The sequence below is a fragment of the Streptomyces sp. GD-15H genome (assembly GCF_045291515.1).
Lineage (GTDB): Bacteria > Actinomycetota > Actinomycetes > Streptomycetales > Streptomycetaceae > Streptomyces.
On the sequence record NZ_CP149447.1, the window covers coordinates 2,927,271 to 2,982,893 of the forward strand.

Below are 55,623 nucleotides of genomic sequence, written 5' to 3' on the forward strand. Positions count from 1 at the left end.
CGCGACGATCACGTGCTGGCCGAGGGGAAGGTCCCGGTCCAGGACGGCGGCGTCGGCGAAGCCCTCCTCCAGCACCAGGCGCTGCCAGGTCGCCGCGGCGGCCAGCGGGGCGTCCGGGATGCGCAGACCGGCGTCGGTGAACGCCCACCAGCCCTCCAGAACCCCGCCGGTGACGGTGATGCTGCTGCGGACCGCCGTCAGCTCGTTGAGCACCAGCCGACCGCCGGGGCGCAGCAGTTCTCGGGCCGTGCGCAGGCTGCGGCGCAGGTCCGAGGTCGCGTGCACCACGTTGGTGGCGACGACGACATCCGCCGCGCCCGGTGCGAACCCCTGTTCGGCCAGGGGCCGTTCGAGGTTGAGGGTGCGGAATACCACGAACGGGAAGGTGTCCGCGAAGCGCTGCCTGGCTGCTTCCAGGAACTGCGGCGAGATGTCGGTGAAGACGTACTCGACCCGCCCGGGGGCGCCGGACAGCACGGGCAGGACCCGTTCGGTCGTCGCGCCCGTCCCGGCACCGAGTTCCACCACCCTCAGCGGCTCTCCGCGGTCCGGCCCGGACAGGCGCGGGCGCGCGTACTCCGCGACGGCGTGGGCCACCAGTTCGTTGAAGGAATCCGTGAGCGGGTTGCCGCGATAGAAGTCCTGGACGAGGTCCATCGACGCGTCGGGGAACATCACTTCGGTGGCACCGACCTCGCCGCGCAGCACCTGGGGATAGCGCCGCAGGAAAAGGCGGGTGAGCGTGACCGTGGCCGTGATGTCGGGGTGGTCGGCGGCGATCTGCTCGAGTTCCCGCTCCCAGTCGTCCCAGTCACCTGCGTCACCGGCCGACAGCACCTCCACCTCGTCGCCGCGCACGGCCACCCGGCCGGCGTCGGCGAGGATGTTGAGCAGGGCCCGGTGCAGCCTGCGGTACTTGGGCAGGATGCCCAGCCGGTCGGCGAGGGCGGAGACGTCGTGCCGCTCCCCCGGCCGCAGCAGGGCCCCCATCCGCCGGTAGACGCCGAGCAGCGCCCGGTCGCACAGGGCGGCGAGCCGGTCGTAGCCCCGCAGTACGGCGCCGGCGCCGGGACCGGCCGGTTCGGGGCGGCCGAGACGGCGGGCCAGCTCCGACGGGCGGTGCCCCAGAGCCTCCAGCGCGCGCCGGCCCGCCCGGATCGGCATCACTTGGACCGGGCCGTGCGCCAGCACCCGCTCCAGGACGTCGAGCCCTTCGTGCACCGGGAAGGCGTCGATGTCGGCCCTGCGGAACACCTCCGCCAGACCCGTCTGCGCCCCGGAGCCGACCTGCCCCCAGTAGCCCCAGTTCACGACGTGCACCGGATGGGGGCGGCGGGTGACCAGATGTCTGCCGTAGGCGTCCTGGAAGGCGCTCGCGGCCACATAGGCGGCGTTGCCCGCGGCGCTGACGAAGGAGCCGACGGAGCTGAAGAGGACGAGGAAGTCCAGGGGTTCGCCGTCCAGTGCCTCGGCCAGGGCGACCGAGCCGTCGACCTTTGCGGCGAGCGCGGAGCGCAGTGCGGTGGTGTCGAGTTCGGCGATGGTGCTCGCGTTGAACGTCATGGCCGTGTGGAAGGCGCCGTGCAGCGTGCCGAAGTGTTCCTTGGCCTTCGCCACGGCCGCGCGCAGCGCGCCCGGGTCGGCGGCGTCGGCCGTCAGGTGGAGGACCTCGCCGCCCGCCTCGCGCACGCGGGCGATGGACCGTTCCTGATCGGGTCCGGGTTCGCTCCGGCTGATCCACACCAGGTTGGCACGGAATCGGCGGGCGAGGTCCTCGGACAGGACTCGCCCGATGCCCCCGGTGCCGCCCAGAAGGAGATACGTTCCGCCTTGCCGGTACGGGGATCGGTCGGGCCGGGGCAGTGGGCTGTCCACCAGGCGCCGTACGTACCGTCGGCCGTCCCGCAGCAGCGTCGCGCGGCCGGCCGGGTGGGCGGGCTCCGCGAGGATCGCGGCAAGCGCCTGCCCCGGGTCGGTGTCCTTCACGTCGACGCAGGTGATGTCCAGGTCGGGCTGTTCGGCGGCGAGCACCTGGGCGAAGCCGAGCAGTGCCGCGGCGGACGGGTTGTCCTCATGGGCGCCCTCGGTCACCACGGTGAGCCGCGAGGCGGCCGCGTGGGTCGCGAACAGCGCGAGCACGCCGTCGCGCACCCCGGTCCCCACATCGCCCGGGCGCCGCATGGCGCCCAGGTGGTACAGGTGCGCGACCGGCTCGGCGAGCAGCGCGGCCGGATCTTCGCGGTCCAGTCGGATCAGTCGTGCCCCGGGGTGGTGGCGGATCAGCGCCTCGGCCAGCGCGTCGGGCTCCCCGGCCGTGAGCACGGCCACCGGGCCCTCGCCCGGTCCGGCCGCGCTGGCGTGCTCCAGGTCCTCGGGGCACCACACCGGCTGCAGGCAGCGCAGTTCGCGTTCCCCGGTTCCGACGGCGTCGTCCGCCACGGCGACCCGGACCTCACCCGTACACACGGTGGAGGCGCTCACCGCCGCAGCCTGCTGCACCTCGGCCGACGCGAGTGCGACCACCTCGCTCCGGGGCAGTGCGCGGGGCTGTGTCCCCCGGCCGGGCGCGTGGCGGCGGGCTGGGGAAGCCAGTAGCGCTTGCGGTCGAAGGGATACGTCGGCAGGCCCACCCGGCGCCCCCCGGTGGCGGGCCAGCCGGCGCGCGCGCCTCGAGTCCACAGTCGGGCCGCCGTCCGCAGGTCGCCGTCGGCCAGGGCACGGGCCAGGCGCTCGTCCACGCCCGGGTCGAGCGTGCGGCGGGTGGCGCCGGCATCGTTCAGCTCCACGTCGGTCTCCGCTTCGCGGGCCACGGCCCGCAGCACCGCGCGCACCTCGGCGAGGTCCCGCGCCGGGAAGGCGAGCCGGACGTCAAGCTGCTCGCGGCCCACACGCAGGGTGTGGGCGACGTCGGCCAGGGCGGGTGTTGGTTCCCCGCTGGACACCAGGCCGCGCAGCGACGCGGTACCGGGAATCGTCTGCTCCATACCCAGCCTTTCGCTGAGCATGGCGAGTTGGGCGGGTGAGCAGCCGTAGTCCGCAAGCGGGGTGTCCGGATCCAGGTCCTCCGGTCGCGCCCGTAGCACCTCGGCGGCCATGCGGGTGCTGTCCTGGAGGGACGCGCCGCCGACCGCGCCGCCGTCCAGGAAGTCGGCCAGTCGCCCGGCGTAGGCGCGCAGTCGTCTCTCGCTGAGAGCGGAGAGCACGACCAGTTCCCGGCCGCGGCCCTCCGGGGCGGCGGCCGGCTGCCCCGGTACTCCTCGACGATCAAGTGGGCGTTGGCGCCTCCGCCGCCGAAGGAGCTGATCCCGGCACGGCGCGGGAACTCGCGCTCCTGGCCGTCGTCGTCCCGCAGCACCGGGCGCGGCCAGGGTGCGGCCTCCTGCTGCACGCGGAAGGGGGTCCCGGACAGATCGATGTCCGGGTTGAGCTGCGCCGAGTGCAGTGACGGCGGCAGCACTCCGTGCCGGAGCTGCATCAGCACCTTGGCCAATCCGGCGATTCCGGCTGCGGACTCCAGGTGGCCGATGTTGGACTTGACCGAGCCGATGGCGCACTCGGGCCTGGCGTCGGCGGGGGTGCCGCCCAGCAGTCCCTCGCGCAACCCGGCGATCTCGATGGGGTCACCGAGCGGGGTGCCGGTCCCGTGGGCCTCCACGTAGGTGACGGTGCGCGGGTCGACACCGGACCGGCGCAGCGCCGCGCGGATCACCTCCGCCTGCGCCCGGGGGCTGGGCACCGTGTAACCGCTGGTGCGCCCATCGGAGTTGATCGCGGAGCCCTTCAGGACGGCGTAGATCCGGTCGCCGTCCGCCTCCGCCGCGCGCAGCGGCTTGAGCAGGACCGCGCCGACGCCCTCGCCGTCGACGAATCCGTCCGCGAAGGCGCCGAAGCTGCGGCACCGGTCGCCTCGCGAGATCATCCGGCGGTCCGCCAGCATGCCCAGGTGCTCGGGATGGAGAATGAGGTTGACCCCGCCCGCGAGGGCCATCCGGCACTCGCCCTGGCGTAGGCTCTCGCAGGCCAGGTGGATGGCGGTGAGCGAGGCGGAGCAGGCGGTGTCCACGGTCAGGCTGGGGCCGCGCAGGTCCAGCGCGTAGGACACCCGGTTGCTGATCGACCAGTGCGGGGCCCGGGCGTTGGTGCGCACGCCGAAGGCGTCGGCCTGCCCGGCCAGCCACTCGTAGTCGTTGTTCATCACTCCGGCGAAGACACCGACCGGGCCGGCGTCGGCCAAGCCGCGCGGCGCGTATCCGGCGTCCTCGGCGGTCGCCCAGACGGTCTCCAGGAAGACACGTTCCTGGGGGTCCATCTCCTCCGCGTCGGAGGGCGAGATCTGGAAGAGCAGGGGGTCGAACTTGTCGACGTCCTGCAGCCAGCCGCCCCACTTGCTGTAGCTGCGACCGTCCGCGCCGTCAGGGTGGTAGTGCTCCTCCGCCGGCCAGCGGTCGGAGGGCACCTCGCTGATGCAGTGGCGCCCCTGCAGCACGTTGTGCCACAGCTCCTCCGGTGTGGCCGCCCCGGGATACCGCCCGGCCAGCCCGATGACGGCGATGCCCTCAAATTCGTTTCCGGGGACGGCCGCCTGCTGCACGGAAGCCAGCAGTTTCAGCAGAAGAGCACGCTTGTGATCCATTGACCTTCGCCTTGTCCGAATGAGCTTGTGACCGCCGTGCTCGTGTCGGGCAGGCACAGGAGCCGATACACCGATTGAACGCAAGAAAAACGCTTCCCGAAATCCCGGAGAGGAATACGGAAAGCCGCAGCAGAGACAAATAAGGGCCGCACTGGAGGCAGGTAAGGAATGCACTCAGAAAAGGGCGATGCGGGCACCGACACATAAATGAGAGATTCGAACTACGTCGATGCGCACACTATGTCCACCCCCCATTCGATCTTCACTCCCGCCGGACGGTAACACTCCCGATCTTTGACAGGCAAGGGTGCAACCGCCCGGCACCACCCTCGCCCCCCACCTCACGAGAGGGCACAGTAAGGCCAGGTCACAGCAGGGCGGACGCACCTGACGACCACACTCGAGCAATGCCACAGCAACTCTTTTCAGCCACATCGAAAACCTTCGGACAGTCGCTCAACCATCCCCTACCTGCGACCATTGAGCGCGAAAGCAGACATCTAGACACACTTCCCTCAGATGGCTTTTCGCAGCGCACCGCACACCGGCCGCGGCGGGCAATTGCGACCTGCCAGAAAGCCGACCTATGGTGTTACGGTCACCGTGCGGATGATCAGGGGGAGGACCATGGCGCCCTAGCGCAACAAATTCGGCCACCGCTCCGAGACGCCACTCCCCACTGGACCGGAGAATCTCCTCGCCGTGTGCCGCGGCGGCCCGGGACGGCGACGCAGCACGGCACAGGTCCGTCACCCCCGGCGATCCCGGGCGCGACCGGCACCGGTGGGAGAACCACAGTCCAGACCAATTGCCCGAGCGAACGACTCATCGATGCCCGCCCGAGGGGTGGGGGAGGTACGCGCGGTGACAGAACAACAGCCGGCTCCGCGACTCGCCGTACTGGGAGCCGGGGTGATGGGGGTCAGCATCACGACCCTGGCACTCGGCCGGGGCCTGCCGGTGACCCTCGTCGAGACGGACCCGTCCGACGAGCGGGAATCCGGGCCAGGATCGAGCATGAGCTGCGCACGGCCCGGCTCATGGGCGTGCGCCCCGACGGGCCGCCGGGTGAACTGACGATCGCCGCCTCGGCGGACGACTGCCAGGGGGCGGAGGCGGTGATCGAAGCGGTCACCGAGGACGCCGAGGTGAAGGCCAAGGCGCTCGCCGGTATCGACCAGCTGACCGGACCGGACACGGTGTTGGTCACCAACACCTCCTCCATCCCGGTGGACGAGCTGGCCGATCGTATCGGCTGCCCCGAGAAGCTGATCGGGGTGCACTTCATGAACCCCTCCTACCTGATCGGCACCGTGGAGGTGATCCGCGGTCCCCGCACCGGGCAGCCGGCGCTGGACGGCGTGACCCGGCTGCTCGGCGCCCTGGGCCGCAAGGGGGTGCACGTCGCCGACGGACCCGGTTTCGTCACCAGCCGGCTGCTGCACCGCATGATCAACGACGCGGCCCGCATCGTGGAGTCGGGACAGGCCACCGCCGAGGACGTGGACCTTCTGATGCAGGACTGCCTCGGCCACCGGACCGGTCCGCTGCGCACCGCCGACCTGATCGGCCTGGACAACCTCGTGGACTCCCTGCGGGTGCTGCACCGGCGCACCGGCGACGAGGGCTGCCGCCCCTGCGAACTGCTGCTGCGCAAGGTGCGCGACGGCGAGCACGGCCGCAAGAGCGGCCGCGGCTTCTACACCTACGCCGCGGGGGGGTGGGCCTGATGGCCGGTCAGCTCTCCCTGGACGAGCGGCTGCACGACTACGTACGGGCGGTGTCGCTGCGCGACGACGACGTACTGCGCGACCTGCGCGCGGAGACCGCCGGCATGCCGATGCTCCGGGCCATGCTCGCGCTGCCCGAGGAGGCCCAGTTCCTCGCCCTGCTGGTACGGCTCACCGGCGCCCGCGACGTCTTGGAGGTCGGCACCTTCACCGGCTACAGCAGCCTGTGCATGGCCCGCGCCCTGCCCGCGGACGGCACCCTGGTCACCTGCGACAACAGCGAGCGCTGGACCCGTATCGCGACCCGCTACTGGCAGCGCGCCGGGGTGGCCGACCGGATCGTCCTCCGGCTCGCCGACGCCGGCGAGACCCTCGACCGGCTCGTGGCGGAGCGTGGCACCGGCAGTTTCGACCTGGCTTTCATCGACGCCGACAAGGCCAACTACCCCCGTTACTACGAGCAGTGCCTGACGCTGCTGCGGCCGGGCGGTCTGGTCGTGGTGGACAACACGCTGTTCTTCGGCCGGGTCGCCGATCCGGCCGCCCAGGACGCGGACACCCGGGCCATCCGCGAACTCAACGCCCGGCTGCGCGACGACGACCGCGTGGAGATCTCCCTGCTGACCGTGGCGGACGGCCTCACCCTTGCCCACAAGAGACCCTGAGAGGAACGGACATGAGCGAGCCCACAACGGCCCGTGGGATCACAGCAGAACAGGTGGAGGCCGACCTCACACGCTTCCTCGAGAAGCACACCCGGACGTCCTGGGACGCCGACACCGACCTCTTCGGCACCGGCGGTGTCTCCTCCATGTTCGCGATGGAACTGGTGGTGCACATCGAACAGGCCTTCGGTGTCACTGTGGAAGGACCCGACCTGCGGATCGACAACTTCCGCACGGTCCGGGCCATGACCGCCCTCGTGCTGCGTCTGGCCGGTAGTCATGGCTGAGGAGCCGGCCGCGCTCATCACCGCGGCGATCGGTGACCGAGCCGCGGCATGGGACCTGGAGGGCGCCATACCCGAGCGGGTCCTGCGGGAACTCGGTGCCGCCGGCGTGCTGTGCGCCGAGGTCCCGCAGGAGTACGGCGGGCGCGGATGGTCGAGCCGCCGCAACGGCGAACTGACCGCCCACGCGGGCAGCATGTGCAGCTCGCTGCGGAGCGTGATGACGTCGCAGGGCATGGCCGCCTGGACCATCCAGCGGTTCGGTACCCGCGAACAGCGCGTCGGCGAGCTGGGCCGGCTCACCGGGGGCTGGCTGGCCGCCGTGGCCTTCAGCGAGCCTCAGGCGGGCAGCGACCTGTCGGCGATCAGCACCACGGTCGAGGACGACGGCGACAGCGTGGTCGTGAGCGGCCACAAGGTGTGGTCGACCGCTGCCGCCTACGCCGACGTGGTGGTGGTCTTCGGCCGCTACCGGGGCGACGCCACGGCCGTGCTCGTACCGACGCGAGCCCAGGGGGTCGCCCTGCGACCGGTGGGCAACCCGCTGGGATGCCGCGCGGCCGGGCATGCCGACGTGCTCCTGGAGGAGGTACGTCTCCCGGCCACCAGCGTGCTGTCCGGCACCGGTCTGCCGCTGGGCCTGCTGACCACCCTCTCCCTCACCTACGGGCGGATGTCGGTGGCCTGGGGGTGCGTCGGCATCATCCGCGCCTGCCTGCGGGCGGCCGCGGCCCACGCCCTCGGTCGGGAGCAGTTCGGCAAGCCACTGGCGGAGCATCAGCTCGTCGCACGGCATCTGGCCGAGCTCTACACGGCCGAGCGGACGGCGGCCCTGGTCTGCGAGGCCGCCTCCGACCGCTGGGACACCCACGCCCCGGACCTGTCGACCGCCGCCGTGCTCGCCAAGCACGTTGCCGCCGGCGGCGCGGCACGGGCCGCCGCCACAGCGGTACAGGTCCTCGCCTCCGCCGGCTCGCGGGACGGCGGAACGGTGGCACGCGCCTACCGGGACGCCAAGTTGATGCAGATCATCGAAGGCAGCGAGGAGCTCTGCCAGCTCATCCTCGCCGAACGAGCGCTGGAGGAAACGGCATGACCCACAGGACCGACGAGATCGGCATAGGCGCGGTGTCCTGTCTGCTGCCGGAGGACCGCACCGCCGTCGTCGACCTGCCGGAGCTGTCCCGGCTCAGCGAGGAGGAGCTGAAGTTCGCCGAGCAGGCCGGGGTGAAGACGGTGGGCGTCTTCCCGGACACCGAGGCCACCGAACTGGCCGCCCGCGCGTGCCGGGAACTGGTCGCCCGGCTGCCGGAGCCCCCCGACCTGATGGTGCACATCGCCTCCCGCGCCCCGGACGTGCTGATCGGCTCCGACTCCGGCAAGATCGCGCATCTGGCCGGGCTGAAGGACGTCTTCCCCTTCACGGTGGACGGTCTGGGCTGCGCCGGTTCCTCGGCCGCCTGGGGGCTGGCCCGCGACCTGCTGCTCGGTGATCCGAGCCGCAACAGCGTACTCCTCACCTACGGAAGCCGCCCGACCGCTGCCGACCGGGTACGCCGGCCCGTCACCGTGATCGGAGACGGCGCCTTCGCCATGACCCTCGTACGGGGCGGACGGCCGGTGCTCAGGGCGCACCGCATGGAGGCCGACAGCTCCTTCCACGACCTGTTCCGGGTGGACTACAAGGCGCGGCCGTGGTCCCAGTGGCGTGAGGAGTGCCTCGACAACGACCGCTACTCCTTCGAGCTGGCCATGCACAGCCGCAAGCGGCTGGACCGCATGGTCGACGAGGTGCTGGCCGACGCCGGCATCACCAAGGCGGACGTTTCCGCCACACTGATGCAGAACGTCACCGCCAGTGCGTTCGACTTCTACCGCGTCAGCCTGGGCCTGCCGATCCATCCGGTGTGCGCGGCCCACCTCGCCGACTACGGGCACCTCGGCCCGATGGACGTGGTGCTCAACCTGGACCGGCTGCTCGCCCTCGGCGAGTTGGAGCCGGGGGCGCACGTGCTCGTACTCAGCAACAGTCCGGTCGCGGCCTGGACGGTGACCCTGTGGGAAGTGTGACGATGCCCACCCGACGAGAAGGGAATCAGCGGTGACGCAGCAGCCGACCGTCAAATGCCTGCTCTGGGACCTGGACAACACGCTGTGGCAGGGCACCCTCCTCGAGGACGGCGACGTGGACGTGCCGGCGGCTGTCCGAGAGGTGGTGCGCGAGCTGGACGCCCGGGGCGTCCTGCAGTCCGTGGCCAGCCGCAATGACCACGATCACGCCTGGCAGCGGCTGGAGAAGCTGGGGCTGGCGGAGTACTTCGTCCTGCCGCAGATCAACTGGGGGCCGAAGTCGGCATCCGTGCGCGCGATCGCCGACCGGCTCAACTTCGACCTCAGAACCATCGCGTTCGTCGACGACCAGCCCACCGAACGCGCCGAGGTCTCTTACCACCTTCCCGAGGTCCGCTGCTACACCGCCGAGGACGTCCTCGAGCTGCTGAACAAGCCGGAGTTCACGCCGGCCGTGGTCACGGCGGACGCCCGCAACCGCCGAGTGATGTACCAGGCGGGCTTCCAGCGGGACACCGAGCGGACCGGACACGCCGGCACCGATGAGGAGTTCATGCGTACGCTCGGCCTGGAGCTGAGCATCCACCGGGCGAACGAGGAGGGCATCGCGCGCGTGGAGGAACTGACGTTGCGCACCAGCCAGATGAACGCGACCGGGGTGTACTACTCGAAGGACGCGCTGCGTGCCCTGATATCGGACGAGCGGCACGAGGTGCTGGTCGCGTCGCTCACCGACCGGTTCGGCCCGCACGGCGCCGTCGGGGTGATCCTGTTGGAGCGACGGCCGGAGGCCTTCCACATCAAGCTGCTGGCCACCTCCTGCCGTGTGGTGTCCTTCGGGGTGGGCGCCGCCCTCCTGCGCTGGCTCACCGACGAGGCAGCCCTTGCCGGCACCGGGCTGACGGCTTCCTTCCGGCGTACGGAGCGCAACCGGATGATGGAGATCGCCTACCGGTTCGCGGGGTTCGAGGACGAGGAGCAGACGCAAGAGGACGACGGAATCAAGACGCTGCGCCTCGTGCCCGCGCGCCAGCAGCCGCCTGCCCATCTCAGGGTGCTCGCCCCCCGCCTCTTCGCCGAGGAAAGCGACCTGACCGAATGGCAGCCGATGGCCGCCTGACAGACGCGTCCCTCCGCGCGGCCGACCTCCGCGGTGCTTCCGACGGCTGGATCCCCTCGGGATCCAGCCGTCGTGTGCCAGGACGCTCCCCATTGGTCCGAACCCATTGACCTGTGGCCATAGTGGGAAGCTGATGAGCGCCACGGACAGCGGGCTGAAGCAGGCCTGACCGGGCTGAGCGACGTTCACCCTCCCCCCAACAGCTCCGCTGCCGGGGGGACCCCACCCAGCGGGGCCCTGAACGTCGCTCTACGCGACGTTCACCCTCTGTCCGGGCGGCGCCGCCTCCAGCCATGCGAGGAAACCGGTCAGCGCGTCGTCGCTCATCGCCAGCTCCAGCCGCCTGCCCCGGTGCAGGCAGGCCAGGATCACCGCGTCCGACAGCAGCGCCAGCTCCTCCTCGCCCTCGGGCACCCGGCGGCCGGCCACCTCGATCGCCGAACGCTCCAGGACGCGGCGCGGACGCGGCGCGTAGGAGAAGACGCGGAACCACTCCACCCGGTCACTGTTGTAGCGGGCCACCCCGTACGCCCAGCCCTTGCCGCCGGAGTCGCCCGGTTCCGGGGCCTCCCAGCGCAGGCTGCAGTCGAACGTTCCGCCGGAGCGCTGGATGAGGCGGCGGCGCAGGCCGAAGACGAAGAGAGCCACCACCACGAGCGCCACGACACTTCCGCACACAGTCAGAGCGAGGACCATCGACACCGACCTCCTCGTCTCCTAGGTAACGGAACGGAAAAATCATCCAGATCTGCCTCAGCCGCGACCGGGTCCGGATCGCTCCGGTCCCAGCCGCGGCTGAGTGACGTCAATGCACGGCTCCCCCAGAGCCTAGACGGCCTGGAAGGTGCCTCGGGTCGTTCAGTGCTCCGCCGCCGCACGCAGTCGTACGTCCGCGCGCCGCTCCGCCGAGGCGTCCGCCTCCGACTTCGCACGCTCCCGCGCCCGCTTCGCGCGCTTGACATCGATCTCGTGCGACAGTTCGGCGATCTCGGCCAGCAGCGACAGCTTGTCGTCCGCGAACGAGAGGAAACCGCCGTGCACCGCGGCGACGACCGTCCCGCCGTCGTTCGTACGGATGGTCACCGGTCCCGACTCCAGCACACCGAGCAGCGGCTGGTGACCGGGCATGACGCCGATGTCGCCGGACGTGGTGCGCGCGACGACCAGGGTGGCCTCGCCCGACCAGACCTCTCGGTCGGCCGCGACCAGCGCGACGTGCAGCTCAGCAGCCAAGATGGCTCCTCGGGTCACCACCCGGCAGGCCCGCCGGGTGTGGGTTACAAGTCTAATGGGCGTGGGCCGGGGGGCGGGGCGGTGTGCCCGCCCCCCGACTCGAGCGCGAGGCTCAGGAGACGCCCAGCTCCTTCGCGTTCTTCTTGAGGTCCTCGATGCCACCGCACATGAAGAACGCCTGCTCCGGGAAGTGGTCGAATTCACCGTCGCAGATGGCGTTGAACGCCGTGATCGACTCGTCCAGCGACACGTCCGACCCGTCCACGCCGGTGAACTGCTTGGCAGCGTGGGTGTTCTGGGACAGGAAGCGCTCCACGCGACGGGCACGGTGGACGACGAGCTTGTCCTCCTCGCCGAGCTCGTCGATACCGAGGATCGCGATGATGTCCTGGAGGTCCTTGTACTTCTGCAGGATGTTCTTCACGCGCATGGCCGCGTCGTAGTGGTCCTGCGTGATGTAGCGCGGGTCCAGGATGCGGGACGTGGAGTCCAGCGGGTCCACGGCCGGGTAGATGCCCTTCTCCGAGATCGGACGGGAAAGCACCGTCGTCGCGTCGAGGTGGGCGAAGGTGGTGGCCGGGGCCGGGTCGGTCAGGTCGTCGGCGGGGACGTAGATCGCCTGCATCGAGGTGATCGAGTGACCGCGGGTCGAGGTGATGCGTTCCTGGAGGAGACCCATCTCGTCGGCCAGGTTCGGCTGGTAGCCCACCGCGGAGGGCATACGGCCGAGCAGGGTCGACACCTCGGAACCGGCCTGGGTGAAGCGGAAGATGTTGTCGATGAAGAACAGCACGTCCTGCTTCTGGACGTCGCGGAAGTACTCGGCCATGGTGAGGCCGGCCAGCGCGACGCGCAGACGGGTGCCCGGGGGCTCGTCCATCTGGCCGAAGACCAGGGCGGTCTTGTCCAGAACGCCGGCCTCCTCCATCTCGGCCATGAGGTCGTTGCCCTCACGGGTGCGCTCGCCCACGCCCGCGAAGACCGACACACCCTCGTGCAGCTTCGCCACACGCATGATCATTTCCTGGATGAGAACGGTCTTGCCGACGCCGGCGCCGCCGAACAGACCGATCTTTCCGCCCTTGACGTACGGGGTGAGCAGGTCGACGACCTTCAGACCCGTCTCGAACATCTCGGTCTTGGACTCGAGCTGGTCGAACGCCGGGGCCTTGCGGTGGATCGTCCAGCGCTCGCCGTCGTAGGTCTCGTCGCTGTTCAGCACCTCACCAAGGGTGTTGAACACCTTGCCCTTGGTGAAGTCACCGACGGGGACGGAGATCGCCGTACCCGTGTCGGTCACCGGGGCCTGGCGGACCAGACCGTCGGTGGGCTGCATGGAGATGGTGCGGACCAGGCCGCCGCCCAGGTGCTGGGCCACCTCGAGCGTCAGCGTCTTCAGCTCTCCCGCGTTCGCCGGGTCGGCGACCTCAACGTGCAGGGCGTTGTAGATCTCCGGCATCGCGTCGACGGGGAACTCCACGTCGACGACCGGGCCGATGACCCGGGCGACGCGGCCCGTGGCCGTCGCGGTCTCAACAGTGGTGGTCATTATTTGTCACTCCCCGCGGTCGCGTCGGCCAGGGCGCCTGCGCCACCGACGATCTCGCTGATTTCCTGGGTGATTTCGGCCTGGCGGGCCGCGTTGGCAAGACGGGAGAGCGTGTCGATCAGCTCACCCGCGTTGTCGGTGGCCGACTTCATCGCGCGCCGTGTGGCGGCGTGCTTCGAAGCGGCCGACTGGAGCAGCGCGTTGTAGATGCGGCTCTCCACGTAGCGCGGCAGCAGGGCGTCGAGGACGTCCTCCGCCGAGGGCTCGAAGTCGTACAGCGGAAGGACCTCGTCCTTGGTGGACGCCGTCTCCCCCGCGACCTCTTCGAGGCGCAGCGGAAGCAGCCGGGAGTCGATCGCGGTCTGCGTCATCATCGAGACGAACTCGGTGTAGACGATGTGGAGTTCGTCCACTCCGCCGTCCGCCGTGTCCTTCTCGATGACCTCGATCAGCGGCGCCGCGACGGTCTTGGCGTCCGCGTACGTGGGCTCGTCGGTGAAGCCCGTGAACGATTCCGCGATCTTGCGCTCACGGAAGTTGTAGTGCGCGAGCCCACGGCGGCCGACGATGTACGTGTCGACCTCCACGCCCTCGCCCTCCAGGCGCGCGGTCAACTGCTCCGCCGCCTTGATCGCGTTGGCGTTGAAGGCGCCGGCCAGGCCGCGGTCGCTCGTGAGGAGCAGGACCGCGGCACGGGTCGGGTTCTCCGCCTCCGTCGTCAGCGGGTGCTTGGCGTCCGAACCGGTACCGACGGCCGTGACCGCACGGGTCAGTTCCTGGGCGTACGGCGTGGAGGACCGCACCTTGCGCTGCGCCTTGACGACGCGCGAGGCGGCGATCATCTCCATCGCCTTGGTGATCTTCTTGGTCGCGGTGACGGATCGGATGCGACGCTTGTAGACCCGGAGCTGGGCTCCCATGAGTCAGGTCCCTTCCTTGAACGTCACTTGGCGGCAGCGGCCGGAGCGTCCTCGCCGAGCAGCTTGCCTTCGCCCGTCTCGAACTGCTTCTTGAACTCCGCGATCGCGTCGCCCACGGCCTGGATCGTGTCGTCGGACATCTTGGCGCCCTCACGGATGGAGATCATGAGGCCCTGCTCCTTGCGGTGCAGGTACTCCAGCAGCTCCCTCTCGAAGCGGCGAACGTCGGCGACCGGCACCTCGTCCATCTTGCCGGTGGTGCCGGCCCAGACGGAGACGACCTGGTCCTCGGTGGCCATCGGCTCGTACTGGTTCTGCTTCAGCAGCTCGACCAGGCGCTGACCGCGCTCCAGCTGCGACTTCGACGCGGCGTCCAGGTCGGAACCGAAGGCGGCGAACGCCTCCAGCTCACGGAACTGGGCGAGGTCCACGCGCAGACGGCCGGAGACCTGGCGCATCGCCTTGTGCTGGGCGGAGCCACCGACGCGGGAGACCGAGATACCGACGTTCAGGGCCGGACGCTGACCGGCGTTGAACAGGTCGGACTCCAGGAAGCACTGGCCGTCGGTGATGGAGATGACGTTGGTCGGGACGAACGCCGAGACGTCGTTGGCCTTGGTCTCGATGATCGGCAGACCGGTCATCGAACCCGCGCCCATGTCGTCGGAGAGCTTCGCGCAGCGCTCCAGCAGCCGGGAGTGCAGGTAGAAGACGTCACCCGGGTAGGCCTCGCGGCCCGGCGGGCGGCGCAGCAGCAGCGACACGGCGCGGTAGGCGTCGGCCTGCTTCGACAGGTCGTCGAAGACGATCAGGACGTGCTTGCCCTGGTACATCCAGTGCTGACCGATGGCGGAACCGGTGTAGGGCGCCAGGTACTTGAAGCCGGCCGGGTCGGACGCCGGGGCGGCGACGATGGTCGTGTACTCCAGGGCGCCGTTCTCCTCCAGCGCGCGGCGGATCGACGCGATGGTGGAGCCCTTCTGGCCGATGGCGACGTAGATGCAGCGGACCTGCTTGTTCACGTCGCCCGTGCGCCAGTTGTCACGCTGGTTGATGATCGTGTCGACGGCCAGCGCGGTCTTGCCGGTGCCGCGGTCGCCGATGATCAGCTGACGCTGACCGCGGCCGATCGGGGTCATGGCGTCGACGGCCTTGTAGCCCGTCTCCATCGGCTCGTGCACCGACTTGCGCTGCATGACCGTGGGGGCCTGCAGTTCGAGGGCGCGGCGGCCCTCGGTCTCGATCTCGCCGAGGCCGTCGATCGGGTTGCCGAGCGGGTCGACCACGCGGCCGAGGTAGCCCTCGCCCACGGCGACGGACAGGACCTCGCCGGTGCGGGCGACCGGCTGGCCCTCCTCGATGCCGCTGAACTCACCGAGGACGATGGCACCGATCTCGCGCTCCTCGAGGTTGAGGGCGAGGCCGAGGGTGCCGTCCTCGAACTTCAGCAGCTCGTTGGCCATGGCCGAGGGCAGACCCTCGACCTTGGCGATGCCGTCGCCGGCAACGGTGACCGTGCCGACTTCCTCGCGCGAGGCCGCGTCCGGCTTGTACGACTGGACGAAGTTCTCCAGCGCGTCCCGGATCTCCTCCGGCCGGATCGTGAGCTCCGCCATCTGAGTTCCCTGCTCTCCTTGTTGGGCCCGAAGTTTCACTTTGGGGGGATGGGGACTCCCCCCTGGAAGAGGTGAATCCTCTGCACGGCCCAACCAGGGCCGTCAGTACGTACGTGGTGTTCAGTTGCCGCATCCGCCGGACCGGTCGTGCCGGTCGCGTCGTCTGCGAGTTCAGCGTCGGCGCTAGCCCGCCAGCCGGCGGCTCGCGTCCTCCAGCCGGTCCGCGAGGGAACCGTTGATGATCTCGTCACCGACCTGCACCCGTACCCCGCCGATGACCTCGGGGTCCACGGCGAGGTTGAGATGCATGCGGCGGCCGTAGAGCTTCGCGAGGCTGGCGCCGAGGCGCTGCTTCTGCGAGTCGCTCAGCGGCACCGCGGAGGTGACGACGGCCACCATGCGGTCACGACGTCCGGCGGCGAGCTTGGACAGGGACTCGAGTCCCGCTTCCAGGCTACGTCCACGGGGCGCGTTGACCAGACGCGTCACCAGACGTTCGGTGGTCGCGTGCGCCTTGCGTCCGAGCAGGCTGTGCAACAGCTCGCTCTTGGCGGAGGTGGTGGCCTTGCGGTCGGTCAGCGCGGCGCGCAGTTCGTTGCTCGAGGAGACGATCCGGCCGAACCGGAACAGCTCGTCCTCGACACCGTCGAGCGCGCCCGCCTGCTGTGCGGCGGTGAGGTCGGTGAGGTCGGCCAGCTCCTCCAGTGCGTCCACCAGGTCGCGGGACTGCGACCAGCGGGAGCGCACCATGCCGGACACCAGGTCGGCGGCAGCGCCGCCGACCTGGGCGCCGAGCAGGCGCTGGGCCAGTTCCGCCTTGGCCTCGCCGTCCTGCGCCGGGTCGGTGAGGACCCGGCGCAGCGACACCTCGCGGTGGAGCAGCGCGGTGACGGCGGCCAGCTCTTCGGCGAGCGAGCCGGCGTTGACGGACGTGGAGTCCGTCAGCGCGTCGAGACGCTCACGTGCGGCTGCCAGGGCCTCGCGGCTCGCTCCGTTCATCGTGCGGCCTCGGCCTTCTGGTCGAGGTCGTCGAGGAACCGGTCGATCACGCGGCTCTGCCGGGCGTGGTCCTCGAGGGACTCGCCGACGAGCTTGCCGGCCAGGTCGGTGGCGAGCTTGCCGACGTCCTGGCGCAGCACCGACGCGGCGGCCTTGCGGTCCGCCTCGATCTGCGAGTGACCGGCGGCGATGATCTCCTCACGCTGCCGCTGGCCTTCCGCGCGCATCTCGGCGATGAGCACGGCGCCCTGCTCCTGCGCCTCCTGGCGCAGTCGCGCGGCCTCGTGCCGGGCCTCGGCGAGCTGGGCCTTGTACTGCTCGAGAACGCTCTGGGCCTCGGTCTGAGCGGCCTCGGCCTTCTCGATACCGCCCTCGATGGCCTCGCGACGCTGCTCCAGAACCTTGTTGATGTTCGGGAGGAGCTTCTTGGCGAGGAAACCGAAGACGATGACGAAGGCGAGCAGGCCGATGACGAGCTCGGGAATCGGCGGAACGAGGGGGTTCTGAGCCTCCTCGGCCGCGATATGAAGCAGTGGGCTCATATCAGAGTGCCTTTCGTCTGCTGAGTCGGTCGCGGATCAGATGATCACTTGCCGTAGACGAACGGCATGACCAGACCGATGAGGGCGAGCGCCTCACAGAAGGCGAAGCCGAGGATCTGGTTGGCGCGGATCAGACCGGCGGCCTCGGGCTGACGGGCGAGGGCCTCGGTGCCCTTGCCGAAGATGATGCCGACGCCGATGCCGGGACCGAACGCGGCGATGCCGTAGCCGATGGAAGCGATGGAGCCGGTGACGGCGGCAAGGGTCTGGGACATTCCGGTTCTTCCTTTTCTTCACGGGCCGGTGGGGGTGGGCCACCGGTCGAATGGGGGCGGTGCGGGACGCTCAGTGCTGCTTGGCGAGCGCGCCCTGGATGTAGGTGACGGTCAGCAGGACGAAGACGTACGCCTGCAGGGCCTGGATGAAGAGCTCGAAGACGGTCATCACCAGGACCATCACGAACGAGACGCCGGCGTAGGCGATGCCGATGCCGTTCAGCAGGTACCAGCTGGCGATGGTGAACAGCACCAGCAGGATGTGGCCCGCGAACATGTTCGCGAAGAGTCGCACGGCGTGGGTGAAGGGCCGCACGAGCAGGTTGGAGAAGGCCTCGATCAGCATGACGACCGGCAGCGCGGCACCGAGCGACTTGTCGTAGCCGGTGAAGTTCTTCAGGGCGCCGACGAAGCCGTGCCGCTTGAAGGTCAGCGAGACCCACACCAGGTAGACGAGCAACGCGAGCCCCAGCGGGTACGCGAAGATCGACGTCACCGGCATCTGGGCGAGCGGGATGATCGACCAGAGGTTCAGCATCCAGACGAAGAAGAACAGCGCGACGACGAACGGGACGTACTTCTCGCCCTCGCGCTTGCCCATCGTCTCGTAGACGACGCCTCGGCGGACGAAGTCGTAGCCGGCCTCGGCGACCATCTGGAACTTGCCGGGGACGACCTGGCTGGCGGAACGCCGCCCAGAAGAAGCCGATGATGATGATCGAGCCGAGCAGCGCCAGCAGCATCGTCTTGTTGAAGTACACGCTGCTGTCGCCGTCGCCCCACAGGGGCTCGAACAGGAACGAGTGCAGCCCGGGAGACGGGAAGCCACAGCCGTCGAAGATGTGGCAGTCGGTCTCGAAGGCGAGCACCTGTGTCGGGTCAGCACTCACCGCGGGCTCCTTCAGCGTGGCGCATGGATTCGGCAACCTCGTGGTGTCGGCGCGGCACGGGGCCGCGGTTCGGCACGGGACTGGTGTTACGGATATGGGGGCGGCAATGGGGCATCTCGCCTCGCGATGTGACAGGCGTCAGCTCGGATGCCCGCGCCCGCGATGCCGCAGTTGGCATCGGACGATAGCAGGGTCCGTCATGCGCCTTTATCCCGGCCCTACGTCTCACGACGGCCGCTCCGATGTTTCCTTCTTCTCCGCCGCGCTCCCGGCCGTCGTCGGCTCGGGGTCCACGTAGAAGGTCTTGGCCTTCATCGTGGCCCGTGCCTGCGCGGCGACCCAGGTGAGGGTGGAGACGAGCAGGGAGAGGGCGAAGACCTGCGGGTGGAACAGGGTCGTGTCCTTGAAGAGCGCGATGAAGACGAAGATCAGCAGGATCTGGGTCATGTACATCATCAGCCCCATCGCCTGGAACAGATGAGGTATCGACTTGGCGATCCACTGCAGGACGTACAGGCCCGTCCCCATGAGCAGGATCACGAGCAGCGCCCCGATGACCGCTCCGATCACCCCCTGGCCGCCTTCGACGGCACCACCGACCGCGACTGCGACCGCACCGACGGCAGCGGTGGGTACGGCAGCCTGGATCAGAATCCGGACGTCGTTGGACGGCATGACGGAACTCCGCTTTGAAAAGGGGGTATGAGGCACATGGGATGTCGTCGGGGACGAGCGTAGTCCCCCGGACGGAGTGAGTTTTCCTCCCCACCGTCGAACCGTCGCACCACGGTCCGTCGGCTCTCTCCGGCGAGACTCGTGAACGGTATCACAAACTATTTGATGGAGTCTTTACCTAGCGACGGCATGGAAGATCACGCATGCGAGTGAGTGTGCGCGTCTGAGCGCGCGAGGGGGCGAATTGTCTGATATTGGGGCACTTGACACCCCCAAGAGTGCCCCATCGCAGCCCCACGACTTGGCAATGCTCTAGTCGGATTCTTACCTTGACCGTGACGTCCGCCCCGACGCCCCTCAGCGGGAGCTGCCGGCCTTCCCCGGTCGCCCAGGCGTGCGTGGTGGCTGAGGGCCGTCGCGCCGTTGACGCCCGAGACGCCGGCGGTGACCGGGGCGCGATGGCCGGCAGCGGCCTCCTCCGGGCCGTCGGCGGCCCGTGAGTGCGCCGCGGCGGGGTCGCCGGACGCCTCCGCCACCAAGACCCTGCGGCGGCGGTAGCGCGGCGGGACGAACGCCTCCGCCCAGCGTGGGGCGCGCGGGGTGAACCGGGGCAGCAGGAGCAGCAGCAGACCGAGGGCGCTCAGGATGACGACGCTCAGCACGATCCACATGGACGCCGAGTTGACCGAGTAGGCGAGCGCGCCGAAGGCGATCAGCGCCGACCAGAAGTACATGATCAGCACCGCCCTGCTGTGCGAGTGGCCGATCTCCAGCAGACGGTGGTGCAGATGGCCCCGGTCCGCCGCGAAGGGCGACTGGCCGCGCCAGGTGCGCCGCACGATGGCCAGGACCAGGTCGGCGGCCGGCACCGCGATGATCGTCAGCGGCAGCAGCAGCGGGATGTAGACCGGCACCGTCTGGTGCACGGCCTCCTTCTCCGAACCCGCGTACAGGTTCAGCGCGTCCGGGTCGACCTGGCCTGTGATGGAGATCGCACCGGCGGCGAGGACCAGGCCGATGAGCATGGAGCCGGAGTCGCCCATGAAGATGCGCGCGGGATGCATGTTGTGCGGCAGGAAACCCAGGCACATGCCCATCAGGATGGCCGAGAACAGCGTCGCCGGGGCGGCGGCCTCGATGCCGTACGAGTACCAGATGCGGTACGCGTACAGGAAGAACGCCGTCCCCGCGATGCACACCATGCCGGCCGCCAGGCCGTCCAGGCCGTCGACGAAGTTGACCGCGTTGATGGTGATGACGACCAGGGCGACCGTGAGCAGCGTGCCCTGCCACTGGGTGAGGGCGACCGAGCCGACGCCGGGGATGGGCAGCCACAGGATCGTCAGACCCTGCATGACCATCACACCGGCGGCGATCATCTGCCCGCCCAGCTTGATCAGGGCGTCGATCTCGAACTTGTCGTCCAGCACACCGATCAGCCAGATCAGCGCCGCCCCGGAGAGCAGCGCCCGCGGCTCGTTGGACTTCTCGAAGAGCTGGTTGAGGTTGGTGAGGTGGCCGGCCACCAGCAGTCCCGCGCACAGCCCGAAGAACATGGCGATCCCGCCGAGCCGCGGAGTGGGTTCCCGGTGCACGTCACGTGCCCGGATCTCCGGCATCGCCCCCGCCACGATCGCGAACTTCCGTACCGGCCCTGTCAGCAGGTACGTCACCGCGGCCGTGATGCAGAGCGTCAGCAGGTATTCACGCACGGGCTTCCCCACAGATCTCGCTGGCCATCACAGCCCCACACCCTAGCGAGGCACGCATACGGGTGAGGACTTCCGGGTGGCGACGATGGTTGCACGAGTGACTGTGCGCCTGGCCCGACATGCGGATGCGCCTACCCCGCATCCGCGCCGATACAGGTGCGAAACCCCGGCCGGGTGACACGTCTCAGCCGGGATATGGCGGAAAGGCCGCGGTCAGTTCCCGTACGTCCTCGCGGGCCCGTGCGGGCTCGGTGCCGCCCCTGAGGACGCTCGCCAGCAGTCCCGCGACCAACGCCATCTCCGGCTCCCCCATGCCCTGCGTGGTCACCGCCGCGGTGCCCAGGCGCAGCCCGCGGTCGTCGGCGTGCGGCAGCGCGCAGCAGTCCAGGACGATCCCGGCTCCCGCCAGCAGGCCGCGGGCCTCGCGCCCGTCGACGCCGAGCGGGGCGGGGTCGGCGGTGATCAGATGGGTGTCGGTGCCGCCGGTGGTGACGATCAGCCCCTCGTCGGCCAGTGCGGCGGCGAGCGCCCTCGCGTTGGCGACCACCTGGTGGGCGTACACGGTGAACGCCGGGGTCGCCGCCTCCCCGAACGCGACCGCCTTGGCGGCGATGGTGTGCATCTGCGCCCCGCCCTGGGTGAAGGGGAAGACGGCGCGGTCGACGCGCTCGGCCAGTTCCGCGCCGCACAGGATCATGCCGCCGCGCGGCCCCCGCAGCACCTTGTGCGTCGTCGCGCAGACGATGTCGGCGTACGGGACCGGGTTCGGGGCCGCTCCCCCGGCGACCAGGCCGATGGGGTGCGCGGCGTCCGCGATGAGGTAGGCGCCGACCTCGTCGGCCACCTCGCGGAAGAAGGCGTGGTCGAGGTGGCGGGGGTAGGCGATGGAGCCGCACACGATCGCCTTGGGCCGGTGCGTACGGGCCAGGGTGCGGACCTGGTCGTGGTCGATGAGTCCGGTCTCCGCGTCCACGCCGTAGCCGACGAAGTCGAACCAGCGGCCGGAGAAGTTCGCGGGCGAGCCGTGGGTGAGGTGGCCGCCGTGGGGCAGGCCGAGGGCGAGGACGGTGTCTCCGGGGCGCAGCAGGGTGGCATAGGCGGCCAGCACGGCCGACGAGCCGGAGTGCGCCTGGACGTTGGCGTGGTCGGCGCCGAACAGCGCCTTGGCACGCTCCACGGCGAGGCGTTCGGCGACGTCGACGATCTCGCAGCCGCCGTGGTGGCGGGCGCCCGGGTATCCCTCGGCGTACTTGTTGGCCAGCGCTGAGCCGAGGGCGGCCAGCACGGCCGGCGAGGTGAAGTTCTCGGCGGCGATCAGCTGGAGCGTGCTCGCCTGCCGCTCGCGCTCGCCGAGCAGGATCTCGGCGAGTTCGGGGTCCTGCCGGCGCAGGACCCCGAACTCACCCTCGAGGGCATGGGTGACCGTCATGGTGGGCTCCCGGACGTCGACGCTGACGTACGACCAATGTAGGCCCGCCTCCCCGGGACCGCCCGACCGCCACACCCTCCCGGGGGCTGCCGGACGCCACCCGGAGGTCGGCGGGCACCCGCTCACGGCCACGGCCACCCTGACAGCCCGTACGGAGCCCGTCCGGCCTGCGCCACACGTGGCGGTGGGAACGGCGCCCGGGACCACGCCGGCCCGGACACCACGGCCGGGGCGGCCACCCGCATGAGGTACTCGGGCACCACGGCACCCCGCGCAGGACGGTCGGGCGGCCCCGAGCGGAGCGGTCAGGCCCGGGTCGGGACGCCGGTGAGGGCTGTGACGACCGGGTCCAGGGCCTGGTGTATCTCGTCGCCGATGGAGCGGAAGAGGGGCAGGGGTGCCCCGTACGGGTCGAAGACCTCGTCCGCCTCAGCGGTCGGGGCCAGCAGCCAGCCGCGCAGCGCGGCGGCGGCGCGGACCAGGGCGCGGGCGCGCATCACCAGGCCCTCGTCCAGCGGAGGCAGCGTCGCCGGGTCGATCGCGTTCACCAGGCGGGTGAACTCCTTCAGGGTGAAGGTGCGCAGGCCCGCCGAGTGGCCCATGGAGATGACCTGGGCACGGTGGTCCCGGGTCGCGGTCAGTACCAGGTCGGCGCGGATGACGTGCTCGTCCAGCAGCTCACGGCCGACGAAGCCGGAGGCGTCCGCGCCGAACTCGGCCAGCACGGTCTCCGCGTGCGTCTCCATCGGCGCGCCCTCGTGCCCCCAGGTGCCCGCGCTCTCCACTATCAGGCCGCAGCCCAGGATGCCCAGCCGCTGGTTCACGAAATGCCGGGTCAGCCGCTCGGTGATGGGCGAGCGGCAGACGTTTCCGGTGCTGACGTGGAGAATGCGGAAGGTGTCGCGCGGAAACCCGAAGGTGGTCGTTTCCTCCGCGCTGCGTTCCCTGTTGCCTATGCCACGCCCTGACTCGGGCGCCGTCAATTCGCCACCTCGAGGTCGGGTACCACTTTGCGCAGCTCCTCCGGAGAGAGGGCGCCTTCGCGCAGCAGTACGGGCACGGGGCGCGTGACGTCGACGATCGACGAGGGGACGATGCCCGGGGTGGGCCCACCGTCCAGGTAGACGGAGACGGAGTCGCCGAGCATGTCCTGCGCCGCGTCGCAGTTCTCCGGAGCGGGGTGCCCGGTCAGGTTGGCCGAGGAGACGGCCATCGGGCCGACCTCGGTGAGCAGTTCGATGGCGACCGGGTGCAGCGGCATCCGCACGGCGACCGTGCCACGGGTGTCCCCGAGGTCCCACTGGAGGGACGGCTGGTGCCGGGCGACCAGCGTCAGCGCGCCCGGCCAGAAGGCGTCGACCAGTTCCCAGGCCTGCTCGGAGAAGTCGGTGACCAGGCCGTGCAGGGTGTTCGGCGAGCCGATGAGCACCGGCGTGGGCATGTTGCGGCCGCGTCCCTTGGCCTCCAGGAGGCCGGCGACGGCCTCTCCGGTGAAAGCGTCCGCGCCGATGCCGTAGACCGTGTCCGTCGGCAGCACCACGAGCTCGCCACGACGGACGGCGGACGCGGCTTCACGCAGACCGGTCGCGCGGTCGGTCGCGTCGTTGGTGTCGTATCGCCGAGCCATCTGGCGAGCCTCCTCGTACACATGCGGCTGGGGGTGGATGAAGTCTGCGGGGGGCTCACGGCACCGCCTTGCGGGCGGTGGCGAACCGGGGCCGGTTGTTCAGGTCGGGGTGGTCGGCGGCGTCGGTCCAGCCGCGGTCCTCGGCGAAGATCCACGGCACCTGGCCGCCCTGGGTGTCGGCGTGCTCGACGACCACCACCCCGCCGGGCCGCAGCAGTCGGTGCGCGGTGCGTTCCAGGCCGCGGATGAGGTCGAGGCCGTCCTCGCCGGAGAACAGCGCCATCTCGGGGTCGTGGTCCCGTGCCTCGGGGGCGACGTACTCCCATTCGGTGAGCGGGATGTACGGCGGGTTGGAGACCACCAGGTCGACCTGGCCGTTGAGGTCCGGGAAGGCCGTCAGGGCGTTGCCCTGGCGCAGTTCGACCCGCGACCCCTCCATGTTCTTGCGGGTCCACACGAGGGCGTCCTCGGACATCTCCACGGCGTACACGCGGGACCGGGGGACCTCCTGGGCCAGCGCGAGCGCGATGGCGCCCGAGCCGGTGCACAGGTCGACGACGCACGGCTCGACGACGTCCATGGCCCGTACCGCGTCTATGGCCCATCCGACGACCGACTCGGTCTCCGGGCGCGGCACGAAGACCCCGGGCCCCACCTGGAGTTCGAGGTAGCGGAAGTAGGCGTACCCGGTGATGTGCTGGAGCGGTTCGCGCGCCTCGCGGCGGGCGACGACCTCCCAGTACCGGGCGTCGAAGTCGGAGTCCTTCACCTGGTGCAGCTCGCCGCGCTTGACGCCGTGCACGAACGCGGCGAGCTCCTCCGCGTCGGTACGCGGCGAGGGCACGCCGGCGTCGGCGAGCCGCTGGGTGGCCTGGGCCACCTCCGTGAGCAGCACGCTGCGGGGGTTTGGGGGGCGCCCCCCAAAATGTTGCTGCACGCTGGTCCTCCGGTGTCTACGAGAGTTACGCTGCGGCGAGCTTGGCGGCCGAGTCCGCGTCGACACAGGCCTGGATCACCGCGTCCAGGTCGCCGTCCAGGACCTGGTCCAGGTTGTACGCCTTGAACCCGACGCGGTGGTCCGAGATGCGGTTCTCCGGGTAGTTGTAGGTACGGATCTTCTCGGACCGGTCGACGGTACGGACCTGGCTGCGTCGGGCGTCGGCGGCCTCCCGCTCCGCCTCCTCCTGTGCCATCGCGAGCAGCCTGGAGCGCAGGATACGCAGTGCCTGCTCCTTGTTCTGCAACTGACTCTTCTCGTTCTGGCAGGAGGCGACGACTCCGGTCGGGACGTGCGTGATGCGCACGGCGGAGTCGGTGGTGTTGACGGACTGCCCGCCGGGGCCCGAGGACCGGTAGACGTCGATCCGCAGATCGTTCGGGTTGATCTCGACGTCGATCTCCTCCGCCTCGGGCGTCACCAGGACGCCCGCCGCGGAGGTGTGGATACGGCCCTGCGACTCGGTGGCCGGCACCCGCTGCACGCGGTGCACGCCGCCCTCGTACTTCAGCCGGGCCCACACGCCCTGTCCGGGCTCGGTGGCGCCCTGGCCGCCCTTGGTCTTCACGGCGACCTGGACGTCCTTGTAGCCGCCCAGCTCCGACTCGGTGGCGTCGATGATCTCGGTCTTCCAGCCGACCCGCTCGGCGTAGCGCAGGTACATGCGCAGCAGGTCACCCGCGAACAGGGCGGACTCGTCGCCGCCCGCGCCCGCCTTGACCTCGAGGATGACGTCCTTGTCGTCGCTGGGGTCACGCGGGACCAGCAGGAGCCGCAGCTTCTCGGTCAGCCCCTGCTGCTGCTGCTCCAGGTCCTTGACCTCGGCGGCGAAGTCCGGGTCGTCGGCGGCCAGTTCACGCGCGGTCCCGATGTCGTCGCCCGTCTGCTTCCAGGAGCGGTACGTGGCGACGATCGGGGTGAGCTCGGCGTACCGCTTGTTCAGCCTGCGCGCGTTGGCCTGGTCGGCGTGGACCGACGGGTCGGCGAGCTTCGTCTCCAGGTCGGCGTGTTCGGTGACGAGTTCCTCGACGGCCTCGAACATCTTGGGCTCCTGCTACTGCGTGGGAAGGGGAAGGCGGGCGACCAAACGCCGGCCCGGCCGGCGCCCCCGGAGGAGGCGCCGCCGCGGACCGGCGATAGGGGGCTCGCTACTTCTTGGAGCCGGAGGCCTTGCCGAAGCGGGCCTCGAAGCGGGCCACACGGCCACCGGTGTCGAGGATCTTCTGCTTGCCCGTGTAGAACGGGTGGCACTCGGAGCAGACCTCGGCCCGGACGGTGCCGGACTCGATGGTGCTGCGGGTGGTGAACGACGCGCCGCAGGTGCAGCTGACCTGCGTCTCGACGTACGCGGGGTGGATGTCGCGCTTCAAGGTGTCTCCTAGATCAGGGAGGGCGCCGGGTCGCCACCACGGGATGCGGGAGCGTGAACCGGAGCCGACGTACCAGTCTGCCAGGACTGGGGCCATCCCCCAAAACCGGGGGCCGCCGTCGTTTGTTCCCGGGGCGGGGTCGGCTCGCGGCGCCGGGTGCCCGAGGGGCGCTCGAGGCGCGCTCAAGAGGCGCTGACGACGCCCTTGGCCCCACCCGTGGCCGTGCCCGTCGTCGCCGCGCGCGGGATCGGCTCGTCGTTCTTCAGGGCGTCCCAGACCAGTCGCGCCTTCTCCTTCTGCGGCAGGACGCGGTTGGGGTCGGCGGGGTCGTAGCGCACCGGCATGGTCACCATGTGCATGCTGTCGGGGCTGATGCCCTTCAAGCCGTCGGCGAAGGACACCAGGGAGTTCACCGAACCCAGGTCGGAGTCGGTGGTGACGGCCCTGGTGGCCGTGTCGGCGATGTCGTAGAGCTTCTTGGGATGGGTGAAGAGGCCGACCTCCTTCACCTGCCGGACCAGGGCCCTGACGAGGGTTTGCTGGAGCTGGATGCGGCCCAGGTCGGAGCCGTCGCCGACGCCGTGCCGGGTACGCACCAGGCCGAGGGCCTGTTCGCCGTCGAGCCGGTGGGTGCCGGCCGTCAGCTTGAGGTGGCTGTCGGGGTCGTCGATGTCCTCGGTGGTGGTGACCTCGACGCCGCCCAGTTCGTCGACGAGCTTCTGGAAGCCGGTGAAGTCGACCTCCAGGTAGTGGTCCATGCGCAGGTCGGTCATCGACTCGACGGTCTTCACTGCGCAGGCGGCCCCGCCCGTGGCGTACGCGGAGTTGAACATCACACCGTTCGCGGCGGAGTGGGTGCCGCCCTCGGCGTCGGTGCACTCGGGCCGGTCGACGACGGTGTCACGCGGGACGGACACCACGGACGCCTTCTTGTGCCCCTCGTGGACGTGCACGATCATCGCGGCGTCGGAGCGGGCGCTGCCGTCGTCGGCACCGCCGCCGAGCCTCTGGTTACCCCCGGAGCGGGTGTCGGAACCGAGGACGAGGAAGTTCTCGGAGCCGTTGCCGGCCTTCTCGGGCCGGTCGGTGCCGAGAAGACGGTCGATGCCGATGCTCGTGAGGTTGCCGTTGAGCCTGACGTACACGTATCCGGCGCCGGCGCCGCCCAGGACGAGGACGGCCGCGGCGGTCCACGCCACGGCCTTCAGACCGCTGTGCCGCTTGTCGTGCGGCGTGCGGCGCCTCCTCCAAGCCCGTGGACCGGACCCGGGTGTGCTCTCCGCAGGCATGCGCTCTCCAGCTCCTGCCCGGTCGGTCACCCCTGCGTCCGGTGCCGGACCTGGCCGGGTGACGACCCGTACAGCAACCATCGTCCCGCCGTACCCGTCGTCCCGCCGTCCGAGCGGAGGGGGAGTCCGGCGCGGCCGCACGGCGCCCTGGGCCCGGCCGTTGCACGGCCGGGCCCAGGGCGTTCCGTTCAAGAGCGGTGAGCATGGCGCTCACCTGTGGTGTCCCGCGATGTCAGCCGAAGATGTCGTACTGCTTGAAATCGGTACCGACGGAGATCCTGGTGGTGAAGATCCCACTCGTGGCCTTCCCGGTGCCCTTGTACAGGTACAGGGTGCCGCCGGGGGTGCGGGCCAGGAAGTCGGCCTTGCCGTCACCGCTGATGTCGCCCACGGCGTCGAAGGCGTTGTACGTCTTGTTGCTCCAGGTGCGGACCTTGACCCGGCCGGAGAAGGCGCCGGTGCCGGCCTTGCCGGTGCCCCTGTACAGGTACACCGCACCGGTGCTCTTGTGGCGGGCGATCAGGTCGGTCTTCCCGTCCCCGTTGAAGTCGCCGTGGCCGCGCACGGAGTTGTACTGGTTCCAGCCGGAGCCGACCTTCACACGTGCGGAGAAGGTGCCGTTGCCCTTGCCCGGGTAGATCCACAGCACACCGGCGGAGTCCACGGACAGCAGGTCGGGCAGGTAGTCGCCGGTGACGTCACCGGGGGTGACGATGCGGGTACGGGACTTCCAGTTGTCGAAGACGCGCTTGGTCGACCAGGTGCCGCTGGAGATCACGTACCGGGTCCAGAAGACGGCGCCGTCGCTGCTGCGCCGGTACACCAGGTCCTGGTACCCGTCCCGGTTGAGGTCGGTCTGCAGAACGACGTTGGTGCCCTTCCAGCTGCCCCAGGACTCGCGGGCGGCGAAGGAGGAGCCCTTGGAGTTCTTGGAGTAGCCGGTCGTCGTCGAGGACTTGCGCACCCACAGGTCGGCGCGGTGGTCGCCGCTGATGTTGGTGTCGTCGACGCGTGCGTAGGCGGCCCCGACGTAGGTGCTCACCTTGGCGAAGACGCTGTAGGCGCCCTTCTCGACGCAGTCCCTCACACCCCAGGAGACGACGCCGACGATCCGGTTGTTCACGACCAGCGGGCCGCCGGAGTCGCCGTTGCAGGCGGAGGTGGTGCCGCTGTCGGTGCCGGCGGCGGGCTTGCCGGCGCAGACCATGTGGCCCTTGACGAAGTCGGCGCCGTAGGTGCGGGCGCACGTGGCGTCGGACTGGATGGGCAGCGTGGCCGCCTTCAGCGTCTCGGAGACGGCCTGGCTGGTGGAGCTGGTGCGGCCCCAGCCGTAGACCTTGGCGCTCTTTCCTGCGGCGTAGGAGGCGGTGTCGCCGGAGGTGGTCATGCGGATCGGGGTGGCCTTGACGGGGCCGGGCAGGGTGAGCACCGCGATGTCGTTGTCGATGGTCGTCGCGTTGTACGACGGATGGTTCCACTGCCGCCAGACACCGGAGACGGTGCCGCCGTTCAGGTTGGCTCCGCCGTCGGAGGGGAGCTGCGCGGTCCCCGTGACGACGGCGCCGTTGGCGTGCCAGTTGTATCCCTTGACGCAGTGCGCGGCGGTGAGGATCTTCGTCGGGGCCACGACGGCACCACCGCAGAAGAAGCCGATGTCGTCGCTCGTACGGCTGGTGCCCCGGTCGTCGTAGTAGTGGAGCTGTGCCATCCAGGGCGCGGAGGTGAGGGTGGTCGTGCTGCCACCGATGATCTTCGCGTCGATGACGGAGCCGGTGCTGCCGGTGTCGGTGGTGGTGCTCTTGCTCAGCGACGACTGGTGCGGCAGGCCGGCGGTGTCGTCACCGGCGAGCGCGCCGGCGACGCGCTTCTTCAGCTCGGCCGGTGACGGCGAGCTGAACGCCGGGGCGGCGGTCGGCTGCGGCAGCGCGGTGGCGGCGCCGGCGGCGGAGGTCAGCAGTGCGGCGGTGACGGCCGCGGCGACGCCGGCGGCGGCGACGGGCAGCGCGATTCTCAGCCGGCGTCTGTGCCGACCGCCCCCGGACATGGCAGTACCCACGCAAGTCCCCCCTCGGGATCGGAAGTTCGGGCCTGATGTGAAGATCGGCCCGGAACAGCGTGATCGTACACCTGTCCGAGTACACACAAGGGCCGCTCCCCCGGAGGGGAGCGGCCCTTGTGACAGGTGGAGCAGGTGGAGCCGAGGTGCGTGGGACGGACGTCAGTCGCCGTTGCCCGGCATCGGCGTCGTCTTCTGGATCTGCAGCAGGAACTCGGCGTTCGACTTCGTCTGCTTCATCTTGTCGAGGAGCAGTTCGATCGCCTGCTGCGAGTCGAGCGCGTGCAGCACCCGGCGGAGCTTCCAGGTGATGGCCAGCTCGTCGCTGCCGAGCAGGATCTCCTCCTTGCGGGTGCCGGACGCGTCGACGTCCACCGCGGGGAAGATGCGCTTGTCGGCGAGCTTCCGGTCGAGCTTGAGCTCCATGTTGCCGGTGCCCTTGAACTCCTCGAAGATCACCTCGTCCATGCGGGACCCGGTGTCCACCAGGGCGGTGGCGAGGATGGTCAGCGAGCCGCCGTCCTCGATGTTGCGGGCCGCGCCGAAGAAGCGCTTCGGCGGGTAGAGCGCCGTCGAGTCGACACCACCGGACAGGATGCGGCCGGAGGCCGGGGCGGCGAGGTTGTACGCACGGCCCAGACGGGTGATCGAGTCGAGCAGCACGACGACGTCGTGACCCAGCTCCACCAGGCGCTTGGCGCGCTCGATGGCGAGCTCGGCGACCGTGGTGTGGTCCTCGGCCGGGCGGTCGAAGGTCGAGGAGATGACCTCGCCCTTCACCGACCGCTGCATGTCGGTGACCTCTTCCGGACGCTCGTCGACGAGGACGACCATCAGGTGGCACTCGGGGTTGTTGTGCGTGATCGCGTTGGCGACCGCCTGCATGATCATGGTCTTGCCGGTCTTCGGCGGGGCCACGATCAGACCGCGCTGTCCCTTGCCGATCGGCGACACGAGGTCGATGATCCGCGTGGTGAGGACACCGGGGTCGGTCTCCAGGCGGAGGCGGTCCTGCGGGTACAGCGGCGTGAGCTTGTTGAACTCCGGGCGGCCCCGGCCGTGTTCGGGCGCCATGCCGTTGACGGAGTCCAGGCGGACCAGCGCGTTGAACTTCTCGCGGCGCTCGCCCTCCTTGGGCTGGCGCACCGCACCGGTGAGGTGGTCGCCCTTGCGCAGGCCGTTCTTGCGGACCTGGGCGAGGGAGACGTACACGTCGTTCGGGCCGGGCAGGTAGCCGGAGGTCCGGATGAACGCGTAGTTGTCGAGGATGTCGAGGATGCCCGCGACCGGGATCAGGACGTCGTCCTCGGCGATCTGCGGCTCCTGCACGTCGTCGCGCCCGCGTCGGCCGCGACGGTCGCGGTAGCGGCCGCGCCGGCCGCGACGGCCGCCGTCGTCGTCGTAACCGTCGTCCTGGCGGCTGCCGGCCTGCTGCTGGTTCTGCTGACGGCCCTGGCCGCCCTGACTGCTCTGGCCGCCCTGGGTCTGCTGCTGGTCGTCGCCCCTGTGGCGACGGTCGCCGCTCCGGTCTCCGCGGTCGCTCCGGTCGCTCCGGTCGTTGCGGTCGCGGCTGCGCTCGCGGCGGTCACGGCGGCGGCCGTCGTTGCCGTCGTGGTCGGACCTGGCGTCGCCGTGCGACTGCGACTGCTGCTGCGACTGGGCCGGGGCCTCGGTCTTCGGCTCGGTCCTCGTCTCGACGGCGGTCTTCTCCGGCGCGGTGGCCGGAGCACCCGCCTCGGCGGTGACGCGACGGCGGCGCTCGGCGGGGGCGGCCTCGGCAGCGGAGGCCTGCTCGGCCGGGGCGGAGACCTTCGGGGACGTCTGGCCGGGGATGTCGATCTGCTGCTGGGCCGCGGCGTCTTCGGCGGGGGCCTCGGCGGCGGCCGGCTTCTTCTCGGCAGTGTCACCCGTACGGGTCCGGGAGGTGGCGCGGCGCTTGGGCTTGGTCTCCGCCGTCTCGGCCGGGGCCTCGCTCTTCGGCGCGGCGGCGCCTGCTCCCGCCTGCGCCTCCTTGATGACCTCGATCAGCTGGCTCTTGCGCATACGCGCGGTGCCCCTGATACCGAGGCCGGATGCGACCTGCTGAAGCTCGGCCAGCACCATGCCTTCGAGGCCGGTACCGCGGCGCCGCCGGGAGCCGGCACCGCTGGCAGGCGCGGAGGCGTCCGTGGCGGGCGCGGCAGCGGTCTCCTCGACACGTGCGCCCATCAGATCGGTGGTGTCGCTCACGAAGGGTCCTTCCCTGGAGCGGACGTCGGCCTGTCTGGCTCGGCGACCGGTTGTGCTGTCCGGCTTCGGTCCTTGGTGTGCGAACCGTGCCGGGGCGGTTGTCCGCCTGAGCGGCGGAAGAAATTTCTGGTGACGGTGCTTTCCCGAGCCGTGACATCCAGTGTCACGTGGCGCGGTCGCACCGATTCCGGAGCTCCCCCGAAGGGGGTACCCCCACCGGTGGGCCGTTCAGTGTCCGCGTACGACGCACTGCCTTCGTACGTAGCAGAGAACACGGTGTGGCTTGGGGAGCTCCCGGAAGAATGTCTGTCCCGAGCGGGGACACGAGGCACCTCGCCATGGTGGGGCCGGGTGCAGACTTGAGGTTAACACTACCGGATCCAACAAACATTCCCCCTCTCCTCATCCGGCAACCGTGTGTCAAGCGGCGAGCGGAAGCACGCTCGCTCCCCGCAGATCGAGACGGAGCCGGTTGGCGGCCCAGTCGTTGCCGGCCAGTGCTTCGACCTTGTCGGCGGTGTCGGCGTCGGCCAGCGCCATGACGGTGGGTCCGGCGCCGGAGATCACCGCGGGGACGCCGTCCGCGCGCAGCCGCTCCACCAGCGCCGCGCTCTCGGGCATGGCGGGGGCCCGGTAGTCCTGGTGCAGGCGGTCCTCGGTGGCGGGCAGCAGCAGTTCGGGACGCCTGGTCAGGGCCTCGACGAGTAGGGCGGCACGGCCCGCGTTGGCGGCGGCGTCGACGTGCGGCACGGTGCGCGGCAGCAGGCCGCGGGCGGTCTCGGTGAGGACGGGTTTGCCGGGCACGAAGACCACCGGGACGATGGATTCGGCGGGCTCCATCCTGATCGCGCGGGCCACACCGCCCTCCGTCCAGGAGAGGCTGAAGCCGCCCAGCAGACAGGCCGCGACGTTGTCGGGGTGGCCCTCGATCTCGGTGGCGAGCTCGAGCAGCGCGGCGTCGTCGAGCTTGGCCTCGGCGCCTATGGTCACGGCGCGGGCGGCGACGATGCCGGCGCAGATGGCGGCCGAGGAGGAGCCCAGGCCCCTGCCGTGCGGAATGCGGTTGGCGCAGACGATCTCCAGGCCGCGCGGCTGTCCGCCCAGCAGATCGAAGGCGGTGCGCAGGGAGCGTACGAGCAGATGCCTCTCGTCGCGCGGGAGGGTCTCGCTGCCCTCACCGGCGATGTCGATGTGCAGCCCGGCCTCGGCCACCCGGACGACCACGTCGTCGTACAAGCCCAGCGCGAGGCCCAGGGCGTCGAAGCCCGGACCGAGGTTGGCGCTGGTGGCGGGGACACGCACCCGGACGGCGGCGGCGCGGAACGCGGGACCGGCCATCGCTCGATGACTCTCCTTGAGCTGGTGACTGTCGAATGACATTCGATGACGTACGAAACCCCTGGGGTCGCCGCCGACCAGGAGGCCGGCCGCTTCCCGCGCCTCTCGGGGTCGCTTCCGGACCACGGAGACGACGCGGTACCGCGGCATATGCGGCGGGTGGGTTGAGTACAGCCTATCGAAGGAAGTTTCTGTGTCGACATAGGGCGCACGGGAGGCGCACGATGCGTGCCCCAAGCCCCCTGTGCACCCCCTGTGGGAACTTCCCCGGGCAAGCGCCCTCCATACACCCTCTCTGCCGTCCGATGCAGCGGCTGCGGGGCGTGGAGGGCGCCAGAGGGCCCGGGGGGCGCGTGGGCTCTTCGGAGCCGTCAGACCAGCCCGAGCCGTTCGGCGGCCGTCGCGGCGTCCACCGGGACGGTGACCGGCTGCGGAGCACCGGCGACGGCCCAGTCCGGGTCCTTGAGACCGTTGCCGGTGACGGTGCACACGATCTTCTGCCCCGGGTCGACCTTGCCCTGCTCGGCGGCCTTCAGCAGACCGGCGACCGACGCGGCGGACGCGGGCTCGACGAAGACGCCCTCCTGCGAGGCCAACAGCCGGTAGGCACGCAGGATCTCACGGTCCGTCACCTCGTCGATGAAGCCCCCGGACTCGTCCCGCGCGGCAAGCGCGTACTGCCACGAGGCCGGGTTGCCGATCCGGATGGCGGTGGCGATCGTCGCCGGGTCCTTGACGACCTCGCCGCGCACGATCGGGGCGCTGCCGGAGGCCTGGAAGCCCCACATGCGCGGGGTCCGGGTGGCGACGCCGTCGGCGGCGTACTCCCGGTAGCCCTTCCAATAGGCGGTGATGTTGCCCGCGTTGCCCACCGGGAGGACGTGGATGTCGGGAGCGTCGCCGAGCATGTCCACGATCTCGAACGCGGCCGTCTTCTGCCCCTCGATACGCACCGGGTTGACCGAATTGACCAGCGCCACGGGGTAGTTGTCGCTGAGCGCGCGGGCGAGGGTGAGGCAGTCGTCGAAGTTGCCGTCGACCTGGAGGATCTTCGCCCCGTGCACCAGGGCCTGGCCCATCTTGCCGAGCGCGATCTTGCCCTGCGGCACGAGCACCGCGGAGACCATCCCGGCGCGCACGCCGTAGGCGGCGGCGGAGGCGGAGGTGTTGCCGGTGGAGGCGCAGATGACGGCCTGCGCGCCCTCCTCCTTGGCCTTGGAGATGGCCATGGTCATCCCCCGGTCCTTGAAGGACCCGGTCGGGTTGGCGCCCTCGACCTTGAGGTGGACCTCGCAGCCCGTGCGCTCGGAGAGCACCTGCGCGGGCACGAGCGGCGTACCGCCCTCACGGAGCGTCACAACCGGCGTGGTGTCGGCGACCGGCAGCCGGTCCCGGTACTCCTCGATGATTCCGCGCCACTGGTGGGTCATTGCTGGTTACTCTCCTTCAACCCGCATGATGCTGGCGACACCACGCACGGTGTCGAGCTTGCGCAACGCCTCGACGGTGCCGCCGAGGGCCGCGTCGGACGCACGGTGGGTGACGACGACGAGGGAGGCCTCCCCGTCCTTGCCCTGCTGGCGAACTGTGTCGATCGAGACACCGTGCTCCGCGAACACGGTCGCGACCTGAGCGAGAACGCCCGGTTTGTTGGCCACGTCGAGGCTGATGTGGTAGCGCGTGACGACGTCGCCCATCGGCGAGACGGGCAGCGCCGCGTAGGCGGACTCGCCCGGTCCGGTGGCCCCGCCCAGCCGGTTGCGGCAGACGGCGACGAGGTCGCCGAGCACGGCGGAGGCGGTGGGCGCCCCGCCGGCGCCGGGCCCGTAGAACATCAGCTGCCCGGCGGCCTCCGACTCCACGAACACGGCGTTGTAGGCGCCGCGCACCGAAGCCAGCGGGTGGGTGAGCGGGATCATGGCCGGATGCACGCGCGCGGTGACGGAGGCGCCGTCCCCGGCCCGCTCGCAGATGGCGAGCAGCTTGATGGTGCAGCCCATCTCCTTCGCCGAGGCGATGTCGGCGGCGGTGACCTCGGTCATGCCCTCGCGGTGCACGTCGTCGAGCCGCACGCGTGTGTGGAACGCGATTCCGGCGAGGATGGCGGCCTTGGCGGCGGCGTCGAAGCCCTCGACGTTGGCGGTGGGGTCGGCTTCCGCGTACCCGAGGGCGGTGGCCTCGTCGAGCGCCTCCTGATAGCCGGCGCCGGTGGTGTCCATGGCGTCGAGGATGAAGTTCGTCGTCCCGTTGACGATACCGAGCACCCGGTTGACCTTGTCACCGGCGAGCGACTCGCGCAGCGGCCGGATCAGCGGGATGGCACCGGCGACGGCGGCCTCGTAGTAGAGGTCCTTGCCGTGCTCCTCGGCGGCGGCGTGCAGCGCGGCCCCGTCCTGGGCGAGCAGCGCCTTGTTCGCGGAGACCACGGACGCGCCGTGCGCGAAGGCGGTGGTGATCAGCGTCCGCGCGGGCTCGATCCCGCCGATGACCTCGACGACGACATCGAGGTCGCCGCGTTTGACGAGGGCGGTGGCGTCGGTGGTGACGAGCCCTGCCGGGATGCCCTCGCGCACCCGGTCGGGGCGCCGCACGGCGACCCCGGCGAGCTCCACCGGGGCGCCGATGCGGGCGGCGAGGTCGTCGGCCTGCGTCGTCATGATGCGCGCCACTTCTGAGCCGACCACTCCACAGCCCAGCAGCGCCACCTTCAGCGGACGCGTACGCATCATCCGACCTCGTTTCCTGATTACCGTCTCGATTGCACCAGTCTCACTCACCGGACGAAAGTTTCTGCCCTATGTCCGGATCGTGAGACATTAATTTCATTGCGAAGTCCGCGAGAACCGAAGATCCTCCGCCTCCCTCTCTCGCGTCTCCTTCTCCTACCTCACCCGACGTCGAGGCGGAGGAGGTCGTCCTCGGTCTCGCGCCGGACGATCACCCGCGCCTCGCCGTCCGCGACGGCGACGACGGGCGGGCGGAGAACGTGGTTGTAGTTGCTGGCCATCGACCGGCAGTACGCCCCGGTGGCCGGTACGGCGATCAGGTCGCCCGGCGCCAGATCCCCCGGCAGGAAGGCGTCGCGCACCACGATGTCCCCGCTCTCGCAGTGCTTGCCGACGACCCGGCTGAGCATCGGCTCGGCCTCGGAGCGGCGGGAGACGAGGGCGACGCTGTAGTCGGCGTCGTACAGCGCGGTGCGGATGTTGTCCGACATCCCGCCGTCGACGGAGACGTAGGTGCGCAGGCCGTCGAGCGGCTTGATGGTGCCGACCTCGTACACCGTGAAGGCGGTCGGCCCGACGATGGCACGCCCGGGTTCCACGGAGAGGCGCGGGGTGCTGAGGCGGGCGGCCTCGCACTCCCGGGCGACGATCTCGGTCAGCGCCTTGGCGATCTCGTGCGGCTCGCGGGGGTCGTCGTCGCTGGTGTAGGCGATGCCGAGGCCGCCCCCGAGATCGATCTCGGGCAGTTCGACCCCGTGCTCGTCGCGGATGTCCTTGAGCAGCCCGACCACCCGGTGGGCGGCGACCTCGAACCCGGACATGTCGAAGATCTGCGACCCGATGTGGCTGTGAATGCCGATGACCTCCAGCCCGTCCAGCTGGAGCGCCCGCCGCACGGCCTCGGCGGCCTGCCCCCCGGCGAGCGGAATCCCGAACTTCTGGTCCTCGTGGGCGGTGGCGATGAACTCGTGCGTGTGTGCCTCGACGCCGACGGTGACCCGGATCTGCACCCGCTGCCGGGTGCCGAGCGACTGCGCGATGTGCGCGACCCGGACGATCTCCTGGAAGGAGTCGAGCACGATCCGCCCGACACCGGCCCCGACGGCCCGGCGGATCTCCGCCACGGACTTGTTGTTGCCGTGGAAGGCGATCCGGTCGGCGGGCATACCGGCGGACAGGGCGGTGGCCAGTTCCCCGCCGGAGCAGACGTCGAGGTTCAGCCCCTCCTCGTCGAGCCACCGCACGACGGCCCGGGAGAGGAACGCCTTACCGGCGTAGAACACGTCGGCGTCGTTCCCGAAGGCGCTGCGCCAGGCCCGCGCGCGGGCGCGGAAGTCTGTCTCGTCGAGGACGTAGGCGGGGGTGCCGAACTCCTCGGCGAGCCGTGTCACGGGAATCCCGCCGACGGTGAGCGCACCGTCCTCGTCACGGCTGACGGTCTGCGCCCACACCTTCGGGTCGAGTGCGTTGAGATCGGCGGGCGGTGCGGAATAGTGCCCCTCGGGGAGGACGTCGGCGTGACGGGGTCCGGCGGGGTGTGCGGAACGGCTCATTCTTCGCGTGCTCTTTCACAGATGGTCGGGTGCGTCGATGCCGAGCAGGGACAGGCCGCCTGCCAGCACCGTCCCGGCGGCTTCGGCGAGCGCGAGCCGGGCACGGTGGGCGGCCGAGGGTTTCTCCTCCCCGAGGGGCAGCACGGTGGGAAGCAGGGGTTGCGTGGCATCGGCGACGGTGACGAGATGCCGGGCGAGCCGGTCGGGGGCGCGGTGCCGTGCGGCAGCGGCCAGGACGCGGGGGTGGTCGGCGAGGGCGGCGAGCAGGGGCTGGGTTCCGCTCACGCTGACGGGGCCGGGCTCGGGAGCGAACCCGAGGTCGGCGGCGTTGCGCAGGAGGGCACGGGTGCGGGCGTGGGCGTAGCGCACCCGGAAGAGGGGGTTGCTCTCCCGCTGGACCAGGTGCCCTCCGGTGATCCGGGGCCGGTCGTGCGACGCGGGCCGGAGCAACGCCCACCGCGCGGCGTCCCGGCCGAGGGGCAGCGGGTCGTCGGCAGCGGGCACGGGCCGGACGTCGACACGCGGGGCGTCGCACTGGCCGCCGTTCTCGGTGTTGCCGGGGTTGTCGGTGTTCTCGGCGTTGTCGACAACGACCCCGAGAACGGCCAGAGCAGCGCCCCACTCGGGCGCGGAGGCCGGTACCTCGCAACTGGTCCGCACCACCACACCCTGGGACCGCAGGATGCGCGCGAGGGCGTCGACCTGGACAAGGGCACGTACCTCAGCCGCACCATGCAGCAGCACACGCTCCCCGCTTCCCTCGTGCAGATGCCCGTAAGGGATGTCACCGGTGCCAACTGCCCTCAGGATTTCCTCCACGAGGGCGACGGGAGCGGCCCCCCGCAAACTGATGTTGAGGAACCCGGGCCCGGTGACGACGACGTCGCTGATGCCGCCGGCGCGAAGGAGCCGAGCCCGCAGAACCTCGGCGACATGCCGGGGCGTACGACCGGCCGGGCCGGCCAGCTGAAGCGCGACGTTGGTGGCGTACTCCCCGCACCCCCCGGGCCCCGGCGGCGCGACGGCGACCCGCTCGGGGACGGCCACTCGCAGTTCTCCTTCGTCGACAGCACGACGCACCGCGCGCAGCACGGTGCGGGAGAGCTCGACGGGGGTCACGGGACAAGCGTATGGGAGGAGGGGGGTGGGTGGGCGAGCCGGTTTCCCCGGGATTCCGCCATGTGGACGCCCCACCGGAGAGACCTCCCGTCCCCGCTATCCCCCGGTGTGCCCGGCAGCCCGCTCGGTGCCCCCGGCACCACGGCCGCCGTTCCTGCCCCCCTCATTCCCGCACCGCCGCCGCTCGATCAACCGCCGGACGACCCGCACGAGTTCACTGGGTTCGAAGGGCTTGGCGAGGAAGGCATCGACCCCGACATCGAGCCCGCTCTCCACCTCGTACCGGGTGCAGGCGCTGATGATGGCGAGCGGAAGGTCACGGGTACGGGAATCGGAACGCAACCGGGCCGCCGTCCTGAGTCCGTCCAGCCGCGGCATGGCGACATCGAGGGTGACGAGGTCGGGCCGCACCTGATGGACGACTTCCAGACACTCGGCACCATCCACCGCGGTCACGACCTCGATGCCCTCAAGCTCGAGATTGACCCTGATCAACTGCCGGATGACCTTGTTGTCGTCCACAACAAGAACCCGGCGCGACGCCCCTGGCACCACTCGAGAATAGGTCGAGACCGGCCACCGCGTCCGCGTTTTCCCCACTTCCACTCCTGACGGGTGGCACCCCGAACACACAGGGTGACGCGTCCTCTCCCGGCCCACGCAAAACGGGTTCCTGACCACCCCACCAGAACTGGTACTGTTCTACCCGTCGAGGCGATCACCGCAACCGACACGCCCCCGTAGCTCAGGGGATAGAGCAACGGCCTCCGGAGCCGTGTGCGCAGGTTCGAATCCTGCCGGGGGCACCCTGCATGAGGTGCCCAAAGACCCCGTCATCAGCGGAAATGCTGAGGCCGGGGTCTTCGCGTATGTGCAGCCGTATGCAGCGCTCAGCGACTCTATGACGCGGTCTGTGGACTATTCGTGGACAGGATCTTGAAGCGTTCGCCCAGGTCAGCCACCGCCTGAGAGGGGACCATCACCCGGCATCCGGCCATAGCTCCGGGGGCTCTGGCGGCTTCGGGGCCGCCTGCCGCTCAGCTCGCCGCGCGTTCTCGCCGCGCAGTGTCGTCAACCACCGCCAAAGGTCGGGCAGTGGCTGCGCCGAGCAGGCCAGCCGGTGCTCGATACGACACCGCTGGTATGGATCCGGCGGACATACCCCGTAGACGGTTACCCGACCGTCGGACAGCACGATCCATCGATGTTCCGCCGGCACTGTGTGGGCCAGCGGAGCCATGTCCGGCTCCAGCAATACCCAATCCTGATCAAGTGTCGCCACCCGATCCTGCAACAGCCCACAGTCCGGGCAGCGAGACTGCGCACCACCCAGCCGCCGCGGCTCCTCTTCTAAGGCCCCCATACTGTGAGAGTCGCTAGTCCGCCTGCCCATGCGTAGAGCGCGAACCAGACGGAACACCTGGGGCAGCCGTCCTCCAGCGAGACGAAACACGATGCGGCAGGTGCAACTAGCAACCCACGACCGACGGCACGCGGCCGGGATACGACGAAGCCCCCAGCCCGTATGACGTATGGGCTGGGGGCTAACGGCCTACGCGCGGATCACTCGTACTCGCGTAACAACTCTTCGATCTTGCGGTTGGCGATGTCCTGCCGTCCGTCGATGCACTTGGCGTAGCGGCTCAGCAAGACTTCCACGCTGTTGCCCGCACGTTCGGCGACCTCGGTCGAGTCCACCCCGGAGTTGAGCCAGGTCGACAGCGCCGAGTGCCGGAGGTCGTACGGTCGAGCCGCGAGCGGTGAGGAGACCACGGCCGGGGGAAGCGCCAGCGCACGGGCCTCCTGCCAGACGCGGTAGTACGTCGAGGAGCCGACCACTCCCCCACGCTCGTTGGTGAACAGTCGCCCGTCCTCAGCCGTGCCGAACGTGTCGAGGTGCTGCCGAAGGATGGTGACGAGCTGAGGCGGGATCGGTACGAGCCGGACCTCTTCCACCGGCCGGTTCTTGAGACCACGGTCGTCATGTGTCTCGCCGGAGTCCGTCCACTGCTTTCCGACGCTGGGGCGTGTCCGGTTCAGCAGCGCTGTCCCCCAGCCGGTCTCTGGCAGCTTCAGATCCGCTGCGGTAAGCCCGACAGCCTCAGCGGGACGAAGGGCCCCGTAGTACATGCAGGCGAACAGGCCGACGAGTCGACGACCGCGCGCCCGGCCATGTCCGCCGACGTACGAGACAGCGGCAAGCAGGGACCGAGCCTGCTCAGGGTTGGCCACCACTCGGGGATCGACTTCCCCAGCCACCTTCGGCTTCTCCCAGCGGATGCCAGCGATCGGATTCTCTTTGAACTCCCCAAGGTCAACCGCATAGTGCATCGCGTTGACGAGGGTGCGCCGCTTGCGGCGTACGGTTTCCGCGGCTGCCGCCGTTCCGTCAAGCTTCAGCTTGAGTGAGTCCAGGACGGCCCTACCGATCGCGGGATCGCCGAGATCTGACAGAGGGCGCGACGCCTTTGCCACCCAGTGCAGGGTATTTGCGATCTCGGTCGGCAATTCGCGATCATCCGGTACCGGAAGGACAAATGCCCAGTTACGCAGGGCCTTCCTGAGCAGGTCGTCGGACGGCCGCCCCGGACGATCATCGAGTAGGGCCATCGTCACTGCGGTTAACGACTCATTGATCCCGTCCCGCGTGTTCGGCGCAGCGTGCGGCCACTTCATGGCGAGGTACTTCAGAGCGAAGACGTACCAGGTCATCGAAGCTGCCTTCTCAAGCATCGAGTCGGGCAGCCCAGTCACCGTGTCGAACTCTTCGCCAGCGTGGATGGCACGGAGGAGCTTGGAACGGTAGTGGTCGGCAAGGCCCTTGGTGCGGAACTGCTCGGAGAACACGCTCCCGGCCACAGTCCATCGGACATCGTAGGACGGCTTCTTGGTGTTCCTCTTCCGGACGCCCCACACCTTGACGTCGAGAACCTTCACGCGGCCGCCTCCAGCTGCCGTAGCCAGGTCCGGAAGTCACTGCGCCAAACTCGCAGTTCTCCGTTGGGAAGCTTGAAAGCAGCCGGTCCCTGCCCCAATTCGCGCCACCGGTAGAACGTCCGCCGGGAGACTCCGCCGAGCTCAGCGAGGATCTGCGGAACGGTCATCAGCTCGTCTTTCACGTCAGGCTCCTTCCAAGGCGGCGAATGCTTCGCGGGCGGTTTCGCGGTTGAGCTGGAGGTCGCGGGCGATAGTGGCCGCGAGGGCGGACTCACCGGGGGTGTGGCCGTGGCCGGCGTACTGCCAGTCGGCCAGGACCAGGACGGTGTCCGGCTCGCGGTCCTCGAGGGCGGCGTGTTCCTGGGCGGCGCGGTAGTCCGCGCGAGCCTGGCGCAGTTCGCCGAGGGTGGTCGAGTAGCGGCGGGACTTGGAAGAGAAGTGACCGCGGAAGCCGAGCATGTGCGCCCAGGCCCACAGACGCCGGTCGGGATACAGCGGGTCGAGCCGCTTGCAGGCTTCGATCAGGCGGCGGGTGTGGTCGGGCACGCCGTGGCGGTCGAGTTCGGCGAGTTCGCCGATGCGGCGGTCCAGGGTGCCGGTGTTCTCGGCGGCCTTGGTGGCGTACTTGGCGACGTAGGAGGCGACGGCCTGTTCGGTGAGGTCGGAGCCGTCGCCGAACGCCTTGACCGGCCGGACGTCGAGCTGGGTGCCCCAGCGGAAGGTGCGGGCCGGTTGATCCTCGGCGGCCGGGACGGAGACCGAGGTGTAGGAGTGCGCGGCGGCGGCCCGGATCGCGTCGGCGAGGAGGCCGACGGTCGCCCAGGACGGCGGAGCGGTGTCCGGCCCGTCGGGTCCGTCGAGGCGGATCACGGCATGGAAGTGCACGGCGCCGCGTTTTTGGAACTCGGCGACCTTGCCGTACGACAGCCGGGCGGCCTCCTTCAGTTCCCGTTGGGTGAGGCCGGCGCGGGCGGCGATCTCGCGGCGGAGCCGGTTGGTGAAGCGCTGCCAGAGCTGCCCGGCGTGGTTGTTGAACAGCACGGCGCCCGCATAGTCGTACGTGGCCGGGTCGAGGGCGGTACCCAGGGCGGGGGCGTCCGGGGCGTGGCGGGTGCCGCAGCGACAGACGCCGCGGTCGGGCCGGTTGTGCACGCGGCCGAACGAGGGCGCGGTGAGGGTGGCGAAGACGCGCGGGTGGTTGCGGACGGTGGCGGGGATGTCCCGGCGGTCGTCCCCGGCCAGGCCCGCACGGATCAGGTGGTAGGTGTCGCCCGCATACGTCCAGGCGCAGGCCGGGCAGCGGGAGGCGCGGCGGTTGCCGCAGGCCACGCGGAGCCGCCCGCCCGGCTCGGTCTCGGTGGTGTAGTGGTGCAGGGTCTGGCCGGTGGTCTTGTCCTTATGGAGCACCCAGCCGGTCAGGTGGATGGGGTCGGCGCAGCCGTCGGTGCGGCGGATCTGCTCTTCCCAGCGGTGGTAGTCGGAGGCCGAGGCCACCCTCAGCAGGTCGCCGAGGGTGGTCGGGTCGAGCAGCGTCTCAGGCACCAGCGCCCTCCCGGACGCGGCGGGCGGAAACGGTGCCGACGCCGTGGCAGGCCGGGCAGTCGACGGTGATGATGCGCAGGTGGCCGCGCGGGTCACGGCCGCCCAGGGTGACGGCGGCGGAGGCGAAGCCGTCGCAGGCCGGGCAGATCCTCGGCGCGGGCGGGGTGTGCTGGGTCATGATGGTGGTTCCTTTCGATCGCGGTTGGAAGGAACGGCCCCGGGTGGCGGCGTGCTTGGCGGCTTGTGCGCCACCCGGCGGCCGGTCAGCGAGCGGCGCGCGAGCCCCGGCGGCTGCGGCCCTTGGCGGCGTACATGGCCGCGTCGGCGGCGGCGAGCGCATCGGTCAGGAGCGGCATCGGCAGCTCGGCGAGGCGGCAGACGCCGACCGAGGCGGCCAGCGGCAGCGACGCACCCTCGTAGGGCAATGGCCGGTGCAGGGCGGCGGTGAGCGCGTCGAGGTCGGCGGCGGCCAGGTCCCGGACGACGGCGACGAACTCGTCCCCGCCCAGGCGTCCGGCGGTGCCGTGGCGCCCGCACCAGGCCCGCAGCCGGTCGGCGGTCTCGATGAGGGCGGCGTCCCCGGCGGCGTGGCCATAGGTGTCGTTGAGGGTCTTGAAGTGGTCGAGGTCGACCAGGAGCACGGCCGCGGCCGGGTGGCGGCGGATGCAGTGTTCGGCGCGGGCGGTCCATCCGGCGCGGGTGTGCAGGCCGGTGAGCGGGTCGCGGCGGGCGGAGGCGAGCCGGTGGGTGAGGACGCTCCCGTGCACGGCCCAGCCGAGTAACGGCGCGAGGCTGGCGGCTGTGTGCAGGTCCATGGGTGTTCTCCCTTGCGATGGCGGTTGGCGGAGCGCGGTCCCGGGGGTGGCGGCGTGCTGGCGGCTTGTGCGCCGTACCTGGGACCGGTCAGCGGCGGTGCTGCGAGGCCAGCAGCGAGCGCAGGACGACCGCGCAGACGGCGAGCGAGGCGGCGGTGACGGCGACCGCGAGGAGCATGGAGACCAGGACGGTGCCGACGACCAGGACGACGGCGGTGCCGCCGCCGACCAGGGCGAGCGCGGTGCCCGGGGTGAGCTGGACCGTGGGCCGGGACGGCACCAGGGCGACGGGCGCCGGCGGCGGGGCCGGGGTGCCGGGGGTGATGGTGGTCGGCTCGACGACAGCGGGCGGGGTGACCAGGCCGGTGGGCTGGGGCATGGTCGGGAGCTTGGGCCGGAACATGAGCGGATCTCCTTATCGCGGGTTACTTGACGGCGGTGTCGATGACCGGGGCGAGAAGGCTGTCGGCGAGGAGGTAGCCGCCGAGCAGCAGCACCAGGACCAGCCACAGCGGCGGGCGGATGAGCTTGACGCCGAGGACTCCGACGACCAGCAGGGCGAACCAGAGCGGGACGTCCATGACAGTGACCTCCGGTCAGTTGATGCGGCAGCGGTGGGTGCGGGCGGCGAGCTGGGCGGCGGACCGGCTGGTGTAGTCGGCGGACCAGCCGCAGCCGTCCGAACCGCACACGGCGGCGTGCTTGGTCCGGCCGTGGCGGTCGCGGTGGGTGCCGATCTGCACCGGGCCGATCCGCATCACGGAGTGGAAGAAGTCACGGGCGGGCATGGCGAGTCGTCTCCTTTCGGGTCGGGGCCGGGTCGGGGAACGTGGCCCGGATACCGGCGGCGGTGGCCGGGTCGGAAGTGCGCTGGGCGGCTTCCTCGGCGAGCAGGTGGGCGAGGTAGGGCCGGTCGGCGGCGGTCATCTCGCGGGCGGCGTCGAAGTAGTCGGCGGCGGTCAGGTCGGCCGGGTCACTGGTCATGGCGTGTCTCCCGTCGGTGTCAGGTGAGTTGGGCGGCGATGGCGTCGGCCAGGTGCGGTGGGACGCCGAGCCGGGCGCGCAGGGTGTCGGTGTCGATCCGGGTGCCGGTGCGGGCGTGGTGGTCAGCGGCAACCTTGCGGGCGTGGTCGACCAGCGCGGCCGGGACCGGCACCGCCGGGGAAGCCGGGGACGGTTCAGCGGTGGGCAGGGCCGGGGGTTCCTCGGGCGCCGGAACCGCGACGGGGTCGGGCACCGGGTCCGGCTCAGCAGCGGCCGGTTCCGGATCCACCTCGGGCACAGGGTCGGAGTCCGGGGCGGAGGGCGCCGGCGCCTCCGGCTCCCGGCTGGTGGCGGAATGGGCGAGGAGGGTGCCGCCCATGAAGGCCAGGGCGGGCCAGGCGGCGACGAGGATGCGCAGCCAGGCCGGAACGTCGTCGAGGTCGAGGAGTCCGGCGGTGGCCACGTTGGCGCCGAGCGAGGCGACCAGGGCGATGACGAACCAGCACCAGGCCAGCCGGGACGGCCCATCGGTACGCAGCCGACGCCAGGCAGCGACCAGGAGCAGGTCCACGGAGACGGGGTAGGCCCAGGCTTTCCAGCCGTCCTGGCCAGCGGCCGCGGCGAGGTCGTGGAGGTGGGCGAAGGACAGGGCCCCGGCAATGACGGCCTGGACGAGCACGGCATCCACACGGAGGGCGGGGCGGGCCATCACGGCTCCTTCCTGTGAGCAGGCATGGCGGGGGTAGGGACTTGGCGCGAAGGGCGGTCGCGCCGACCGTGGGAGTGGGGTGGGTCAGGCGGTGGCGGGAGCCGTCTTGGACAGCGGCACACCGGCCGACGGCAGCGGGGCGAGCGCGGGCCGGAAGGGCGCGAGGGCGGGCAGGTCGGGGGTGCGGTCGGCGTACTTGCTGCAGAGGTTCACGGCCTGCCGCAGCGAGGTATGCGGGGCGCGGATGCGGTGCCAGCCGCCGGTGGAGTCCCCGGCGATGGCCAGCCCGCGTGTCTCGGCGGGGATCTGGATGGCGGCCAGCACGGCATCCGGGGCGATGTCGCCGAAGGCCATGTTCGCGCTGGTCTCGTCGTTGACGCGGTGGGCGGTGCGGCCGGTGAGCTGGGCGCGGAGCATGGTGATGCCCTTGCCGAGTTCGGAGCCGAAGCGCTGCCCGCAGATCTCCAGGTAGACGCCGGCCGCGCGGCCGAGCTGGGCCAGGCGGACCAGGGCGGTGATGATCCGGTCGCGGCGCTTCTCCTCCTCCTTGCTGGCGAACAGGGCGAGTTCGGCGACCTCGTCGACCAGGACCACCACCGGCACCGGCCGCAGGTCGGCGGGCAGGTCCCAGATGTCGGCGGCGATCTCGGCATCCGGCACCGCGACACTGATCCGCTGCTCGGCCCGGATGAGCTGGTATACCTCCCCCATGTGCGTGACGAGCGCTTCCAGCAGCTCCAGCGCGGTGTCCGGGTTGTCGGCCAGTGCGGAGAACCGGCGGGCCAGCGGGAACAGCTCCACCCCCTGCTTGCAGTCGATGCCGACCAGGGCGACGTTCTGCGGGGCGAGCCCGGCGACGAGGTTGCGCTGATAGACGGACTTGCCGGACTCCGTGGCGCCGAGGGTCAGGCCATGCGGGACGGCGCGGTAATCGCGGTAGTGCACCGAACCGTCCTCCCGCAGCGCGACCGGGACCCGCATCGGGCGGGCGTCGGTCTTCGCAGGCATCTGCACCCGCTTAAGCACGTCGTAGCCGGTCATCCGGACCTCGACCACGCCCGAGCGCAGCTCACGGGAGGTGACGCCGTACATGCCGAAGGAGTGGCGCAGCCGGTCCGTGGCGGCGGCGACGTCGAAGGCGTCCTGTCCGGGGCGGAGCTTGAGCCGCAGGGCCAGGCCGGTGCGGGTGGGCCTCAGCCGCAGGATGCGCGGCGCGCGGGACTCCGGCGCCGGACGGTTGGCCATCCGGGCCAGGGCCAGGCGCCAGCGCGAGGGCGGGACCGTCAGGCCGCAGGCGTCCATGACCGAGGCGTAGCGGACCAGGACCCGCAGGACGGCGAGGGTGACCCCGAAGGTCAGCCAGTACCAGGCGGGGCGCCGCCACCGCAGGAGACCCGCAGCGGCGACGACCACCAGCCCTAAGACCGTCGGCCACGTCATGGCTCAGGCCGCCTTCGAGGCCGAGTCGGTGGCAGCCAGCGAGGTGACCGCGACCGCGCGGAAGGCGATCCCGTGCCGCTTCTGGCCATTGAACTCGTTCTCCCACGCCGAGGCGACCAGGCCGGTCAGCGCGACCGGGGTGCCCATGGTCAGGTCCTCGGAGACGCCGGGCTGCGGGACGGTGAGCTTGAGGATCTCGACCTCGTCGGGCGTGGAGAACATGACCTCCACGACCATCAGGGTGACGCCGTCCTTGTCGGTGGCGATCTCACCGGTCCGGCGGTCCTTCACCTTGGGCTGCGGGGCCTTGGCGACCATCACGGTGGCGTTGGAGGTGTCGACGGGGATCTGACGCATGATGGAACTCCCTTTCGGAGGGGTGGGAGCGGCGTACTTGCTTGGCGGTGGGTCGCCGCTCCTGTGTGTTGTTGGAAGCCCGCAGCACGGCCGCAGGCTTTGCGCTCCCATCTGGTGCGCACCAGTAGATTGCATCTGGTGCGCACCAGATGTCAAGCGTTGTCACGGCCCGGGCGCTTCAACTCCCCTTGCAGCGACGCTTCTAGGGAAGCGCTCATGCCAACGCCCAGGTAGCCAACAGGGGTTAACAGGAGTCTGGTTAACCCCTGACGACCTGCATTGATGTGAGGCATGCTGCTGTTACGGCTCAACACCCATACGCAGGGCGGCACTAGGTGATGAACGGGCTCAAGTCAGCAAGAAACGCGCGTGAGTGGTCACAGGAGCGCCTAGTTCGAGAGATCGAACGCCATGCGCGCCAACACATGCTCACCGTGGCATCGACGGCGAGTCTGCGGGTGTACGTCTCGGAGTGGGAGAACGGCCGGCGCCCCATCTCCGCGCGGTACGCGAAGATCCTTCGTGTCCTGCTCGGTGTCACGGACGACGAGCTGACCGGCAAGCCGGAGGCGTCGCCTGCCGTCCCCGCGGCTGACGGTTACGACGAACTCATGAGCCGTATTGATGCGGCCCGCAGCGTCAGTCTGACGATGGTCGAGACGTTCATGGACCAAACGGAGCTACTCCGGACCATGGACCGGCAGCTGGGCGCCGCGAGTCTGGTCGACCAGATGACCGCGCACCTGTCGACCCTTGAGGACGCTCTCACGTTCGCCGTGCTTCCCGAGACTCGACGTCCGGTCGCCCGAGCGTTGGCCGGGGCGGCAACCCTGGCCGCCTGGCAGGCGCTCGACGTCGGCGCGGTTGAACGAGCCTGGCGGCACTACGAGCTGGGCAAGCGAGCAGCTCAGGAAGCCGAAGAACCGATGTACCTGGCCCACGCCACAGCAGAGCAGGCGTACGTACTTTGCGACGCCGGACGCCCATCCATGGCGATCGGGCTGGTACGGGACGCGCAGCGACTCGGCGGCAAGGCCATGTCCCCACGTCTCAGGGCCTGGCTGTACGCCGCCGAAGCCGAGATCTGTGCCCGGTCCGGGCTCCAGGACGAGTGCCGACGGGCGCTTGACAACGCAGTGCGGTGCCTACCACCAGGAGAGGAGGCCCGGGACCCGGACATGCTGAGCATCTTCCTGAACGCGGGGCACCTTGCCAGGTGGCGCGGTAACGCGCTGGCGCTGATAGGTGATGATGACGCGGTGAGCAATCTCTACTCCGCGCTGGAGACGGCCGACCCGACGTTCATACGGGCATCGGCCGGACTGCGCTGCGATCTCGCGCAGGCACACCTTGCCCGCGGCGAGTACGACCAGGCGCACGAGCATCTGCGGCAGGCCCGATTGGTGGCGAGCCGGACCGGGTCAGTGCGTCATCGACGGCGGATCGAGCAACTCATGCAGCGGTTGTAGGCGAAGCGCCGGCGCCCCGGGAGGCGAGCACATGCAGCAGGGCGACGAGGGTGCCCGAGCCCATGAGTTCGCCGCGTGCCATCAAGCCAGGAATGTCGGCGAGGGGTACCCAAGCGATGTGCCCGGCTTCCTCGAGGTCGGTCGGTTCGCCGATCAGCTTCGCGCCCTGGCCCACGTAGATCTCGTGCGGTGAGTCGACCATGCCGACCATGGGCTGATAGGTGACCACATGCTCCAGGGAGTTGGGCCGCCAGCCGGTCTCTTCCTCGAACTCACGCATGGCCGTCTGCAGGGGATCTTCTCCCTCGTCGACGATCCCCCCGGGGAGCTCCCAGCCGAAGGACTGCGGGACGAAGCGGTAGCGCCACATCATCAGGACGCGGTCCTGGTCGTCGATGACGGCGGCGATGGCCACGTGGTGCAGGCGTACGACGTGATGTTCAAAGCGCTTCACGCCGGGCGGCTCGACGTCGACGAGGGCGAGCTTCACCCAACGGTTGTCGTACAGCGTCCGCTCACCATGGATCTGCCAGGGCTCGACATCTGTCGGCGCCTCGGTCGTCACGGACCGATCAGGGACACGGTAGGAACTTCGGCCGTGCACCTCGACGACGCGCTCAGCCACGAGCTTGGCCAACACCTGACGCAGTGCCGTACGGCCGATGCTCAACTCTTCTGACAGGGTCCGCTCGGACGGGAGCCTGGAACCTGGCGAGTACTTGCCCGTCGCGATCCACTCGCGAATCGTGCGGTACACCCGCTCCGACTTGGGTCCCATCCGCTGAGCACACTCCCGTTGCCTAGTTGTCTTGGTCGGCCCAAGCGTAGCCACCTACTCACGTGAGGAGGTAGTCCCGATGGAGACGACCAACAGCCAGGAGCGCGGTAAGAGTTTCTCTACTTCATCAAGCCCCGGCTGCGCTCCGCTCCGCCGGGCGCGCTTCCCGGCTCCGCTCCGGGCGCCGCTCCTGCCTTCGGCCCGCTCCGCCCGCGCTGCGCCGACGCGCGCCCACATGTGGATAGAGCCGAAGGCCATGAGTCGATCACCGCATAGAACGGGGCGCGGTCAAAGACGATGCCTCCGGCGGGGGATCGGCCGGCACCGGGATGGAGGGGGCGCCGTTGCCGACCGCGGGCGCGTTGGGGCGTGCGCGGGGTGCTTCCATCCCGTCCACCGCCGACCCAGGCAGAGCCGAGCAGACGCGGCCCCTGGCGTCCAGGTCGTTCGTACAGTGGCGCGCTCCACCTGGACGCCAGGAACCACGCCCGCTCCACGGTGCGTGGGTCGACGGCGGACGGGATGGAAGCGGGGGTGAATGGTGGTTAGTGTCCGTGCGTATCTGCGACTTAGTACTCCAGCCGTAGATCGTGATGATCCGTGGGGCAAAGTGGGGGCATGACTACGTACGGGACGATGCCGTTCCACCTTGAGACCGAGCGGCTGATACTGCGGCCGTGGGCCGAGTCGGACGCCGCTGAGTTCTGCGCCCTCCTCTCCGAACGCGGCAACGGGACCCCCACGGTTGAGCACACCCGGACGGCCATCGCGGAGCTGCTCACCGCGACGGCGACTACGGGGATCGCCCTGTTGCCCATCCAGCGCCGTGACGAAGGCGACTTCATCGGTTACTGCGGGCTGATCATCGGCCGCTCCACCCTGGAGGAGCCTGAAATCGCCTATGAGCTGTTCCAGCGCGCGCATGGGCGTGGCTACGCCACCGAGGCGGCCAGCGCGGTGCTCGATGCCGCTGTCGCGACCGGGCGGAAACGGCTCTGGTCGACCGTCGGCACGTGGAACACACCGTCGCTCCGTGTCCTTGAGAAGCTCGGGTTCGAGCGGGACCACGTTTCCACGGAAGACAACGGTGAAGTGGTCTGGCTCACACGCTCGTTGCCGTGACGCGGGAGCACGCTCCAGGGGCTTCATGCTCACATGCTCAAGTGCGCTCCGGCGGAGCGCCAGGCATGCCGAGATCGGTCAGTACTCCAGGTGTAGATCGTGATCTTCATGGCTGGGCTGCGGCTTGTCGACGGTAATGGCTGGCCTGTGATCGTGCCTGGTGGCGGCGTCGCCAGGCGGACCAGCTGAGCCGGTGGGCCGGGCCGTGATCGGGTCGGACAGCGACCGTGATGAACAGGCGCTGGACCTCGTTGCAGGTCAACGGGATCAGGCCATCCGGTGTGGGTCGGTGCGCGTATTCGTCGGCGCGGACGACGGCGAGGAAGGCATGGGCCAGCATGGCGAGGGTGACCCAGCGGGCCCAGGAGGGGTAGCGGCGGACCTGATGCTCATCCAGCCCGGCCAGCCCCTTCTCGCTTTGAAAGGTCTCCTCCACCCGCCATCTGGAACCTGCGACCCGCACCAGCTCGGTCAGTGGCACCGGCTGGAGTGAGAAACAGCGGTAGTAGGCGAGTTCACCGGTGGTGCGGTTGCGGCGGATCAGGAGCTGGTGGCGGCCCGGTGCCGCCTCGGCGAGGTCGATGACGGCCCAGTCGTAGAACCGCTGTCCCTTCGCGCCGGGCCCGGCTGAGAGCTTCTGCCAGGCTCGCCTCGGCACCTTCTTCACCAGGGCGTCAGTGCGGAACGTGCCCGCGTCGGTAGGCACTTCGGCCGAGCAGGCCACCGCGAGGACATAGCCGATGCCGCGTTCCTCCAACGCTGCACGCAGTTTCGGATTGCCGCCGTAGACCTCGTCCCCGGTGACCCAGCCCACGTGGTGTCCGGCGGCCAGGAACCGTTCGATCATCACCCGGGCCAGTTCCGGCTTGGTCGCAAAGACGGTGTTCTCACCGAGCCCGGCCGCCCGGCAGCGGTCCGGATCACCTGTCCAGGAGCGCGGGAGGTACAGCTCCCGGTCCACCACCGCGTGCCCCCGCTCGCCCGCGTAGACGAGGTAGACCGCAACCTGGGAGTTCTCGATCCTGCCCGCGGTGCCGGTGTACTGGCGCTGGACACCGACGGTGTGGGTGCCCTTCTTCACATCGCCGGTCTCGTCGACGACCAGCACCGCGGCCTCGTCGCGGAGGTGCTCGACGACGTATTCGCGCACGTCATCACGGACGGCATCGGCATCCCAGACGGCCCGGCACAGCAGATGCTGCATGCCGTGCGGGCCGGCCTCCCCGGCCCACTCCGCGATCGTCCAGCAGTTCTTCCGCGGCAGGTCCGACAGCAGGCCGAGCACCAGCCGCCCGGCCCGGCGCCGGGGCTCAACCCGTTTGAACCGGCCCGCGATCCGCCCCATCAGGCCCTCGAACGCCTCCCGCCACCGGGCGGGATCTATGCTGTGACCCGCGGCCACCGTCTCTTCGTAAGTCCACACAACTCACGATGATCAACGGTGGCCGCACCTGACTCCGCACCGGCCCGACCAGCAGGATCACGATCTACAGCTGGAGTATTAGGAACTCGACTTTCCTTCTCTCCGGTCTACGATTCCACCCGCCCGTTTCCGAAGATAAAGGATGAATTCTGGATGGTCGAGAACTGCCCGCAGATCGCTGCGTCCATCTATACGGGCATGCACGGCCGTGACAATGCTCTCCTCTTTCCATTGCAGACCCGTATTGCGTGTCACCGCCCCAACGAGGCCATTGATGGAGTAGACCCGCGCCGGAGCGGAGTCGCCGAATGTATCCGAACAGCAAGCCAACAGAATCTCATGAGCAGTCCGCCCGTCCTGCCCATCCACTTCGAGAGCCCGAGGCACCTCGACGGGAGGAAACATCGAAGCCCATTTGATTATCCGTCCTTTTAGTTCGAACTCATGGACCTCGTATGCGCCGGCTAGATAACTAGTGATATCACTTGGAGTTAGCGGTGGGTAACCAGGCCAAGAAGTGCCGTCGCTAACGGCGAATCGATCTCCGACGAAGAATGCATGCCCTGGCAGCATGTGCCGACGCAACGCAAGGAGCCCGGCCAGGGCCGACACGTTTGCGATGGATAGGGCGGCAAGAACATCCCGCATCTCATCACGAGAGAAGTGAGTTCTGCCCGCCACCAGGGGCGATACCCATCGGTCAGGCACTAGCAGCCTAGATGCGAACTCGTTTGCTTCCCGCTCTTGTGCCCATCCTGCATTCTGCGGGAAAGCGCCATCCTCATCTGTCGATACCAGGTCTGTTGTGCAGTTGACGGTACCCACATGCCAGGCCAGTTCAATGTGCCCCAGTTCGTGCGCGAGAGTAAAACGTTCTCGCAGCGACGCGCCTCCACGACGCACAAAAACACGTGGCGGATCATGGGTCAACGAGGTGACTGCATCGCAACCGTGAGGCCAGTCGACATACTCGACGGTCGCTCGGTCAGATATCAACTGCCTGATATCGACAGGCGGCACCAGATCGAGTTTTTCTACCAGACCTTTTGCCCGCTGAGCAGCTGCAGCTAGAGCCGCCCGGTTTCCTGCAACCAAGAAAGGACACTTTCAGCCTCGTTTGAAGAATCGGCGCGCGCGGCAAGAGCGAACCTTTGGCTCACATTGCGCTCCAGTTCTTCACTGACCGGTACTCCGTGACGATGAGCTGCAACGATATATCGAAGGGACTCCGGCTTCTCAACCCAGAGGCGATACTCATCCCAGGTGAGGCCAAGGTACTCGTGCAGCGACAGATCACTGTCACTGTCGTGCCAGGCATCGACGTAGGCGTCGATGTCGGCGACACCTGCGCGCCCGGAGAGGGCGTCTTGCAGGAAGCGGCTGCTAGACATCGATCCTCCGTCCCTTCACCGGTGGTTTGATGAGCTGGCTAGTGATGGGATCGGCAACGCCGAGGTGCCGTCCTTGCTTGTCAAACACTTCGACCTCACCCCCATGCTCGCCGTCCCAAGTGAAGATGCGCTTCCCGTCTTGGGAGTACCAGCGCTTTTCACCTTTGAAGTCTGATCTTAGTGACCGCAGGAAACAACCCTGCGGCAAGGGTACCCAAGGCATCGTCAGACAGGCTAGCCATCGTGCATCGCACGCGCTGGCGAATAGGCCGATCTGGTGCAAAACCTGCTGCCTGCTGCCTCACCGTCACCGCGGATCCGAGCCACTCCCGTGCCAGAACCTAGGGGGCCGCAGGGAGTGAGGGACGACGACGGAGAACACTCTTGCTGCACTGCGAGCCGTGAAGGTCCCAACGGCGGCCACCTAACCTTGCTCCTAGGTGGTTGGCCAGCCGGCGAAGCCGGTGGCGGTACAGCAGCGAAGTACAGCATCCACAGCGACCGGCCCCGGCCGGTGGCGGCGTCGAGACGCCGTAGCGCGACCGGTATGACCCTCACCGACCGGTCCACATAGAGCTACGGATCAGAAAGTGATGGCCTCGCCGTGTATCGCGCCGAGGCCATCACGTCTCCGGACCCCAGCGCTCTGGCCCGACTCCGCGCCAGTCGCTCCACGGCACCTCCGCGACCTCCGCCGGGTCGATCTCCAGTCCGGCACGGCGAAGGAACTCAGCGACATCGACCACGTTATGGGCTAGGCCGAGGATCTCGCCATCCACACGTACGCGCTGGCCACCCGCCGGCGACGGCGAATGCGCGATCACACGTATCGGGCCGAACATGCCTTCACAATCATCCGGGGTGTACGATCCCGCACTCCGGCCCGTCATTCAGACGCCGACGGAGCCCGGTACGGCCAGGGCGCTCGGCAAACTGCCGACAGGTAGCGCTCCACCCCTACTGCGCTTGTGTCCTGTCGCACCGAAGCATGAGCGAATCTCATTGAAGGTTGATGAATCGCAGTTCGTCTCGTCGAGATCGTCGCAGCACCCCCACTCATGCGGGGTGCAGATGGCCTGCACGATAGGGGAGGCCGACTTCTGCTCACCAGAGGCGGCGTTCCTGGGCCGTAAGACCCGCAGCATTCATCAGGTGCTCCCACTGGGCAGCCAGTGGCTTCGACCACGCAGGGTCCACACCATGCCCGTACGCAAGCAGCCCGTCGATGTGGTTGACGAACCCTTGCAGGGAGCTGTAGCCGGCGTGCTCGACGTGGGCCCCAAGCCCGAACTTGGCGACACCGCGGACGTGATCTTCGAGTCCCCTTCTCGTGTGCCGCGGCAGTCGGAGTCTCTCGCCATCCACGAGGAGGCCCAAGACGATTTTGCGGGCACCTGGCGGCACAACGCGAGTCTTCTTTCTATGTAGCCGGAACCGGGCGGCGGACACCGTTGCCGAGATCTCGGCGACGCAGCGTGTGAGCGTGGAGCGGTCGAGGTTCCTCGGAGTAGAGAAGGTCATATCGTCCGCATAGCGTGTGTACGTCATGCGGTACCGGTCGGCGACGGATGAGAGAGCCTCGTCCAGGGGGCGGGCGGCCAGATTGGCAAGGGCGCCACTCGCGGGGCCTCCCTGTGGGAGGTAGCCCAGAACCGGCGCTCTGTAGGTGGGGATGGCCTGGTACGCACTCCTGAAGTGTGGCCAGGTGATTCCGCCCGGAAGGCGGGTACAGACGCGGGCGATTTCGAAGGAGACGAGGCTGTTGTAGCCGACCGCCCGAAGGATCGATTGAACTGCACGCTCGTTGACGGAGTGGAAGAAGTCATGCAGATCGAACTTCAGCAACCACGAGGCACCAAGGTGAAGCTGCGCGCACTGCACGGCAGAGCGTCCCTGCTGGTAGGCGTAGCTCGCCCTGTGCGTCGGTATCTGGCTGAATACGTTGCCCAGGAGCCAGCGTTGTACGTCCATCAAGACGGGCGCTGGAGAAGCGATTGTGCGAGATTTGCC

The 55,623-nt window shown here is 69.7% G+C and carries 55 protein-coding genes, 1 tRNA gene and 2 pseudogenes (2 of these 58 running past the window's edge); 9 read left to right on the plus strand and 49 right to left on the minus strand.

The features are described from left to right. The 3 genes in view from WJ438_RS13445 to WJ438_RS13455 are tightly spaced (each overlapping or abutting the next) and all read right to left on the minus strand, a layout consistent with a single transcriptional unit that may run on beyond the window. Positions 1-2,481, minus strand: partial view of an SDR family NAD(P)-dependent oxidoreductase gene (locus WJ438_RS13445; RefSeq protein WP_406725447.1) — the 5' portion only. It extends 132 nt beyond the left edge of the window; only the first 2,481 of its 2,613 coding nucleotides appear in the window; the start codon lies at positions 2,479-2,481; the stop codon falls past the left edge of the window. Next, entirely contained in the window at positions 2,478-2,888 is a 411-nt protein-coding gene (locus WJ438_RS13450; protein WP_406725448.1) for a hypothetical protein, read from the minus strand. The genes WJ438_RS13445 and WJ438_RS13450 overlap by 4 nt, the downstream gene beginning before the upstream one ends. Next, positions 2,777-4,633, minus strand: coding sequence for a beta-ketoacyl synthase N-terminal-like domain-containing protein (locus tag WJ438_RS13455; protein ID WP_406725449.1), 1,857 nt, complete (start codon positions 4,631-4,633; stop codon positions 2,777-2,779). Before WJ438_RS13455 ends, WJ438_RS13450 begins: the two co-directional genes overlap by 112 nt. An 831-nt stretch (positions 4,634-5,464) precedes the next feature. On the opposite strand from WJ438_RS13455, the pseudogene WJ438_RS13460 reads away from it, so the two are divergent. The 6 genes and pseudogenes from WJ438_RS13460 (at position 5,465) to WJ438_RS13485 (ending at position 10,502) form a co-directional block, all read left to right on the plus strand. Continuing rightward, a pseudogene (locus WJ438_RS13460) lies at positions 5,465-6,363 on the plus strand (3-hydroxyacyl-CoA dehydrogenase family protein). Beyond that, positions 6,363-7,028, plus strand: coding sequence for an O-methyltransferase (locus WJ438_RS13465; RefSeq protein WP_406725450.1), 666 nt, complete (start codon positions 6,363-6,365; stop codon positions 7,026-7,028). The pseudogene WJ438_RS13460 and the gene WJ438_RS13465 overlap by 1 nt, the downstream one beginning before the upstream one ends. Positions 7,029-7,039: 11 nt before the next feature. Further along, the gene (locus WJ438_RS13470; RefSeq protein WP_406725452.1) at positions 7,040-7,315 is read left to right on the plus strand and encodes an acyl carrier protein; all 276 of its coding nucleotides are present in this window, start codon (positions 7,040-7,042) and stop codon (positions 7,313-7,315) included. Then, entirely contained in the window at positions 7,308-8,408 is a 1,101-nt protein-coding gene (locus tag WJ438_RS13475) for an acyl-CoA dehydrogenase family protein (protein ID WP_406725453.1), read from the plus strand. The genes WJ438_RS13470 and WJ438_RS13475 overlap by 8 nt, the downstream gene beginning before the upstream one ends. Further along, positions 8,405-9,382, plus strand: coding sequence for a 3-oxoacyl-[acyl-carrier-protein] synthase III C-terminal domain-containing protein (locus WJ438_RS13480; RefSeq protein WP_406725454.1), 978 nt, complete (start codon positions 8,405-8,407; stop codon positions 9,380-9,382). The genes WJ438_RS13475 and WJ438_RS13480 overlap by 4 nt, the downstream gene beginning before the upstream one ends. Positions 9,383-9,413: 31 nt before the next feature. Beyond that, positions 9,414-10,502, plus strand: a complete 1,089-nt coding sequence (locus WJ438_RS13485; RefSeq protein ID WP_406725455.1) for an HAD-IIIC family phosphatase — start codon at positions 9,414-9,416, stop codon at positions 10,500-10,502. Positions 10,503-10,751: 249 nt separating this feature from the next. Here WJ438_RS13485 and WJ438_RS13490 read toward each other — a convergent pair whose 3' ends face one another. From WJ438_RS13490 to WJ438_RS13615, 26 genes and pseudogenes are all read right to left on the minus strand, one after another. Then, on the minus strand, positions 10,752-11,198 hold the full coding sequence (locus WJ438_RS13490; RefSeq protein WP_406725456.1) for a DUF2550 domain-containing protein: 447 nt from the start codon (positions 11,196-11,198) through the stop codon (positions 10,752-10,754). 162 nt (positions 11,199-11,360) lie between these two features. After that, entirely contained in the window at positions 11,361-11,735 is a 375-nt protein-coding gene (locus tag WJ438_RS13495; RefSeq protein WP_406725457.1) for a F0F1 ATP synthase subunit epsilon, read from the minus strand. 112 nt (positions 11,736-11,847) lie between these two features. Beyond that, entirely contained in the window at positions 11,848-13,284 is a 1,437-nt protein-coding gene (atpD, locus tag WJ438_RS13500) for a F0F1 ATP synthase subunit beta (RefSeq protein ID WP_406725458.1), read from the minus strand. Next, a complete protein-coding gene (locus WJ438_RS13505) occupies positions 13,284-14,204 on the minus strand; it encodes a F0F1 ATP synthase subunit gamma (protein WP_406725459.1) in 921 nt (306 codons plus the stop codon). The genes atpD and WJ438_RS13505 overlap by 1 nt, the downstream gene beginning before the upstream one ends. A gap of 23 nt (positions 14,205-14,227) precedes the next feature. Then, a complete protein-coding gene (gene atpA, locus WJ438_RS13510; RefSeq protein ID WP_406725460.1) occupies positions 14,228-15,820 on the minus strand; it encodes a F0F1 ATP synthase subunit alpha in 1,593 nt (530 codons plus the stop codon). A gap of 183 nt (positions 15,821-16,003) precedes the next feature. Beyond that, positions 16,004-16,819 carry a F0F1 ATP synthase subunit delta gene (locus WJ438_RS13515; protein WP_406725461.1) on the minus strand — a complete coding sequence of 272 codons (816 nt, stop codon included), beginning with the start codon at positions 16,817-16,819 and terminating at the stop codon, positions 16,004-16,006. Next, positions 16,816-17,361 carry a F0F1 ATP synthase subunit B gene (locus WJ438_RS13520; RefSeq protein ID WP_406725462.1) on the minus strand — a complete coding sequence of 182 codons (546 nt, stop codon included), beginning with the start codon at positions 17,359-17,361 and terminating at the stop codon, positions 16,816-16,818. Before WJ438_RS13520 ends, WJ438_RS13515 begins: the two co-directional genes overlap by 4 nt. Positions 17,362-17,405: 44 nt before the next feature. Continuing rightward, positions 17,406-17,636: an ATP synthase F0 subunit C gene (gene atpE, locus WJ438_RS13525; protein WP_363037620.1), complete on the minus strand. Its 231-nt coding sequence runs from the start codon at positions 17,634-17,636 to the stop codon at positions 17,406-17,408. A 70-nt stretch (positions 17,637-17,706) separates the two neighbouring features. Continuing rightward, positions 17,707-18,526, minus strand: a pseudogene (gene atpB / locus WJ438_RS13530) (F0F1 ATP synthase subunit A). Positions 18,527-18,751: 225 nt separating this feature from the next. Next, positions 18,752-19,201, minus strand: a complete 450-nt coding sequence (locus tag WJ438_RS13535; RefSeq protein WP_406725463.1) for a hypothetical protein — start codon at positions 19,199-19,201, stop codon at positions 18,752-18,754. A gap of 197 nt (positions 19,202-19,398) precedes the next feature. Beyond that, positions 19,399-20,913: an MraY family glycosyltransferase gene (locus tag WJ438_RS13540; protein ID WP_406725464.1), complete on the minus strand. Its 1,515-nt coding sequence runs from the start codon at positions 20,911-20,913 to the stop codon at positions 19,399-19,401. Positions 20,914-21,097: 184 nt separating this feature from the next. Then, positions 21,098-22,342, minus strand: a complete 1,245-nt coding sequence (gene glyA, locus WJ438_RS13545) for a serine hydroxymethyltransferase (RefSeq protein WP_406725465.1) — start codon at positions 22,340-22,342, stop codon at positions 21,098-21,100. Positions 22,343-22,647: 305 nt separating this feature from the next. Further along, a complete protein-coding gene (locus tag WJ438_RS13550) occupies positions 22,648-23,325 on the minus strand; it encodes a protein-tyrosine-phosphatase (RefSeq protein ID WP_406725466.1) in 678 nt (225 codons plus the stop codon). Further along, positions 23,322-23,969: an L-threonylcarbamoyladenylate synthase gene (locus WJ438_RS13555; RefSeq protein ID WP_406725467.1), complete on the minus strand. Its 648-nt coding sequence runs from the start codon at positions 23,967-23,969 to the stop codon at positions 23,322-23,324. The genes WJ438_RS13550 and WJ438_RS13555 overlap by 4 nt, the downstream gene beginning before the upstream one ends. A gap of 55 nt (positions 23,970-24,024) precedes the next feature. Then, positions 24,025-24,864, minus strand: coding sequence for a peptide chain release factor N(5)-glutamine methyltransferase (prmC, locus tag WJ438_RS13560; protein ID WP_406725468.1), 840 nt, complete (start codon positions 24,862-24,864; stop codon positions 24,025-24,027). Positions 24,865-24,931: 67 nt separating this feature from the next. After that, positions 24,932-26,008 carry a peptide chain release factor 1 gene (gene prfA, locus WJ438_RS13565; protein WP_406725469.1) on the minus strand — a complete coding sequence of 359 codons (1,077 nt, stop codon included), beginning with the start codon at positions 26,006-26,008 and terminating at the stop codon, positions 24,932-24,934. 106 nt (positions 26,009-26,114) lie between these two features. After that, the gene (gene rpmE, locus WJ438_RS13570) at positions 26,115-26,336 is read right to left on the minus strand and encodes a 50S ribosomal protein L31 (RefSeq protein WP_202277427.1); all 222 of its coding nucleotides are present in this window, start codon (positions 26,334-26,336) and stop codon (positions 26,115-26,117) included. A 182-nt stretch (positions 26,337-26,518) separates the two neighbouring features. Further along, positions 26,519-27,625: an LCP family protein gene (locus tag WJ438_RS13575; protein WP_406725470.1), complete on the minus strand. Its 1,107-nt coding sequence runs from the start codon at positions 27,623-27,625 to the stop codon at positions 26,519-26,521. A 232-nt stretch (positions 27,626-27,857) separates the two neighbouring features. Further along, positions 27,858-29,669: a trypsin-like serine protease gene (locus WJ438_RS13580; protein WP_406729675.1), complete on the minus strand. Its 1,812-nt coding sequence runs from the start codon at positions 29,667-29,669 to the stop codon at positions 27,858-27,860. Positions 29,670-29,843: 174 nt separating this feature from the next. Then, the gene (gene rho / locus WJ438_RS13585) at positions 29,844-31,910 is read right to left on the minus strand and encodes a transcription termination factor Rho (RefSeq protein WP_406725471.1); all 2,067 of its coding nucleotides are present in this window, start codon (positions 31,908-31,910) and stop codon (positions 29,844-29,846) included. A 420-nt stretch (positions 31,911-32,330) separates the two neighbouring features. Continuing rightward, positions 32,331-33,248 carry a homoserine kinase gene (thrB, locus tag WJ438_RS13590; RefSeq protein WP_406725472.1) on the minus strand — a complete coding sequence of 306 codons (918 nt, stop codon included), beginning with the start codon at positions 33,246-33,248 and terminating at the stop codon, positions 32,331-32,333. A gap of 371 nt (positions 33,249-33,619) precedes the next feature. Beyond that, entirely contained in the window at positions 33,620-34,678 is a 1,059-nt protein-coding gene (gene thrC, locus WJ438_RS13595; RefSeq protein WP_406725473.1) for a threonine synthase, read from the minus strand. A 6-nt stretch (positions 34,679-34,684) separates the two neighbouring features. Then, complete coding sequence (locus WJ438_RS13600) at positions 34,685-35,977, minus strand: homoserine dehydrogenase (RefSeq protein WP_406725474.1); 1,293 nt, start codon at positions 35,975-35,977, stop codon at positions 34,685-34,687. A 158-nt stretch (positions 35,978-36,135) separates the two neighbouring features. Then, positions 36,136-37,527: a diaminopimelate decarboxylase gene (gene lysA, locus WJ438_RS13605; protein ID WP_406725475.1), complete on the minus strand. Its 1,392-nt coding sequence runs from the start codon at positions 37,525-37,527 to the stop codon at positions 36,136-36,138. A 15-nt stretch (positions 37,528-37,542) separates the two neighbouring features. After that, a complete protein-coding gene (gene nrtL, locus WJ438_RS13610) occupies positions 37,543-38,646 on the minus strand; it encodes an ArgS-related anticodon-binding protein NrtL (RefSeq protein ID WP_406725476.1) in 1,104 nt (367 codons plus the stop codon). Between the two features lie 96 nt (positions 38,647-38,742). Next, positions 38,743-39,246, minus strand: coding sequence for a response regulator (locus tag WJ438_RS13615; RefSeq protein WP_406725477.1), 504 nt, complete (start codon positions 39,244-39,246; stop codon positions 38,743-38,745). Positions 39,247-39,380: 134 nt separating this feature from the next. Here WJ438_RS13615 and WJ438_RS13620 point away from each other — a divergent pair. After that, positions 39,381-39,452, plus strand: a tRNA-Arg gene (locus WJ438_RS13620). Between the two features lie 173 nt (positions 39,453-39,625). Here WJ438_RS13620 and WJ438_RS13625 read toward each other — a convergent pair. The 13 genes from WJ438_RS13625 to WJ438_RS13685 all read right to left on the minus strand — a co-directional run bounded on the left by WJ438_RS13625 (position 39,626) and on the right by WJ438_RS13685 (position 47,430). Then, entirely contained in the window at positions 39,626-40,039 is a 414-nt protein-coding gene (locus WJ438_RS13625) for a DUF6083 domain-containing protein (RefSeq protein WP_406729676.1), read from the minus strand. Positions 40,040-40,209: 170 nt separating this feature from the next. After that, positions 40,210-41,583, minus strand: a complete 1,374-nt coding sequence (locus WJ438_RS13630; RefSeq protein WP_406725478.1) for a tyrosine-type recombinase/integrase — start codon at positions 41,581-41,583, stop codon at positions 40,210-40,212. Next, entirely contained in the window at positions 41,580-41,750 is a 171-nt protein-coding gene (locus WJ438_RS13635; RefSeq protein ID WP_067277791.1) for an AlpA family transcriptional regulator, read from the minus strand. The genes WJ438_RS13630 and WJ438_RS13635 overlap by 4 nt, the downstream gene beginning before the upstream one ends. Positions 41,751-41,766: 16 nt before the next feature. Continuing rightward, positions 41,767-43,125, minus strand: coding sequence for a replication initiator protein RepSA (gene repSA / locus WJ438_RS13640; protein WP_406725479.1), 1,359 nt, complete (start codon positions 43,123-43,125; stop codon positions 41,767-41,769). Next, complete coding sequence (locus WJ438_RS13645; RefSeq protein ID WP_406725480.1) at positions 43,118-43,303, minus strand: hypothetical protein; 186 nt, start codon at positions 43,301-43,303, stop codon at positions 43,118-43,120. Before WJ438_RS13645 ends, repSA begins: the two co-directional genes overlap by 8 nt. Before the next feature lie 85 nt (positions 43,304-43,388). Next, the gene (locus WJ438_RS13650; protein ID WP_406725481.1) at positions 43,389-43,940 is read right to left on the minus strand and encodes a GGDEF domain-containing protein; all 552 of its coding nucleotides are present in this window, start codon (positions 43,938-43,940) and stop codon (positions 43,389-43,391) included. An 88-nt stretch (positions 43,941-44,028) separates the two neighbouring features. After that, positions 44,029-44,343, minus strand: coding sequence for a SpdD-like protein (locus WJ438_RS13655; RefSeq protein WP_406725482.1), 315 nt, complete (start codon positions 44,341-44,343; stop codon positions 44,029-44,031). A gap of 22 nt (positions 44,344-44,365) precedes the next feature. Beyond that, complete coding sequence (locus WJ438_RS13660; protein ID WP_019527588.1) at positions 44,366-44,521, minus strand: hypothetical protein; 156 nt, start codon at positions 44,519-44,521, stop codon at positions 44,366-44,368. Between the two features lie 15 nt (positions 44,522-44,536). Continuing rightward, positions 44,537-44,728: a mobile element transfer protein gene (locus WJ438_RS13665; RefSeq protein WP_406725483.1), complete on the minus strand. Its 192-nt coding sequence runs from the start codon at positions 44,726-44,728 to the stop codon at positions 44,537-44,539. Continuing rightward, positions 44,715-44,924 (minus strand): hypothetical protein, encoded by a 210-nt coding sequence (locus WJ438_RS13670; RefSeq protein WP_406725484.1) that lies wholly within the window; start codon positions 44,922-44,924, stop codon positions 44,715-44,717. The genes WJ438_RS13665 and WJ438_RS13670 overlap by 14 nt, the downstream gene beginning before the upstream one ends. Before the next feature lie 19 nt (positions 44,925-44,943). Further along, positions 44,944-45,633 carry a DUF2637 domain-containing protein gene (locus WJ438_RS13675; RefSeq protein WP_406725485.1) on the minus strand — a complete coding sequence of 230 codons (690 nt, stop codon included), beginning with the start codon at positions 45,631-45,633 and terminating at the stop codon, positions 44,944-44,946. An 84-nt stretch (positions 45,634-45,717) separates the two neighbouring features. Further along, positions 45,718-47,073: an FtsK/SpoIIIE domain-containing protein gene (locus tag WJ438_RS13680; RefSeq protein WP_406725486.1), complete on the minus strand. Its 1,356-nt coding sequence runs from the start codon at positions 47,071-47,073 to the stop codon at positions 45,718-45,720. Positions 47,074-47,076: 3 nt separating this feature from the next. Further along, complete coding sequence (locus tag WJ438_RS13685) at positions 47,077-47,430, minus strand: hypothetical protein (protein WP_406725487.1); 354 nt, start codon at positions 47,428-47,430, stop codon at positions 47,077-47,079. 425 nt (positions 47,431-47,855) lie between these two features. Between WJ438_RS13685 and WJ438_RS13690 the strand changes: the two genes are divergently transcribed. Continuing rightward, on the plus strand, positions 47,856-48,899 hold the full coding sequence (locus WJ438_RS13690) for an XRE family transcriptional regulator (protein ID WP_406729677.1): 1,044 nt from the start codon (positions 47,856-47,858) through the stop codon (positions 48,897-48,899). Here WJ438_RS13690 and WJ438_RS13695 read toward each other — a convergent pair. Continuing rightward, the gene (locus tag WJ438_RS13695) at positions 48,883-49,677 is read right to left on the minus strand and encodes an NUDIX domain-containing protein (RefSeq protein WP_406725488.1); all 795 of its coding nucleotides are present in this window, start codon (positions 49,675-49,677) and stop codon (positions 48,883-48,885) included. The genes WJ438_RS13690 and WJ438_RS13695 overlap by 17 nt on opposite strands. 618 nt (positions 49,678-50,295) lie before the next feature. On the opposite strand from WJ438_RS13695, the gene WJ438_RS13700 reads away from it, so the two are divergent. Continuing rightward, a complete protein-coding gene (locus tag WJ438_RS13700) occupies positions 50,296-50,799 on the plus strand; it encodes a GNAT family N-acetyltransferase (protein ID WP_406725489.1) in 504 nt (167 codons plus the stop codon). 106 nt (positions 50,800-50,905) lie between these two features. On the opposite strand, the gene WJ438_RS13705 is transcribed toward WJ438_RS13700, so the two are convergent. The 6 genes from WJ438_RS13705 to WJ438_RS13730 form a co-directional block, all read right to left on the minus strand. After that, entirely contained in the window at positions 50,906-52,144 is a 1,239-nt protein-coding gene (locus WJ438_RS13705; protein WP_406729678.1) for an IS701 family transposase, read from the minus strand. Between the two features lie 156 nt (positions 52,145-52,300). Then, entirely contained in the window at positions 52,301-53,317 is a 1,017-nt protein-coding gene (locus WJ438_RS13710) for an ImmA/IrrE family metallo-endopeptidase (RefSeq protein ID WP_406725490.1), read from the minus strand. Beyond that, positions 53,290-53,613 carry a hypothetical protein gene (locus WJ438_RS13715; protein WP_406725491.1) on the minus strand — a complete coding sequence of 108 codons (324 nt, stop codon included), beginning with the start codon at positions 53,611-53,613 and terminating at the stop codon, positions 53,290-53,292. Before WJ438_RS13715 ends, WJ438_RS13710 begins: the two co-directional genes overlap by 28 nt. Then, positions 53,606-53,836: a colicin E3/pyocin S6 family cytotoxin gene (locus WJ438_RS13720; protein ID WP_406725492.1), complete on the minus strand. Its 231-nt coding sequence runs from the start codon at positions 53,834-53,836 to the stop codon at positions 53,606-53,608. The genes WJ438_RS13715 and WJ438_RS13720 overlap by 8 nt, the downstream gene beginning before the upstream one ends. A gap of 400 nt (positions 53,837-54,236) precedes the next feature. Continuing rightward, on the minus strand, positions 54,237-54,455 hold the full coding sequence (locus WJ438_RS13725) for a hypothetical protein (RefSeq protein WP_406725493.1): 219 nt from the start codon (positions 54,453-54,455) through the stop codon (positions 54,237-54,239). 262 nt (positions 54,456-54,717) lie between these two features. Next, on the minus strand, positions 54,718-55,623 hold the 3' portion of the coding sequence (locus WJ438_RS13730; RefSeq protein WP_406729679.1) for a reverse transcriptase family protein. Its footprint extends 150 nt past the window's final position; 906 of the gene's 1,056 nt are visible here — the last part of the coding sequence; its start codon lies beyond the right edge, outside the window; it ends in the stop codon at positions 54,718-54,720.

What these genes read in the sequence shown, in the direction of transcription:
- WJ438_RS13625 (WP_406729676.1), bottom strand. Translation starts at nt 40,039, where the DNA reads ATGGGCAGGCGGACTAGCGACTCTCACAGTATGGGGGCCTTAGAAGAG.
- WJ438_RS13655 (WP_406725482.1), bottom strand. Translation starts at nt 44,343, where the DNA reads ATGTTCCGGCCCAAGCTCCCGACCATGCCCCAGCCCACCGGCCTGGTC.
- prfA (WP_406725469.1), bottom strand. Translation starts at nt 26,008, where the DNA reads ATGTTCGAGGCCGTCGAGGAACTCGTCACCGAACACGCCGACCTGGAG.
- WJ438_RS13680 (WP_406725486.1), bottom strand. Translation starts at nt 47,073, where the DNA reads ATGACGTGGCCGACGGTCTTAGGGCTGGTGGTCGTCGCCGCTGCGGGT.
- WJ438_RS13490 (WP_406725456.1), bottom strand. Translation starts at nt 11,198, where the DNA reads ATGGTCCTCGCTCTGACTGTGTGCGGAAGTGTCGTGGCGCTCGTGGTG.
- WJ438_RS13725 (WP_406725493.1), bottom strand. Translation starts at nt 54,455, where the DNA reads ATGTTCGGCCCGATACGTGTGATCGCGCATTCGCCGTCGCCGGCGGGT.
- atpE (WP_363037620.1), bottom strand. Translation starts at nt 17,636, where the DNA reads ATGTCCCAGACCCTTGCCGCCGTCACCGGCTCCATCGCTTCCATCGGC.
- WJ438_RS13665 (WP_406725483.1), bottom strand. Translation starts at nt 44,728, where the DNA reads ATGCCCGCCCGTGACTTCTTCCACTCCGTGATGCGGATCGGCCCGGTG.
- atpD (WP_406725458.1), bottom strand. Translation starts at nt 13,284, where the DNA reads ATGACCACCACTGTTGAGACCGCGACGGCCACGGGCCGCGTCGCCCGG.
- WJ438_RS13475 (WP_406725453.1), top strand. Translation starts at nt 7,308, where the DNA reads ATGGCTGAGGAGCCGGCCGCGCTCATCACCGCGGCGATCGGTGACCGA.
- glyA (WP_406725465.1), bottom strand. Translation starts at nt 22,342, where the DNA reads ATGACGGTCACCCATGCCCTCGAGGGTGAGTTCGGGGTCCTGCGCCGG.
- WJ438_RS13555 (WP_406725467.1), bottom strand. Translation starts at nt 23,969, where the DNA reads ATGGCTCGGCGATACGACACCAACGACGCGACCGACCGCGCGACCGGT.
- atpA (WP_406725460.1), bottom strand. Translation starts at nt 15,820, where the DNA reads ATGGCGGAGCTCACGATCCGGCCGGAGGAGATCCGGGACGCGCTGGAG.
- WJ438_RS13505 (WP_406725459.1), bottom strand. Translation starts at nt 14,204, where the DNA reads ATGGGAGCCCAGCTCCGGGTCTACAAGCGTCGCATCCGATCCGTCACC.
- WJ438_RS13455 (WP_406725449.1), bottom strand. Translation starts at nt 4,633, where the DNA reads ATGGATCACAAGCGTGCTCTTCTGCTGAAACTGCTGGCTTCCGTGCAG.
- WJ438_RS13470 (WP_406725452.1), top strand. Translation starts at nt 7,040, where the DNA reads ATGAGCGAGCCCACAACGGCCCGTGGGATCACAGCAGAACAGGTGGAG.
- WJ438_RS13600 (WP_406725474.1), bottom strand. Translation starts at nt 35,977, where the DNA reads ATGATGCGTACGCGTCCGCTGAAGGTGGCGCTGCTGGGCTGTGGAGTG.
- WJ438_RS13515 (WP_406725461.1), bottom strand. Translation starts at nt 16,819, where the DNA reads ATGAACGGAGCGAGCCGCGAGGCCCTGGCAGCCGCACGTGAGCGTCTC.
- WJ438_RS13690 (WP_406729677.1), top strand. Translation starts at nt 47,856, where the DNA reads ATGCTCACCGTGGCATCGACGGCGAGTCTGCGGGTGTACGTCTCGGAG.
- WJ438_RS13670 (WP_406725484.1), bottom strand. Translation starts at nt 44,924, where the DNA reads ATGACCAGTGACCCGGCCGACCTGACCGCCGCCGACTACTTCGACGCC.
- thrB (WP_406725472.1), bottom strand. Translation starts at nt 33,248, where the DNA reads ATGGCCGGTCCCGCGTTCCGCGCCGCCGCCGTCCGGGTGCGTGTCCCC.
- WJ438_RS13695 (WP_406725488.1), bottom strand. Translation starts at nt 49,677, where the DNA reads ATGGGACCCAAGTCGGAGCGGGTGTACCGCACGATTCGCGAGTGGATC.
- WJ438_RS13685 (WP_406725487.1), bottom strand. Translation starts at nt 47,430, where the DNA reads ATGCGTCAGATCCCCGTCGACACCTCCAACGCCACCGTGATGGTCGCC.
- WJ438_RS13480 (WP_406725454.1), top strand. Translation starts at nt 8,405, where the DNA reads ATGACCCACAGGACCGACGAGATCGGCATAGGCGCGGTGTCCTGTCTG.
- thrC (WP_406725473.1), bottom strand. Translation starts at nt 34,678, where the DNA reads ATGACCCACCAGTGGCGCGGAATCATCGAGGAGTACCGGGACCGGCTG.
- WJ438_RS13520 (WP_406725462.1), bottom strand. Translation starts at nt 17,361, where the DNA reads ATGAGCCCACTGCTTCATATCGCGGCCGAGGAGGCTCAGAACCCCCTC.
- lysA (WP_406725475.1), bottom strand. Translation starts at nt 37,527, where the DNA reads ATGAGCCGTTCCGCACACCCCGCCGGACCCCGTCACGCCGACGTCCTC.
- WJ438_RS13635 (WP_067277791.1), bottom strand. Translation starts at nt 41,750, where the DNA reads ATGACCGTTCCGCAGATCCTCGCTGAGCTCGGCGGAGTCTCCCGGCGG.
- WJ438_RS13720 (WP_406725492.1), bottom strand. Translation starts at nt 53,836, where the DNA reads ATGCCTTGGGTACCCTTGCCGCAGGGTTGTTTCCTGCGGTCACTAAGA.
- WJ438_RS13675 (WP_406725485.1), bottom strand. Translation starts at nt 45,633, where the DNA reads ATGGCCCGCCCCGCCCTCCGTGTGGATGCCGTGCTCGTCCAGGCCGTC.
- WJ438_RS13465 (WP_406725450.1), top strand. Translation starts at nt 6,363, where the DNA reads ATGGCCGGTCAGCTCTCCCTGGACGAGCGGCTGCACGACTACGTACGG.
- WJ438_RS13535 (WP_406725463.1), bottom strand. Translation starts at nt 19,201, where the DNA reads ATGCCGTCCAACGACGTCCGGATTCTGATCCAGGCTGCCGTACCCACC.
- WJ438_RS13705 (WP_406729678.1), bottom strand. Translation starts at nt 52,144, where the DNA reads ATGGGGCGGATCGCGGGCCGGTTCAAACGGGTTGAGCCCCGGCGCCGG.
- WJ438_RS13580 (WP_406729675.1), bottom strand. Translation starts at nt 29,669, where the DNA reads ATGTCCGGGGGCGGTCGGCACAGACGCCGGCTGAGAATCGCGCTGCCC.
- WJ438_RS13650 (WP_406725481.1), bottom strand. Translation starts at nt 43,940, where the DNA reads ATGGACCTGCACACAGCCGCCAGCCTCGCGCCGTTACTCGGCTGGGCC.
- WJ438_RS13645 (WP_406725480.1), bottom strand. Translation starts at nt 43,303, where the DNA reads ATGACCCAGCACACCCCGCCCGCGCCGAGGATCTGCCCGGCCTGCGAC.
- WJ438_RS13575 (WP_406725470.1), bottom strand. Translation starts at nt 27,625, where the DNA reads ATGCCTGCGGAGAGCACACCCGGGTCCGGTCCACGGGCTTGGAGGAGG.
- WJ438_RS13660 (WP_019527588.1), bottom strand. Translation starts at nt 44,521, where the DNA reads ATGGACGTCCCGCTCTGGTTCGCCCTGCTGGTCGTCGGAGTCCTCGGC.
- WJ438_RS13715 (WP_406725491.1), bottom strand. Translation starts at nt 53,613, where the DNA reads ATGTCTAGCAGCCGCTTCCTGCAAGACGCCCTCTCCGGGCGCGCAGGT.
- WJ438_RS13700 (WP_406725489.1), top strand. Translation starts at nt 50,296, where the DNA reads ATGACTACGTACGGGACGATGCCGTTCCACCTTGAGACCGAGCGGCTG.